At 58.7% G+C, this 57,407-nt stretch carries 49 protein-coding genes, 5 tRNA genes and 1 riboswitch (1 of these 55 running past the window's edge); of the genes, 50 read left to right on the top strand and 4 right to left on the bottom strand.

Features of this window, described 5'->3' with window-relative positions; translation table 11 throughout:
- From ACWKV7_RS03505 to ACWKV7_RS03295, 43 genes are all read left to right on the top strand, one after another.
- Positions 1–26 carry the final stretch of a hypothetical protein gene (locus ACWKV7_RS03505; RefSeq protein ID WP_483856235.1) on the top strand. The gene continues 295 nt to the left of window position 1, outside the view, so 26 of the gene's 321 nt are visible here — the last part of the coding sequence; its start codon lies beyond the left edge, outside the window; the stop codon is at positions 24–26.
- Positions 27–103: 77 nt separating this feature from the next.
- A riboswitch (cobalamin riboswitch) is annotated at positions 104–306 on the top strand.
- A gap of 115 nt (positions 307–421) precedes the next feature.
- Positions 422–2,296 carry a TonB-dependent vitamin B12 receptor gene (btuB, locus tag ACWKV7_RS03500; protein ID WP_483856234.1) on the top strand — a complete coding sequence of 625 codons (1,875 nt, stop codon included), beginning with the start codon at positions 422–424 and terminating at the stop codon, positions 2,294–2,296.
- A gap of 23 nt (positions 2,297–2,319) precedes the next feature.
- The gene (locus ACWKV7_RS03495; RefSeq protein ID WP_483856233.1) at positions 2,320–2,898 is read left to right on the top strand and encodes a hypothetical protein; all 579 of its coding nucleotides are present in this window, start codon (positions 2,320–2,322) and stop codon (positions 2,896–2,898) included.
- Complete coding sequence (gene cobO, locus ACWKV7_RS03490; RefSeq protein WP_483856232.1) at positions 2,895–3,506, top strand: cob(I)yrinic acid a,c-diamide adenosyltransferase; 612 nt, start codon at positions 2,895–2,897, stop codon at positions 3,504–3,506. Before ACWKV7_RS03495 ends, cobO begins: the two co-directional genes overlap by 4 nt.
- Positions 3,506–4,801, top strand: a complete 1,296-nt coding sequence (locus ACWKV7_RS03485; RefSeq protein ID WP_483856231.1) for a cobyrinic acid a,c-diamide synthase CobB — start codon at positions 3,506–3,508, stop codon at positions 4,799–4,801. Before cobO ends, ACWKV7_RS03485 begins: the two co-directional genes overlap by 1 nt.
- Positions 4,798–5,448 (top strand): 5,6-dimethylbenzimidazole synthase, encoded by a 651-nt coding sequence (bluB, locus tag ACWKV7_RS03480; RefSeq protein ID WP_483856230.1) that lies wholly within the window; start codon positions 4,798–4,800, stop codon positions 5,446–5,448. Before ACWKV7_RS03485 ends, bluB begins: the two co-directional genes overlap by 4 nt.
- Positions 5,449–5,470: 22 nt before the next feature.
- The gene (gene cbiB / locus ACWKV7_RS03475; protein ID WP_483856229.1) at positions 5,471–6,379 is read left to right on the top strand and encodes an adenosylcobinamide-phosphate synthase CbiB; all 909 of its coding nucleotides are present in this window, start codon (positions 5,471–5,473) and stop codon (positions 6,377–6,379) included.
- Positions 6,372–7,367 carry a threonine-phosphate decarboxylase CobD gene (gene cobD / locus ACWKV7_RS03470; RefSeq protein WP_483856228.1) on the top strand — a complete coding sequence of 332 codons (996 nt, stop codon included), beginning with the start codon at positions 6,372–6,374 and terminating at the stop codon, positions 7,365–7,367. Before cbiB ends, cobD begins: the two co-directional genes overlap by 8 nt.
- Positions 7,364–8,827: a cobyric acid synthase gene (locus tag ACWKV7_RS03465; protein WP_483856227.1), complete on the top strand. Its 1,464-nt coding sequence runs from the start codon at positions 7,364–7,366 to the stop codon at positions 8,825–8,827. The genes cobD and ACWKV7_RS03465 overlap by 4 nt, the downstream gene beginning before the upstream one ends.
- A gap of 58 nt (positions 8,828–8,885) precedes the next feature.
- The gene (gene cobU / locus ACWKV7_RS03460) at positions 8,886–9,407 is read left to right on the top strand and encodes a bifunctional adenosylcobinamide kinase/adenosylcobinamide-phosphate guanylyltransferase (RefSeq protein ID WP_483856226.1); all 522 of its coding nucleotides are present in this window, start codon (positions 8,886–8,888) and stop codon (positions 9,405–9,407) included.
- Positions 9,404–10,459, top strand: coding sequence for a nicotinate-nucleotide--dimethylbenzimidazole phosphoribosyltransferase (gene cobT, locus ACWKV7_RS03455; RefSeq protein ID WP_483856225.1), 1,056 nt, complete (start codon positions 9,404–9,406; stop codon positions 10,457–10,459). Before cobU ends, cobT begins: the two co-directional genes overlap by 4 nt.
- Complete coding sequence (gene cobC / locus ACWKV7_RS03450) at positions 10,456–11,040, top strand: alpha-ribazole phosphatase family protein (protein WP_483856224.1); 585 nt, start codon at positions 10,456–10,458, stop codon at positions 11,038–11,040. The genes cobT and cobC overlap by 4 nt, the downstream gene beginning before the upstream one ends.
- Before the next feature lie 159 nt (positions 11,041–11,199).
- Positions 11,200–11,943, top strand: coding sequence for an adenosylcobinamide-GDP ribazoletransferase (locus tag ACWKV7_RS03445; protein WP_483856223.1), 744 nt, complete (start codon positions 11,200–11,202; stop codon positions 11,941–11,943).
- Between the two features lie 152 nt (positions 11,944–12,095).
- The gene (gene wecB, locus ACWKV7_RS03440; RefSeq protein ID WP_483856222.1) at positions 12,096–13,241 is read left to right on the top strand and encodes a non-hydrolyzing UDP-N-acetylglucosamine 2-epimerase; all 1,146 of its coding nucleotides are present in this window, start codon (positions 12,096–12,098) and stop codon (positions 13,239–13,241) included.
- On the top strand, positions 13,228–14,490 hold the full coding sequence (gene wecC / locus ACWKV7_RS03435) for a UDP-N-acetyl-D-mannosamine dehydrogenase (protein ID WP_483856221.1): 1,263 nt from the start codon (positions 13,228–13,230) through the stop codon (positions 14,488–14,490). Before wecB (ACWKV7_RS03440) ends, wecC begins: the two co-directional genes overlap by 14 nt.
- A gap of 116 nt (positions 14,491–14,606) precedes the next feature.
- On the top strand, positions 14,607–16,646 hold the full coding sequence (locus ACWKV7_RS03430) for a bi-domain-containing oxidoreductase (protein ID WP_483856220.1): 2,040 nt from the start codon (positions 14,607–14,609) through the stop codon (positions 16,644–16,646).
- A complete protein-coding gene (locus ACWKV7_RS03425) occupies positions 16,621–17,721 on the top strand; it encodes an acyltransferase family protein (protein WP_483856219.1) in 1,101 nt (366 codons plus the stop codon). Before ACWKV7_RS03430 ends, ACWKV7_RS03425 begins: the two co-directional genes overlap by 26 nt.
- On the top strand, positions 17,708–18,841 hold the full coding sequence (locus ACWKV7_RS03420) for a DegT/DnrJ/EryC1/StrS family aminotransferase (RefSeq protein ID WP_483856218.1): 1,134 nt from the start codon (positions 17,708–17,710) through the stop codon (positions 18,839–18,841). The genes ACWKV7_RS03425 and ACWKV7_RS03420 overlap by 14 nt, the downstream gene beginning before the upstream one ends.
- An 8-nt stretch (positions 18,842–18,849) precedes the next feature.
- Positions 18,850–19,353 (top strand): acyltransferase, encoded by a 504-nt coding sequence (locus ACWKV7_RS03415; protein ID WP_483856217.1) that lies wholly within the window; start codon positions 18,850–18,852, stop codon positions 19,351–19,353.
- Position 19,354: 1 nt separating this feature from the next.
- Entirely contained in the window at positions 19,355–20,311 is a 957-nt protein-coding gene (locus tag ACWKV7_RS03410; RefSeq protein ID WP_483856216.1) for a Gfo/Idh/MocA family protein, read from the top strand.
- Entirely contained in the window at positions 20,308–21,285 is a 978-nt protein-coding gene (locus tag ACWKV7_RS03405; protein WP_483856215.1) for a dTDP-glucose 4,6-dehydratase, read from the top strand. The genes ACWKV7_RS03410 and ACWKV7_RS03405 overlap by 4 nt, the downstream gene beginning before the upstream one ends.
- A complete protein-coding gene (locus tag ACWKV7_RS03400) occupies positions 21,282–22,382 on the top strand; it encodes a DegT/DnrJ/EryC1/StrS family aminotransferase (RefSeq protein WP_483856214.1) in 1,101 nt (366 codons plus the stop codon). The genes ACWKV7_RS03405 and ACWKV7_RS03400 overlap by 4 nt, the downstream gene beginning before the upstream one ends.
- Positions 22,379–23,311 (top strand): methionyl-tRNA formyltransferase, encoded by a 933-nt coding sequence (locus tag ACWKV7_RS03395; RefSeq protein ID WP_483856213.1) that lies wholly within the window; start codon positions 22,379–22,381, stop codon positions 23,309–23,311. Before ACWKV7_RS03400 ends, ACWKV7_RS03395 begins: the two co-directional genes overlap by 4 nt.
- 31 nt (positions 23,312–23,342) lie before the next feature.
- Positions 23,343–23,954 carry an imidazole glycerol phosphate synthase subunit HisH gene (gene hisH / locus ACWKV7_RS03390; RefSeq protein ID WP_483856212.1) on the top strand — a complete coding sequence of 204 codons (612 nt, stop codon included), beginning with the start codon at positions 23,343–23,345 and terminating at the stop codon, positions 23,952–23,954.
- Between the two features lie 3 nt (positions 23,955–23,957).
- Positions 23,958–24,719, top strand: a complete 762-nt coding sequence (locus ACWKV7_RS03385) for an AglZ/HisF2 family acetamidino modification protein (protein WP_483856211.1) — start codon at positions 23,958–23,960, stop codon at positions 24,717–24,719.
- Positions 24,720–24,725: 6 nt separating this feature from the next.
- Positions 24,726–25,862 carry an N-acetyl sugar amidotransferase gene (locus tag ACWKV7_RS03380; RefSeq protein WP_483856210.1) on the top strand — a complete coding sequence of 379 codons (1,137 nt, stop codon included), beginning with the start codon at positions 24,726–24,728 and terminating at the stop codon, positions 25,860–25,862.
- Between the two features lies 1 nt (position 25,863).
- Entirely contained in the window at positions 25,864–26,922 is a 1,059-nt protein-coding gene (locus ACWKV7_RS03375) for a glycosyltransferase family protein (RefSeq protein ID WP_483856209.1), read from the top strand.
- Between the two features lie 10 nt (positions 26,923–26,932).
- Positions 26,933–28,297 (top strand): phenylacetate--CoA ligase family protein, encoded by a 1,365-nt coding sequence (locus tag ACWKV7_RS03370; protein WP_483856208.1) that lies wholly within the window; start codon positions 26,933–26,935, stop codon positions 28,295–28,297.
- 125 nt (positions 28,298–28,422) lie between these two features.
- The gene (locus tag ACWKV7_RS03365; RefSeq protein WP_483856207.1) at positions 28,423–29,658 is read left to right on the top strand and encodes an oligosaccharide flippase family protein; all 1,236 of its coding nucleotides are present in this window, start codon (positions 28,423–28,425) and stop codon (positions 29,656–29,658) included.
- 17 nt (positions 29,659–29,675) lie between these two features.
- Positions 29,676–31,823 (top strand): heparinase II/III family protein, encoded by a 2,148-nt coding sequence (locus ACWKV7_RS03360; protein ID WP_483856206.1) that lies wholly within the window; start codon positions 29,676–29,678, stop codon positions 31,821–31,823.
- The gene (locus ACWKV7_RS03355) at positions 31,820–33,109 is read left to right on the top strand and encodes a glycosyltransferase (RefSeq protein ID WP_483856205.1); all 1,290 of its coding nucleotides are present in this window, start codon (positions 31,820–31,822) and stop codon (positions 33,107–33,109) included. Before ACWKV7_RS03360 ends, ACWKV7_RS03355 begins: the two co-directional genes overlap by 4 nt.
- A complete protein-coding gene (locus ACWKV7_RS03350; RefSeq protein WP_483856204.1) occupies positions 33,102–34,052 on the top strand; it encodes an NAD-dependent epimerase/dehydratase family protein in 951 nt (316 codons plus the stop codon). Before ACWKV7_RS03355 ends, ACWKV7_RS03350 begins: the two co-directional genes overlap by 8 nt.
- The gene (locus ACWKV7_RS03345) at positions 34,049–35,194 is read left to right on the top strand and encodes a glycosyltransferase (RefSeq protein WP_483856203.1); all 1,146 of its coding nucleotides are present in this window, start codon (positions 34,049–34,051) and stop codon (positions 35,192–35,194) included. Before ACWKV7_RS03350 ends, ACWKV7_RS03345 begins: the two co-directional genes overlap by 4 nt.
- Positions 35,191–36,402, top strand: a complete 1,212-nt coding sequence (locus ACWKV7_RS03340) for a glycosyltransferase family 4 protein (protein WP_483856283.1) — start codon at positions 35,191–35,193, stop codon at positions 36,400–36,402. Before ACWKV7_RS03345 ends, ACWKV7_RS03340 begins: the two co-directional genes overlap by 4 nt.
- Before the next feature lie 45 nt (positions 36,403–36,447).
- Positions 36,448–38,826: a hypothetical protein gene (locus ACWKV7_RS03335; RefSeq protein ID WP_483856202.1), complete on the top strand. Its 2,379-nt coding sequence runs from the start codon at positions 36,448–36,450 to the stop codon at positions 38,824–38,826.
- Positions 38,827–38,833: 7 nt separating this feature from the next.
- Positions 38,834–40,246 (top strand): hypothetical protein, encoded by a 1,413-nt coding sequence (locus ACWKV7_RS03330; protein ID WP_483856201.1) that lies wholly within the window; start codon positions 38,834–38,836, stop codon positions 40,244–40,246.
- A gap of 17 nt (positions 40,247–40,263) precedes the next feature.
- Positions 40,264–41,127, top strand: a complete 864-nt coding sequence (locus tag ACWKV7_RS03325) for a dTDP-4-dehydrorhamnose reductase family protein (protein ID WP_483856200.1) — start codon at positions 40,264–40,266, stop codon at positions 41,125–41,127.
- 102 nt (positions 41,128–41,229) lie between these two features.
- Entirely contained in the window at positions 41,230–42,240 is a 1,011-nt protein-coding gene (locus tag ACWKV7_RS03320; RefSeq protein WP_483856199.1) for a polysaccharide biosynthesis protein, read from the top strand.
- Positions 42,233–43,360, top strand: a complete 1,128-nt coding sequence (gene wecB / locus ACWKV7_RS03315) for a non-hydrolyzing UDP-N-acetylglucosamine 2-epimerase (protein ID WP_483856198.1) — start codon at positions 42,233–42,235, stop codon at positions 43,358–43,360. Before ACWKV7_RS03320 ends, wecB (ACWKV7_RS03315) begins: the two co-directional genes overlap by 8 nt.
- 1 nt (position 43,361) lies before the next feature.
- Positions 43,362–44,321: a UDP-glucose 4-epimerase family protein gene (locus ACWKV7_RS03310; protein WP_483856197.1), complete on the top strand. Its 960-nt coding sequence runs from the start codon at positions 43,362–43,364 to the stop codon at positions 44,319–44,321.
- Positions 44,321–45,346, top strand: coding sequence for an MraY family glycosyltransferase (locus ACWKV7_RS03305; protein ID WP_483856196.1), 1,026 nt, complete (start codon positions 44,321–44,323; stop codon positions 45,344–45,346). The genes ACWKV7_RS03310 and ACWKV7_RS03305 overlap by 1 nt, the downstream gene beginning before the upstream one ends.
- A 17-nt stretch (positions 45,347–45,363) precedes the next feature.
- Complete coding sequence (locus ACWKV7_RS03300) at positions 45,364–47,343, top strand: polysaccharide biosynthesis protein (protein ID WP_483856282.1); 1,980 nt, start codon at positions 45,364–45,366, stop codon at positions 47,341–47,343.
- A 148-nt stretch (positions 47,344–47,491) separates the two neighbouring features.
- The gene (locus ACWKV7_RS03295; protein ID WP_483856195.1) at positions 47,492–47,821 is read left to right on the top strand and encodes a ComEA family DNA-binding protein; all 330 of its coding nucleotides are present in this window, start codon (positions 47,492–47,494) and stop codon (positions 47,819–47,821) included.
- Between the two features lie 141 nt (positions 47,822–47,962).
- On the opposite strand, the gene ACWKV7_RS03290 is transcribed toward ACWKV7_RS03295, so the two are convergent.
- Both ACWKV7_RS03290 and ACWKV7_RS03285 read right to left on the bottom strand, forming a co-directional pair.
- A tRNA-Asn gene (locus ACWKV7_RS03290) sits at positions 47,963–48,038 on the bottom strand.
- Positions 48,039–48,098: 60 nt separating this feature from the next.
- Positions 48,099–49,295 carry an amino acid aminotransferase gene (locus ACWKV7_RS03285; protein WP_483856194.1) on the bottom strand — a complete coding sequence of 399 codons (1,197 nt, stop codon included), beginning with the start codon at positions 49,293–49,295 and terminating at the stop codon, positions 48,099–48,101.
- 211 nt (positions 49,296–49,506) lie between these two features.
- Between ACWKV7_RS03285 and uvrB the strand changes: the two genes are divergently transcribed.
- Complete coding sequence (gene uvrB, locus ACWKV7_RS03280) at positions 49,507–51,522, top strand: excinuclease ABC subunit UvrB (RefSeq protein ID WP_483856193.1); 2,016 nt, start codon at positions 49,507–49,509, stop codon at positions 51,520–51,522.
- 6 nt (positions 51,523–51,528) lie between these two features.
- On the opposite strand, the gene ACWKV7_RS03275 is transcribed toward uvrB, so the two are convergent.
- Entirely contained in the window at positions 51,529–53,079 is a 1,551-nt protein-coding gene (locus ACWKV7_RS03275) for an MDR family MFS transporter (protein WP_483856192.1), read from the bottom strand.
- Positions 53,069–54,118 (bottom strand): HlyD family secretion protein, encoded by a 1,050-nt coding sequence (locus tag ACWKV7_RS03270; RefSeq protein ID WP_483856191.1) that lies wholly within the window; start codon positions 54,116–54,118, stop codon positions 53,069–53,071. Before ACWKV7_RS03270 ends, ACWKV7_RS03275 begins: the two co-directional genes overlap by 11 nt.
- Positions 54,119–54,228: 110 nt before the next feature.
- On the opposite strand from ACWKV7_RS03270, the gene ACWKV7_RS03265 reads away from it, so the two are divergent.
- The 6 genes from ACWKV7_RS03265 (at position 54,229) to ACWKV7_RS03240 (ending at position 57,251) form a co-directional block, all read left to right on the top strand.
- The gene (locus tag ACWKV7_RS03265) at positions 54,229–55,149 is read left to right on the top strand and encodes a LysR family transcriptional regulator (protein WP_483856190.1); all 921 of its coding nucleotides are present in this window, start codon (positions 54,229–54,231) and stop codon (positions 55,147–55,149) included.
- Positions 55,150–55,172: 23 nt separating this feature from the next.
- Positions 55,173–56,654, top strand: a complete 1,482-nt coding sequence (gene gltX / locus ACWKV7_RS03260; RefSeq protein WP_483856189.1) for a glutamate--tRNA ligase — start codon at positions 55,173–55,175, stop codon at positions 56,652–56,654.
- A gap of 145 nt (positions 56,655–56,799) precedes the next feature.
- A tRNA-Ala gene (locus ACWKV7_RS03255) sits at positions 56,800–56,875 on the top strand.
- 49 nt (positions 56,876–56,924) lie between these two features.
- A tRNA-Glu gene (locus ACWKV7_RS03250) sits at positions 56,925–57,000 on the top strand.
- Between the two features lie 50 nt (positions 57,001–57,050).
- Positions 57,051–57,126 (top strand) — tRNA-Ala (locus tag ACWKV7_RS03245).
- A 49-nt stretch (positions 57,127–57,175) separates the two neighbouring features.
- Positions 57,176–57,251: transfer RNA gene (locus ACWKV7_RS03240), tRNA-Glu, on the top strand.
- Positions 57,252–57,407 lie beyond the last annotated feature (156 nt).

Below are 57,407 nucleotides of genomic sequence, written 5' to 3'. Positions count from 1 at the left end.
CGGCTGGTTTCATGCCTCGTCATTGATCCGCTGCAGGCCTCGTAGCGTCCGGTGTCCGTCAGCAACGGGGCTTGCCGTTGACTGGCCGAGGTTCTGCCTCTAACCTGCGCGCCTTGCTACAGGTGCCCCTCAGCCATGGCTGGAGGGGTGAAACAGGGAAGCCGGTCCGATTCCGGCGCTGCCCCCGCAACGGTAGGCGAGTCAACAACCGCATCCACAGCCACTGTGCTCACGCATGGGAAGGCGCGGTTGGAACCTTCGGGTTCACTCGCGAGCCCGGAGACCGGCCTGTCGCAGTCCATGGCATCGCGGAGGGCTTTGCTTGGCGTACGGACTGTCTTGTCCCGTGGCTCGTACGCCCTTTTTCTCCGCTTGCCTGTCCCAGCCAATGTCGCGCGGGTGGCACGACGGAGAACCCATTTTGATTCGCAAGCCTTATGCGGGATCGGCAGCCTGTGTGCTGCTCGGCATTTCCCTGTTTCCCCTGGCCCATGCCGGCCAGTCCATCGACCTCGACGACCAGGTGGTGACCGCCACCCGCACCGCGCAGACGGCCGAACAGAGCCTCGCTGCGGTCAGCGTGATCGATCGCGAGGCCATCGAGCGCAGCCAGGCGCAGTCGCTGCCGGAGCTGCTCAAGCGGGTGCCCGGTGTCTCCCTCGCCAGCAACGGCGGGCCGGGCAAGGCCACCTCGCTGTTCATGCGCGGGACCAACTCCAACCATGTGCTGGTGCTGATCGATGGCATCAAGATCGGCTCAGTGACTTCCGGCGGCGCCGCCCTGCAGGACCTGCCGGTGGAGCTGATCGAGCGCATCGAAGTGGTGCGCGGCCCGCGTTCCAGCCTGTACGGCTCCGAGGCCATCGGCGGGGTGATCCAGATCTTCACCCGCAAGGGCGAAGGCCGTGGCCACCGGCCGTATTTCTCCGCCGGCTACGGTACCCACGATAGCTACAGCGGTAGTGCCGGGATCGCCGGTGGCGGCAGCGAGGGTTGGTATAACCTGGGCCTTAGCGGCCTGGATACCGACGGCATCAACGCCAAGGAGCCGGGCGCCAGCGGCTATGAGAGCGACGCCGATGGCTACCGCAACCTGGCCCTGGCGCTGAACGGCGGCTATCGCTTCGACAATGGCCTCGAGCTCAGCGGTAACCTGCTGCAAGCCAAGTCGCACAACGACTACGACCAGGTGAATCGCAAGCGCACCGCCGGCTTCGGTGCCAACGCCGACGGCGTGCAGAAGGTCATCGGCGGCAGTGCGCGCTTCGCTCCGCTGGAGCCCTTGCTGGTGACCCTGCAGGCCGGTCGCAGCGAGGACAAGTCCGACAGCAATCTGGACGGCCACTTCGACTCGCGCTTCGACAGCCGGCGCGACACCTTCAGCTGGCAGAACGACCTGCGCCTGGCCGAGGATCACAGCCTGGTCCTCGGCCTGGATTACCAGCGCGACGAGGTCAATGGCACCACCGCCTACGCCGAGGACTCGCGGGACAACAAGGGGGCCTTCGTCCAGTACCTGGGCGGACACGGTCGCCATGACTGGCAACTGTCCCTGCGCCGCGACGACAACGACCAGTTCGGCACCCACGACACCGGCAACCTGGCCTGGGGTTACGCGCTGAGCGATGAGTTGCGTGTGACGGCCAGCTACGGCACGGCATTCAAGGCGCCGACCTTCAACCAACTGTACTTCCCCGGCTTCGGCAACCCGGATTTGCAGGCCGAGGAGTCCGAGAGCATCGAACTCGGCCTGTCCGGGCGGCACGGCTGGGGCCATTGGGCGGTGAACGCCTATCGCACGGAGATCGATAACCTGATCGCCACGGTGCGCGGCGGCAACGGCCAGTTCCGCGCCGAGGGCGTGGACCAGGCGCGCATCCGTGGCCTGGAATTGCTGGTCGGCAGCGAGCTGCTCGGCTGGCAGTGGAGCGCCAACTACACCTTGATGGACGCGGAGAACCGCTCGCAACGTTCGAGCGGAGGGACCGCCTACTACGGCAAGGACCTCAACCGCCGTCCCAGCCAGCTGTTCAACCTGGATGTCGACCGCGCCATCGGCGACTTCAGCGTCGGCGCCAGCCTGCATGCGCAGAACTCGGCCTACGACGACCTGGAAAACCAGAACCAATTGTCCGGCTTCGCCACCCTCGACCTGCGCGGCGAATACCGGCTGAACCCGGAGTGGCGGCTGCAGACCCGCGTGGCCAACCTGCTGGATGCCGACTACCAGACCGTCGACGGCTTCAATCAGCCGGGCCAGGCGGTCTACTTCACCGTGCGCTACCAGGCGCTCTGACCTAACCCGAGAGGAGAACACCGATGCTCATCACGCTATCCCCCCGTGCCCAGCTGGCGATTGGCCTCGCCCTGGCGCTGTTGATGGCCATGACCCGCGGCCAGCACTTCGCCACGGTCAACCTGCCCAGTGCGTCCTGGGCGGTGTTCTTCCTCGCCGGCGCGTTCCTGCGTCCGCGCTGGGTGTTCCCGGCGTTGTTCATCGAGGCCTCGCTGCTCGACTTCGCCGCCATCCATTGGGCCGGAGTCAGCGACTGGTGCCTGTCGCCGGCCTACTGGGCGCTGCTGCCGGCCTACGGCACGCTGTGGTTCGGCGGACGGCTGTATGCCGGCTGGCACCGCGACCATGCGAGCAGCCTGGCCGTGCTGGCACTGACCGTGCTGGTCAGTGCCTTCGTCTGCTACCTGTTTTCCGGCGGCGGTTTCTACTTCTTCTCCGGGCGCTATCCGGAGCCGGTGTTCGCCGAATTCATCCAGCGCATCGGCCAGTATTACCCGCGCTATCTGGGCAGCCTGGCGCTCTATGTGGGCGTAGCCGCAGTGCTCTACGGCGGCGTCGCCGCGTGGTTCAAGCAGCATGCGGCGGTCGAGGTGAAACGATGAGCGAGTACTCCGAGCGCGACGAGCGCCACCGCGCACGCATGCAGCGCAAGAAGGCAGTGATCGACGCCAAGATCGCCGAGGCCAGCGACGAATATGGCCTGCTGCTGGTGCACACCGGCATCGGCAAGGGCAAGAGCAGCTCGGCGTTCGGCATGGTCGCGCGGGCCCTGGGTCATGGCATCAAGGTCGGCGTCGTGCAGTTCATCAAGGGGGCGGCGAGCACTGGCGAGGAGCGCTTCTTCCGGCGCTTCCCCGAGGAAGTGCGTTACCACGTGATGGGCGAGGGGTACACCTGGGAAACCCAGGACCGCCAGCGCGACATCGAGAAGGCCAGGCAGGCCTGGACGGTGGCGGTCGAGTTGCTCAGCGACCCGGAGATCGGCCTGGTGATACTGGACGAGCTGAACATCGCTCTCAAGTACGGCTACCTGGAGCTGGACAGCGTGCTCGACGACATCGCCGCGCGGCCGCTGCTGCAGCACGTGGTGGTGACCGGGCGCGGTGCACCGCCGGGGCTGATCGAAGCGGCCGACACGGTGACCGACATGAGCCTGGTCAAGCACGCCTTCAAGGCCGGAGTGAAGGCGCAGAAGGGCGTGGAGTTCTGATGGCTGGCGAGCGTCGCTGCCCGGCACTGCTGGTTGCCGCACCGGCCTCCGGCCAGGGCAAGACCACCGTCACCGCCGCCCTGGCGCGCCTGCACGCTCGTCAGGGCCGGCGCGTGCGGGTGTTCAAGTGCGGCCCGGACTTCCTCGACCCGATGATTCTTGCCCGTGCCAGCGGCGCACCGGTCTACCAGCTCGACCTGTGGATGGTCGGCGAGTCGGAGAGCCGCCGGCTGCTCTGGGAGGCGGCCGGCGAGGCGGATCTGATCCTCATCGAAGGGGTGATGGGGCTGTTCGATGGCACACCCTCGGCCGCCGACCTGGCGCGCCGTTTCGGCGTGCCGGTGCTGGCGGTGATCGATGGCGCGGCCATGGCCCAGACCTTCGGTGCCCTGGCCCACGGTCTGGCCAGCTTCCAGCCCGACCTGCCGTTCGCCGGCGTACTGGCCAACCGGGTCGGCAGCGCCCGCCACGGTGAGATCCTACGCGACAGCCTGCCCGATTCGATTCGTTGGTACGGCGCTGTGCCGCGCAGCGCCTCGGTGGAGCTGCCCAGCCGCCACCTCGGGCTGGTGCAGGCCGAGGAGATGGCCGATCTGGATGCGCGCCTGGATGCCGCCGCCGATGCCCTGGCCGCCAGCGCCGACACGGCCCTGCCGCCACCCGTGGCGTTTGCCGCCGGCGAGCCGTGGCAATTCCATCCATCGCTGGCGGGCGTGCGCATCGGCGTGGCCCGCGATAGCGCCTTCGCCTTCCTCTACCAGGCCAACCTCGATCTGCTGCGGGCGCTCGGTGCGCAGCTGCATTTCTTCTCGCCGTTGAACGACCGGCGCCTGCCGGAAGTCGACAGCCTGTACCTGCCCGGCGGCTACCCCGAGCTGCACGCAGAGCAACTGACTTGTAATCAGTCGGTCCGCGAGGCGATCCGTGCGCACCACGCGGCGGGCAAGCCGATCCTCGCTGAGTGCGGCGGCATGCTCTATCTGCTCGACGGCCTGACCGACCTCGCCGGCCAGCGTCATGCCATGCTCGGTCTGCTGGCGGGCGAGGCGACGATGCAGCCGCGCCTGACGGCCCTTGCCTTGCAGGAAGTGGCTCTGCCGGAAGGCCACCTGCGCGGCCACACCTTCCATCATTCGGCGCTGGATTCGCCCCTGCAGCCCCTGGCCCGCGGCGAATGCCCCAACTACAAACGCACTGCCGAGGCGGTCTACCGGGTCGGCCGGCTCACCGCCTCGTACATCCACTTCTATCTGCCGTCCGACCCGCTGGCGGCTGCGGCATTGCTGCATCCATGAGCGAGCAGGCGTTCAGCCCGGAAGAGCGCGCGGCGGTTTACCGCGCCATCGCCGAGCGTCGCGACATGCGCCACTTCAGCGGCGGCGAAGTGGCGCCCGAGCTGCTGGCCCGCCTGCTGGAAGCGGCACACCAGGCGCCTAGCGTCGGCCTGATGCAGCCCTGGCGGTTCCTGCGCATTGGTGACCCGGCGCTGCGCGAGCGCATCCATGCCCTGGTCGGGGCGGAACGCCTGCGCACTGCCGAGGCACTGGGCGAACGCAGCGAGGACTTCCTGCGACTGAAGGTGGAAGGCATTCGCGACTGTGCCGAGCTGCTGGTGGCGGCGCTGATGGATCGGCGTGAGCCGCACCTGTTCGGCCGGCGTACCCTGCCGGAAATGGACCTGGCCTCCGTCGCCTGCGCCATCCAGAATCTCTGGCTCGCCGCTCGGGCGGAAGGGCTGGGCATGGGCTGGGTTTCGCTGTTCGAACCGCAGGCGCTGGCCCAGCTGTTGCGCATGCCCGCCGGGAGCCAGCCGGTGGCGATCCTCTGCCTGGGGCCGGTCCGCGAATTCTATCCGGCACCGATGCTGGCGCTGGAAGGCTGGGCCGAGCCACGGCCGCTCGCCGATCTGGTTTACGACAACTATTGGGGAGGCCGTGAATGAACGGCCTGGAGTACCCGCAACCATGACCCTGGCACTGACTGCCCTGGCAGCGCTGATTCTCGATCGACTGCTCGGCGAGCCCAAGGGCTGGCACCCGCTGGTGGCGTTCGGCCGCTTCGCCGAACGCCTGGAACGGCGCTTCAATCCTGGCGGTAGCGGCTGGCGCAGCCATGGCGTCAGCGCTTGGTGCCTGGCGGTATTGCCGCTGACCGCGCTGGCCTGGCTGTTGGTACAGGTACCGTACCTCGGCTGGCTGGTGGGGCTGCTGGCGCTGTATCTCGCCGTCGGCCTGCGCAGCCTGGGCGAGCACGCCGAGCCGGTGATCGATGCGCTGCACCGGGGGGGCCTGGACGAGGCCCGCCGGCGGGTCGGCCTGATGGTCAGCCGGCAGACCGCCGAGCTGGATGCCGCCGGCGTCGCCCGTGCCGCCACCGAATCGGTACTGGAGAACGGCAGCGACGCGGTATTCGCCGCGCTGTTCTGGTTCGCGCTGGCCGGTGCGCCTGGCGTGGTCCTGTACCGCCTGGCCAATACCCTGGACGCTATGTGGGGCTATCGCAACGAACGCTTTGAACGTTTCGGCTGGGCCGCGGCGCGCATCGACGATCTGCTCAACTACCTGCCGGCGCGCCTGGTGGCGCTGACCTATGCCCTGCTTGGCCGCACCCGCTCGGCGCTGCGCTGCTGGCGACGCCAGGCGCCGGCCTGGGACAGCCCCAACGCCGGTCCGGTCATGGCCGCGGGTGCCGGTGCGCTGGGGGTTCGGCTCGGCGGAGTGGCCACCTATCACGGCGAAGTGCATGAGCGCCCGGTGCTGGGCGAGGGGGCCGCAGCGGACGCCGGCAGCGTTGCCCGGGCCCTGGAGTTGGTGCGCCTTGGGGTGATGGTCTGGGTGCTGCTATGGCTAGCGGGGGCGGCACTGCATGCTTGAGCACGGAGGGCGGCTGCGCGAGGCGGCGCGACGCTACGGCATCGACGAGTCCGAGTGGCTCGACCTGTCCACCGGCATCGCGCCTTGGTCGGTGCGTCTGCCGGAGATTCCCGCCTCTGCCTGGATGCGCTTGCCGGAGGAGGGTGACGGTCTTGAGGCTGCCGCCCGTGGCTACTACGGCGCCGAGCAGGTGCTACCGGTGGCGGGCAGCCAGGCGGCCATTCAAGCGCTGCCGCGTTTGCGCGGGCGCGGTAGCCGGGTTGCGGTGCTGGCACCCTGTTACGCCGAGCATGCCGAGGCCTGGCGGCGCGGCGGGCACGTTGTCGCCGAGTTGACGCTGCCCGAACTCGAAGAGCGACTCGACAGCCTCGATGTGCTGGTCCTGGCCAACCCGAACAATCCCGACGGCCGCCTGTTCGAGGCGGCGACGTTGCTCCGCTGGCACGCCCGGCTGGAGCAGCGCGGCGGTTGGCTGGTCGTCGACGAGGCGTTCATGGATGTCACGCCGGAGCTGAGCCTCGCCAGCCACGGCGGGTTGCCGGGCCTGGTCCTGCTGCGTTCGTTCGGTAAATTCTTCGGCCTGGCGGGCGCACGCCTGGGCTTTGTATTGGCCGAGGCGTCGCTGCTCGGCGCGCTGGCCGAGCAGCTCGGTCCCTGGGCGGTCGGCGGCCCCACGCGGGTGCTGGGTAAGGCCTGCCTGGGCGACCTGGCCGGACAGCAGGCGCAGCGCCGTTGCCTGACTCAGGCCAGTCGACGGCTGGAGGCCCTGTTGGCCTCTCATGGCTGGGCGCCCCACGGCGGTTGCGGGCTGTTCCAGTGGGTGGCCGACGCGCGGGCCGAGGCCCTGCATGACTGTCTGGCCCGCCAGGGCATTCTGGTACGGCTTTTCCAACAGCCCCTCGGCCTGCGTTTCGGCCTGCCTTCCGACGAGGCCGCCTGGAAGCGGCTGGAGCGAGCCCTGACAGCTTTCCGGGAGAACGACCCATGACCACGCTGATGGTGCAGGGCACCACCTCCGATGCCGGCAAGAGCACGCTGGTCGCCGCGCTATGCCGCTGGCTGAGGCGCCAGGGGGTTGCGGTGGTGCCCTTCAAGCCGCAGAACATGGCACTGAACAGCGCGGTGACCGCCGATGGCGGCGAAATCGGCCGCGCCCAGGCGGTGCAGGCCCAGGCCGCCGGGCTGGCACCCCATACCGACATGAACCCGGTGCTGCTCAAGCCGAACAGCGAAACCGGCGCCCAGGTGATCATCCACGGCCGCGCCATCAGCAGCATGGAAGCGGCGGCCTACCACGACTACAAGCGGGTGGCGATGAATGCCGTGCTGGAGTCCCACCGGCGCCTGTCCGCCGCCTACGAGGTGGTGATGGTGGAGGGCGCCGGCTCGCCAGCGGAGATCAACCTGCGTGCCGGCGACATCGCCAACATGGGCTTTGCCGAGGCGGTCGGCTGCCCGGTGATCTTGATCGCTGATATCGACCGCGGCGGTGTGTTTGCCCATCTGGTGGGTACCCTGGCGCTGCTCTCCGAAACCGAGCAGGCGCGGGTGCACGGCTTCGTGATCAACCGCTTTCGCGGCGACATCGCCTTGCTGCAACCGGGGCTCGACTGGTTGGAAGCGCGCACCGGCAAGCCGGTGCTGGGCGTGCTGCCCTACCTGCAAGACCTGCATCTGGAAGCCGAGGATGCCATCCAGCAGCGCCAAGTGGAGAAGAGCGCCGACGTGCTCAAGGTCTGCGTGCCGGTGTTGCCGCGGATCAGCAATCACACCGACTTCGACCCGCTGCGCCTGCACCCGCAGGTCGACCTGTGCTTCGTCGGGCCCGGCCAGCCGCTTCCGGCCGCCGATCTGATCATCCTGCCGGGATCGAAGAGCGTGCGTTCCGACCTGGCCTTCCTACGCGCCAATGGCTGGGAAAAGGGCATCCGCCGGCATCTGCGTTACGGCGGCAAACTACTTGGTATCTGCGGCGGCCTGCAGATGCTCGGCCAGCAGGTGCACGATCCGCTTGGCCTGGAGGGGCCGGCCGGCTCAAGCACGGGCCTGGGCCTGCTGGACTTCGACACGGTGCTTGAAGCGGAGAAGCAACTGCGCAATGTGCAGGGGCTGCTGTGCCTGGAAGACGTGCCGATCAGCGGTTACGAGATCCACGCCGGCGTCACTCGGGGCCCGGCGCTGGCGCATCCCGCCGTGCGCCTGGCGGACGGCCGTCTCGATGGTGCTCGGAGCGACGACGACCAGATTCTCGGTACCTACCTGCACGGCCTGTTCGAATCGCCCCAGGCCTGTACCGCGATGCTGCGCTGGGCCGGCTTGCACCAGCCGCAGGCCATCGACTACCACGCCCTGCGCGAGCGGGACATCGAGCGCCTGGCGGACATGGTCGAAGCGCATCTGGATACCGCCAGGCTGCGCGAGTTGTGCGGACTGGAGCGTCGCCCATGAATCGCCCTTGTAGGGACGAATTCATTCGCCCATCAGCGAAGCGCCAGGAGCAAGACCCATGCGTGAACTGATCCTCGGCGGCGCCCGCTCCGGCAAGAGCCGCCTGGCCGAGCGCCTGGCCAACGAGTCGGGGCTGGCGGTCACCTACATCGCCACCTCCCAGGCCCGCGACCAGGAGATGGCCGCGCGCATTGCGCACCACCGGGCCCGCCGCCCGGTAGCCTGGGGGCTGGTGGAGGAGCCCGTGGAACTGGCGCGTGTGCTGCGCGAGCAGGCGGACGCCGGGCGCTGCCTGCTGGTGGATTGCCTGACGCTGTGGCTGACCAATCTATTATTGCTGGACGATCCGCAACGCCTGGCCATCGAGCGCGATGCACTGCTGGCCTGCCTGGGCGAGCTGCCGGGGCAGATCATTCTGGTCAGCAACGAGACCGGCCTCGGCGTGGTGCCGCTGGGCGAGCTGACCCGTCGCTACGTGGACGAGGCCGGCTGGCTGCACCAAGCCCTGGCCGAACGTTGCCAGCGCGTGCTGTTCTGCATCGCCGGCCTGCCTATGGTCCTGAAAGGAGAACCGCTATGAGCTTCGAATGGTGGCAGGGCGCCTGCCGGCCGCTGGATGCCGATGCCGAACGATGCGCTCGGGCACGCCAGCAGCAACTGACCAAGCCCAGTGGCTCGCTCGGGCAGTTGGAAGAGCTGGCCGTCCTGCTCGCGGCCATGCAAGGCGTCGAGCGCCCGCAACTGGATGCGCTGTGGATTGCGATTTTTGCCGGCGACCACGGGGTGACGGCGGAGGGCGTGTCCGCCTTTCCGCAAGCGGTCACCGGACAGATGCTGCGCAACTTCGTCACTGGCGGCGCGGCCATCAGCGTGCTCGCCGAGCAGTTGGACGCGGCCCTGGAGATCATCGACCTGGGCACCGCCGAACCGCTGGAGCCCTTGCCGGGAGTGCGCCACCTGCATATCGGTCCCGGCACGCAGAATTTCGTGCACGGCCCGGCGATGACCTATGGTCAGTGCCTGATCGCCCTGCAAGCTGGCCATGACAGCGCGCGGCGCGCCAAGGAAGCCGGCGCCCAGCTGTACATCGGCGGCGAGATGGGCATTGGCAACACGACTTCCGCCAGTGCCCTGGCGTGTGCCCTGCTGGGTCTGCCGGCGGGCGCGCTGGTCGGCCCTGGCACTGGCCTGGATGCCGAGGGCGTGGCCCACAAGGCGGCGGTGATCGACTGCGCGCTCGCGCTACATGGCGAGCACCGGGACGATCCGCTGCAACTGCTGTTGCTCCTGGGTGGGTTCGAGATCGCTGCCCTGGTGGGTGCCTACCTCGGCTGCGCCCAGCAGGGGCTGAGCATACTGGTGGATGGTTTCATCTGCAGCGTTGCCGCGCTATTGGCGACACGTTTGAACCCGGCTTGTCGCAGTTGGCTGCTGTTCGCCCATCGCGGCGCCGAACCAGGCCACGCTCATGTGCTGGCGGCGCTGCGGGCCAAGCCGCTGCTCGAACTCGGCCTGCGCCTGGGCGAGGGCAGCGGCGCTGCCCTCGCCGTGCCACTATTGCGCCTGGCCTGCCGCCTGCACGAAGCGATGGCCACCTTCGACGAAGCGGCCGTGGCGGGGCGCGACGCGTGACACTGCGTATCGATCTGCTGCGCCATGGTGAAACCGAACGCGGCGGCGGCTTTCGAGGCAGCCTCGACGATGATCTGACCCCCACTGGCTGGAAGCAGATGTACGCGGCCGTCGACGGCGCGGCGGCGCCCTGGGACCGGGTGATCAGCTCGCCGCTGCAGCGCTGTGCGGCATTCGCCAGCGAGCTGGCCGCGCAGCTGCGCATTCCGCTGCACATGGAGCACGACCTGCGCGAACTGCACTTCGGGGAGTGGGAGGGCCGAAGTGCCGCCGAACTGATGGAAACCGCTGCTGACGGGCTGGCGCGATTCTGGGCCGACCCCTATGCGTTCACCCCGCCGGAAGGGGAGCCCGTGGCGGATTTCGAAAGGCGCGTGCTCGACGCGTTGGTGCGTCTTGCTCGCACCTTTGCGGGCGAACACCTGCTGCTGGTCGGCCATGGCGGCGTCATTCGCCTGCTGCTGGCCCGCGCCCGGGCGCTGCCACGGGAGCACCTGCTGCAGGTCGAGGTCGGACACGGGACATTGCATCGCCTGGAGCTGCTAGAGCCGCAGGTGTTTCGCGAGCCTTGTCTGGTTTGAACAAGACTTGCAACAACGCCTGGCCAGCCATGGTTTTGGCGAGCGCCGGAAACCGCCACTAGTCGGTGGCAATACACGGCCAGTCAAACCAGCCTATGCCTCGGATTCCCATGGTATGGCCCGACTTCATTCGAACCGAAACATAGCAACGGACCATCCATGCAGCCCTTCCTGATCGCCTTGCAGTTTCTCACCATCATCCCCGTCCACCTGAAATCCGCGCCTATCCCGCAAGACATCGGCCGCTCACTGCTCTGGTATCCGGCCGTGGGCCTGCTGATCGGCCTGCTCCTGATACTCCTGCATCTTCTGCTCGACGCTGTCGGCACCCACCACCTGGTCCACGCCGCCATCCTGCTAACCGCCTGGGTCGCGATCACCGGCGCCCTCCACCTGGACGGCCTGGCCGACACCGTCGACGCCTGGATCGGCGGCCGTGGCGACCGCGAACGCACCCTGGCCATCATGAAAGATCCGCGGAGCGGGCCGATGGCTGTCGTCGCGCTGGTTCTCGTGCTTTTGTTGAAGTTCACCGCCTTGGTCGCCGTGATCGAAGCCGAGCACTGGCCAGTCTTGCTGGTCGCGCCCCTGCTGGCGCGGAGCGCCGTCCTCGCCTTGTTCCTCACCACGCCTTATGTGCGGGCGGAGGGACTTGGTCGAAGCTTGAGCAACTGGCTGCCGCGTAGGGCAGGTTGGTTCGTGTTCATAGCCAGTGTCCTGGCGTGCGGCATTCCACTCTGGGGATACGGGCTGGCGATGCTGACCTATGCCGCACTTTTGTTTGGCTGCCTACGTCATCATCTATTGCAACGCTTGGGCGGCACCACGGGAGATAGCGCCGGCGCGATGCTGGAGTTGACCGAATGCGTAGTCTTAGTCGCTGGAGGAGGCCTGAGCCCTTAGTCGCAGTACGCTTTCACAAAACCAGCCTGGCCTTTATCATTGCGCGCCTCTTACCGCCCTCGCCAATGTTTTCATGTCGATTTTGGCGCCTAAAGGATGAAACTATAATTCAAATTCTTGCTTTTATTTTTTTCTAATTTTTGCGAGGTGTTATGTCTGAGTTTAAAAAGATACTCATTGTTTTTGGTACTCGCCCTGAGGCCATAAAGATGGCACCTCTTGTTCGCGCGCTAAAGAATGCTGCTTGCTTCCGTGTTTATGTTTGTGTGACGGCTCAGCACCGTCACCTGTTGGATCAGGTCTTGGATTTTTTTGATTTGGTTCCAGATTATGATCTTGATTTGATGCGTTTCAACCAGGGTTTGGCGAATGTCACTGCAGATGTGCTTTCAGCGGTCGCTGGAGTTATCGATGTGCTTGAGCCGGATTTGGTTGTGGTGCATGGAGATACAACTACGAGCTTTGCATCAGCTCTTGCGGCTTTTTACCGAAAGATTGCGGTCGCCCACGTAGAGGCGGGTCTGCGTACTGGGGATTTTCGCTCTCCTTGGCCAGAGGAAATGAATCGAGTTTTTACTGGACGTTTAGCGAGCTTTCATTTTGCACCAACACAGATGGCTAAGGAAAACTTACTGAGAGAGGGGGTTCATCCAGAGTGTGTATGGGTAACAGGGAATACTGTTGTTGATGCGCTGAGTCAGGCTGTCGAAAAATTGGGTGTCAGTGCGGATCATGACGCGGATTCGGGTCTTTCCTCAAATGTATGGAAGGACAAAAAAATGATCTTGGTCACTGGTCATCGGCGCGAAAATTTCGGGGAAGGTATTGAAGGTGTGTGCCGAGCCTTGCGCCGCATTGCTCTTGAGTTCGAAGTTTCAGTCGTTTATCCGGTTCATCCGAATCCTAATGTAATGAAGCCGGTTTATGGCTTGTTAAGTGGTGTTTCTAATATACATCTTATCGAGCCGTTGGATTATGTTTCTTTCGTTTCTTTAATGACTCATGCTTATTTTATATTAACGGATTCTGGTGGGGTCCAAGAAGAGGCGCCATCTCTAGGTAAGCCTGTGCTTGTAATGCGAGAAAATACTGAGCGCCCAGAAGCCGTTGCTGCAGGTACTGTGCTCATGGTTGGTGTGGATGAGCAGCGCATATACGAAGAAAGTGCGCGTCTGATAACTGATTCTAGGCATTATGAGCGTATGTCTGCAGCGCACAATCCATATGGTGATGGCAAGGCTGCTGAGCGCATAGTTGCGATTCTTGAAGGCAAAGAGGGAGTTCATGAGTTTAAATAAAAAAAACATCGTTGTGGTCGGGCTCGGTTATATTGGCCTTCCTACTGCTGCGGTGCTGGCTAGCGTGGGGCATAGGGTGGTTGGTGTCGAGGTCAATCCACATGTTAGAGATATCGTTAATCGAGGAGAGGTTCATATAGTCGAGCCTGATCTGGATGGCTTAGTTCGCGTTGCTGCTGCGTCGGGTAATTTGCGAGCAGTTCAAACTCCCGAGCAGGCGGATGCTTTTATCATAGCTGTTCCAACGCCTTTTAAAAATCAACGGGAGCCGGATCTTAGTTTTGTGGAGCAAGCGGCTAAGGCTATTGCGCCACATCTATGTAAAGGAAGTCTGGTTATTTTAGAGTCTACCTCTCCTGTCGGTACTACCGAAAAGTTGGCTGGTTGGCTTTCATCTTATCGTCCAGATCTGGTTTTTCCGGCTAAAGGGGGGGAGCCGGATGTCTATTTGGCCTATTGTCCTGAGCGGGTGCTTCCTGGAAAAATAGTATCCGAGTTGGTTCAGAATGATCGCGTTATAGGTGGTTTGTCTAAGCACTGTGCGTCTCGTGCTCGTGTTTTGTACGAAACATTCGTTCGTGGGCAGTGCATCGAAACCGATGCTCGAACTGCAGAAATGACGAAGTTAACAGAGAATGCGTTTCGTGATGTAAATATAGCTTTTGCTAATGAGCTTTCAATAGTTTGTGATGAGCTTGGTGTCGACGTGTGGCAGCTGATTGGGTTAGCTAATCGCCATCCGCGAGTTAATATCTTAAATCCCGGGCCGGGAGTTGGTGGTCATTGTATTGCTGTCGATCCTTGGTTTATCGTTGACTCGGCTCCCCAAAGTGCTCGTTTGATCCATATGGCTCGCCTGGTAAATGACGGGAAGCCAATATGGGTTATGAGGAAAATTGTAGAGGCTATCGAGGTTAGTGAGCGTAGTCTGGGGCGGAGGGCGGTTGTGGCCTGCTTTGGATTAGCGTTCAAAGCAGATATTGATGACTTGCGTGAAAGTCCTGCGCTCTCAATTTGTGAGCAAGTGATCGAGCAGCATCAAGGGAGCGTTCTTGTCGTGGAGCCTTATGTAGATAGACTGCCTGAAAAGTTTCAGGGGCAGTTACATGTTGAAAAGACGGATTTTGATAGCGCGGTGAAAAAAGCTGATATTCTTGTTTTGCTTGTCGATCATCAGCAATTTAAGTGTATTGATTCTACAGTATTGTCGGACAAGATCGTGATTGACACTAGGGGTGTATGGCAGTGAAGCAAGTCCTGGTCAGGGGTGGAACTGTTCGGCTTGAGGAGGTTCCCGCCCCCCTAGTGGAGCCCGGTACGGTTCTGATTCGGATAGACCATTCCTGCATCTCGATCGGTACTGAAATGTCCGGTATCCGCTCGTCCGGCCTGCCCCTTTGGAAGCGCGCGCTAAAGCAACCGCAGAATGTCAAAAAAGTAGTCAACATGGTGCTTGCCGATGGCCTTGCGCAGACTCGCCGACTAGTCCAAGACCGTTTGGGGGTCGAATTGCCAAGCGGCTATTCGGCGGCCGGCATCGTCATTGCCGTTGGCGACGATGTCGACGAGTTCGCCCCCGGCGACCGGGTCGCGTGTGCCGGCGCCCAATGCGCTTACCACGCCGAGGTGGTGCGTGTTCCAAAGAATCTGGTGGTCGCGGTACCCGATAAGGTTGATCTGGACGTGGCTTCTTCTGTCGCCCTGGGGGCGATCGCCATGCAGGGTATCCGTCGTGCCAATCCGACTCTGGGTGAAACCTTCGTCGTCGTCGGCCTGGGTATTCTTGGACAACTGACCGTTCAATTGCTGCGTGCCAACGGATGTCAGGTTATTGGCATTGATCTGGATCGTGAGCGTCTTGACCGCGCTAGGCAACATGGTATGCGCTGGGGCGTTCATCCCGATGATGTGAACGACGTGCTCCAAGTTGCACGACTGACCAATGGTGTAGGTGCTGATGGGGTGATCATCACCGCAGCGGGGCCTTCTAATGCGATTATTTCCAGTGCCTTCCAGATGTGTCGCAAGAAAGCGCGTGTGGTGCTGGTAGGCGATGTTGGGCTGAACCTGCAGCGTGCCGATTTCTATGTCAAGGAGCTCGACTTCCTGATTTCAACGTCCTACGGCCCGGGGCGTTACGATGAGCGCTACGAAGAGGGTGGGGTCGATTATCCCGTCGCCTATGTTCGTTGGACAGAGACTCGGAACATGGCGGAGTACCTTCGCCTGCTAGCTGACGGCGTGATCGACGTCAAGTCGCTCGTCTCGGCGGTATACCCTATCGACAACGTGGCGGCTGCCTATGAGTCGTTGAAAACCGGTAGCCACAAGCCTCTGATGGTTCTGCTGTCGTATCCAAGTAGCGAGCCCTCCGAGGTACGCAAAGTTCAGCTCTCGTCTCCAGCGACTGCAACCAGGGAAGGTATCATCCGGGTTGCACTCATTGGTGCGGGTGGGTTTGCCAAGGGAATGCACCTGCCGAATCTTGCGGAGCTGGGTTCTCTGTACCAGCTTAGAGCCGTGGTTAGCCGAACCGGTCATAACGCAGCCTCGACGGGCAAGCGCTTTGGCGCGGAATACTGCACCACCGATCATCGGGAGGTGCTTCGGGATGAAAACATCGATGCGGTCATCATTGCTACCCGACATGATTCGCACGCCAGCATCGCGCTTGAGGCACTGTTGGCCGGCAAGCACGTGCTGCTAGAGAAGCCGCTCGCGCTGACGGAGACAGAGTTAACTGCTATCGAGGCGTTTTACACTGACGGCGAGAACACGGCGAAGCCTATCTTGCTCACAGGCTTCAATCGTCGTTTTTCTCCCTATGCCAAGCGCATCGCCGAGCGCCTGGCGCTGCGCTCGAATCCGATGGTTATCAACTATCGAATGAACGCTGGCTATATTCCGCTGGATCACTGGGTTCACGGAGAGGAGGGTGGTGGCCGGAATCGTGGTGAGGCCTGTCATATCTACGATTTGTTCACCTTTTTCACCGGCGCCGAAGTGACCCGTGTGCATGCTAACTCGATCATGCCAGCGACGGGATACTATTCTGCTTCCGATAATTTCATCGCCACACTCACCTTTGCCGATGGCTCGATTGCAAGCCTGACCTATACCGCTTTGGGCAGTACCGAATTTTCCAAGGAAACGATGGAGATATTCGTGGATGGTACCGTTATATCGCTCGATGATTACCGGCTGCTAGATATATCCGGTGCGCGTCAGAAGCCCTTCTCGACCCGCGCTTCCGACAAGGGGCAGCTAGAGGAACTGGTCGCGTTCGCTCGCGCGATCAAAGGTGAGGCGGATTGGCCCATTCCCCTGTGGCAGCAGTCCCAAAGCACACGCATCGCATTCGAAGTGGATGACATGATTCATGGGCAATTCGATGCTGCGCGATAATAACTTTGATCTGATTCGACTGCTCGCGGCTGTGCAGGTCATGCTGATGCACGCTGTCTTTTGGCTGGAGATGCCGTTGTCGCCCACTGTTATGGAAGTCATGGACTGGTTTCCTGGGGTGCCGATCTTTTTTTTCGTCAGCGGCTATCTCATCGTATCGTCGTTTGCACGATCACCTTCTACCGTCGAATTTCTTCGAAATCGAGCCATTAGGATTTTTCCAGGGCTCTGGATTTGTCTGTTCGTAAGCTTCGGGCTCGTGGCCATTCAAGGTGGTTTGGCGGAAAGCAATTTAGTTTCCAAGACATTGTTATGGCTCTTTTTCAATGGAACTATCTTCCAGTTTGTTGGCGCCGTCGGCACTGGAGTGGCGAACGGAGCGCTTTGGTCAATCTCAACGGAACTACAGTTTTATCTTTTGGTACCGTTGGTAGGGTTTTTTCTTGCTCGACGAATACAGGGTTTGTTACAGCGCTCCTTTTTAATAATCGTCATGATCATCCTGTCAGGTGCCGTTCATGCATGGGTAGCGCATCAGGGCGGCTCATTGCATCCATGGCTCTATCCGACTTTATATTCGTCGATTCTTGCCAACGGCTATTTTTTTCTTTTCGGCGTGTTGGCCTATTGTTGGCGTGATCGTCTGTTGCAAGTAACGAGCGGGCGCGGCATCTTGTTCTTGAGTCTTTATGTTTTTTTTCGATATGGCCTGAGTGTAGCCGGCCATAGCGCCAACAGTGTACATTCTTCCATTCTGAGCATTTTCGTTTATCCTTTCTTGGCGCTCGCGGTTTTTTCAATGGCCCATTCATTCCCTGGTCTGGCCCGCGGGCTGTTGAAAGGCAATGATTTTTCGTATGGAATATACATCTATCACATGCCGATTATATATGCATTCATTCATTATGAATGGCTGGGTAGTGGCGGATTCGTGGGCGCCGCCATTTTAGTCCTGATGTGCGCAATCATGTCTTGGTTTTTTATTGAAAGACCGATGCTTAAATACAAAAACTATTCCGCTCGGCAGTGGAAAAGTCTGGCCTCTAACGGGAAGGCACGCTATGAAGCACTCTGATGTAAAGGTTCCCTTCATCGATTTGAAGCGTTTTGAAGACGGTTTTCTGGACGCCTGGAATGAAAAAATTGCGGCCATGACCGCGAATACTCAGTTCATCGGTGGGGCGGAGGTCAGCCGGCTTGAATCTCACCTACAGAGCAAGCTTGGTGTGAAACACGCTGTAACCTGCGCTAATGGCACCGATGCCATTCAGTTGGCGTTGCGAGCCCTCGGTGTGGGGCGCGGCGATGTGGTGCTCGTCCCTAACGTGACGTTCTGGGCAACGTTCGAGGCTGTCGTCAACGTGGGCGCCGACCCCGCGACACTGGATGCGGATTTGCGCGACGGTGGTGTTGCCTTCGGTGCGCTGGAGGAGGCGTTGGTCAAGGTCAAGCCAAAAGTCGTGGTGCTGGCGCATCTTTATGGTTGGGGCACTGCCCGGCTGAACGATATCCGAGCACTCTGCCAGGCGCATGGCGTCATGTTGCTGGAAGATGGCGCCCAGTGCTTTGGTGTCAGCTACAAAGACCAGTCCATTTATTCCGGGGCGCAGATATCTACGACATCCTTTTATCCGGCGAAGGTCTTGGGCGGGGCGGGTGACGGTGGGGCCGTGTTTACTAATGATGCGGAGCTTGCCGATAAAGTCCGCCGCTTGGCTAACCACGGCCGAACCGCGCACTATGGGTATGGTGATGTGGGCTGGAATTCTCGGCTCGACTCCCTGCAGGCTGCGTTTCTTAATCTTAGCCTCGAGCATCTCGATGCCCGCATTGCCTCGCGCCAGCAGTCCGCGGCTTTCTACCAGCGGGAATTGCCACGCCTTGGGATTGAGGTGATGCTACCGCCCGCGGGATATCGGGAGAATGGCTACTGCAACGTTTGCCTAATGCGCGACCCGAGCCAGAAAGCTGCGCTCGAGCGTGTACTCAAGGAGGCAGGAATAGGCTTCGGCAATATCTACCCTGGCGTCATGTCCCTGCAAGAGGGAGCGCGAGGCTTCCACAAGGGGCATTTCGGCGGCACCGAAGGGGAGACTCTGTGCTCCTCGGTGCTCAATTTACCTCTTTTCCCTTACATGACTGTCACCGAACTCGAGCGTGTGCTCGAGGTGGTACGTGTCGCCACTGGGCAGTGAGGTTTACAATGTCGACAGATGTGTTTGTACACCCCAGCGCTAATGTCTCGCCACACGCCAGCATCGGCAATGGAAGCAAAGTTTGGATTAATGTACAGGTCCGCGAAAATGCAAGTATCGGCGAAGGCTGCGTCATTTCGAAAGACGTCTATATTGATCACGCCGTAAAAATCGGTCATCGATGCAAGATTCAAAACAGCGTCTCTGTCTATAACGGCGTTGAAATTGGCGACGATGTATTCGTAGGCCCTAATGTTTCCTTCACCAACGACAAAGTCCCGCGTGCCTTCAACGCAGACTGGAAAATTACCCCGACTTATGTGGCGGAGGGCGCAAGTATTGGGGCCAACGCCACGATCGTCTGCGGCATAACCATTGGCAAGTACGCGATGGTCGCTGCCGGCAGCGTGGTCACAAAAGACGTGGAGCCATATACTTTGGTCATGGGTAACCCGGCACGTGCCGTAGCAAAAATCGACAAAGCGGGGAACCGCGTCACCGGTGAAGATTGAAATGAGTGAAGCTGCATTGAGGGTGGGCCTGATTGGTTTGGGCAGGATGGGACAGAACCATCTGCGTGTGCTATCCATGCTGAAAAGCGTCGAGCTTGTATTTATTTCCGACGCGAACGATACATTGTCCCAGCGTCTTGGCATTCAATACGACGTTCGCGCGGTGAGTAACCCTGTCGACGCGTTGGACTTGGCCGATGCGGTGGTCATCTGTACGCCTACTGTCACCCATGCTGATTACATACGCCTCGTTGCGACTAAGGTGCGCAATATCTTTGTCGAGAAACCGCTCGCCGATACGCTGGAGGAGGCGAAACAAATTGCCGACTTCGTTGTGGAGCATGGCCTCAATCTGCAAGTGGGATTCATCGAACGATTCAATTCTGCGGTGCAAGGTTTGAAGAGCGTGCTCGACAAAGCTCAGCAGGTGATCAGCATCGATTTCACTCGCACGAACAAGCTGAGCGCTCGTATTACCGATGTCGATGTGGTCACCGATTTGATGATCCACGACATCGACTTGGCGTTGTACCTCAACGGGCCGGCATCGTCGGTCGCGGCGCATGGTTTCGCTCAGGAACAAATGATCGATTTCGCCTCGGCTCTGATCACCCATGAAAATGGGCGTTTTTCGCGTATCCAGGCCAGCCGCATCACCGATAAGAAGAAACGCCTGATCGAAGCGACTTGCCGCGACATGTTTGTTGACTGCGAGTTGCTGCGTAAAGAGATCATCATCAACAGGCAGTCGGAAATTCGTCAGGTCGAGGGCCAGCCCTACACCATCTCCGCAATACAGGAGGCTGTGGAGGTCAGGCCGCAAGAGGCCCTGCTTACCGAACTTCAGGCGTTCATCGCCAGTTGCCACGGAGAGCGCCCGGCAGAGTTCCCGAATGAACGGGCAGGCCTCGCCGCCATGGAAATCTGTGATCAAATTCAGAAAGCGGTGATTGCATGACTTTCAAACGTACGCTTGCTGGCCAGACGGTTTTGGTTACGGGGGGGGCTGGATTCATTGGTAGTCACTTGGTGGATCGCCTTCTGCTAGAAGGCGCAGAGCAGGTTGTGGTAATCGATAACCTGTTCGTCGGTTCGGAGGATAATCTGTCCGAGGCCATGGCGAGCGGGAAGGTTGCGTTCTACCGGGATGATGCGGAACTGCCGACCAGTTTGGATTACATATTCAGCCGCCATGCGATTGATATTGTCTTCAATTGCGCTACCAAAGCGCTGAATTATTCGTTCCTGAACCCGGCCAACGCCTTCGATACCAATGTTACCGTTACCTTGAATTTGCTCGAGCAGCAGCGTCGCGGTGCATTCAAAACTCTGTGTCATTTCTCCACATCGGAGGTCTATGGTTCGGCTGTTTACGAACCCATGGACGAGCACCATCCACGTAATCCAACCACCACCTATGCGGCCGGCAAGGCTGCCGCCGACTTGGCAGTGGAAAGTTACGTCCGGATGTTCGAGCTGGATGCGATCATCGTGCGCCCCTTCAATAACTATGGCCCACGGCAGAACTACCGTGGCATGTTGGCCGGTGTCATTCCGATCACTGCCTGGCGGGTATTGACGGGCGGTATCCCCGAAATTCACGGTGACGGCACGCAGAGCCGGGACTTCATTTATGTTCACGACACGGTCGATGCGGTGGTCAAACTGTTCGAGGTGCTCCCCGCCGGTGAATCGGTGAACATTTCTACCGATAATCAGATCGCCATCGGCGAACTGGTGACGCGAATTTGTACCACCCTCGGCTATATGGGCGACATTACCCGCAAGGCCGCTCGTCAAGCCGATGTGCTTTGCCATAACGCCAGCAATGAAAAAGTACATACGCTGATCAATTATTCGCTGACTGATTTTGATACCGGTTTGAAGGAAACACTTGACTGGTATGTCAATCGGATTGGGAGGTCATCATGAATAGAATCCGTCTGATGAAGCCCTATATCGAGTTCGAAGAAGTCGAAGCGGATTTTCGTGAAATCTTTGCGAGCGGCATGTTCACTCGTGGCGCGCAGGTCGAGGCATTTCGACACGACCTCATGCAGCTCACTGGTGCAGGGCATGCATTTCTCGCTACATCGGCAACCACTGCGCTGTGGATGTGCCTGAAGCTGTTGAATGTCGGTCCTGGGGACGAGGTCGTCGTGTCTGACTTCTCCTTCCCAGCGACCGCGAACGTGGTGGAGGACTTGGGCGCTACGCCGGTTTTTGCGGATGTTTCCCTGGACTCCTTCAACATGCTTCCAGAGGCTCTGGAAGCGCTGATGACTCCGAGGACCAAGGCGGTTATCTATGTCGATGCGCTAGGTAACCCCACAGGGCTGCATCGGATACTTGAACTATGTCGTCACCATGGCGTGCCACTTATCGAGGATGCCGCCTGTGCGATAGGCAGTTCTGAGAAAGGTCAACGCTGCGGCGCTATCGCGGACCTGACCTGCTTTAGCTTTCATCCGCGAAAACTCATCAGCACGGGTGAGGGGGGCGCAATCACCACCAACCGCGGTGATTGGGCCGGATGGTTCGATATCAAGTTGGCCCACGGCGCCAAAGGGATGAAGGGCAACGCCCTTGACTTCGTGGACTACGGCTACAACTTTCGCCTGCCAGAGTTACAGGCGGCTATGGGGCGTAAACAGCTGGCGAAGATTGACACAATCATCGAGCAGCGAAATAGCGTCCGACAGACATACATGGAGTTGCTGGCGCCACTCGGTTTCATTGCTCAGTACGTCGGTGAGACGGTCGAATACAACGTCCAGTCGCTGGTTTTTAAGGTTCCCCCGGGGTGTTCTCGAGATGCCTTGATCGTCGCATTGAGGGAGAAGGGCGTCGAGTCGACGATTGGCACCTACGCGCTGAGCGCCACAACGTATTTTGCGAATAAATACGGGGTTAATAATGCAAATGCGCGCTGGCTGGAAGAGAATACAATTACGTTGCCTTGTTATGCTGATTTGGATTGCGAGCAAGTAGTTGACGCCATTCGAATGAAACTTGGTGTAAGTCAATGAGTGTTAAACCTCTCGTTTTTATGGGGAGTAAGCGAGCAGGACTTAACGCGCTCAAGCGCCTTTTGGAGCGGTTGCCTTCTGGTTGTGTTCGTGCGGTATTGTGTCCGAATGATGTTTCTGATTCTAGAAGTGTTCTTGCTGACTTTCAGGCTCTGTCCTCCTCCTATGGAATAACATTGTATGTGGTCGGTGGGCGCGAAGAGGTCGAGGCGGTTCTGCATCGGTTATCGCCGTCTGGAGTTGTTGTTCATGGTTGGTACCAGATAATTCGTGTTCGGGAGTTTGAGAGTACGGAGTTTTTTGGATTTCACTACTCTCCTTTGCCCAGATATCGTGGGAGTGCCCCGCTTGTGTGGCAAATAATTAATGGTGAAGAAGAGATTGGTGTAAGTTTTTTTGTTCTTTCTGATGGCATGGATGATGGTGATCTTCTCGATCAGCGTTTTTTCTCGCTGCAACAGAATGAAGACGTCGCTGATGCTCTGAGCAAAGCTGACGAGCTAGTGGCTGGCATGCTTGATGATTTTTGTCTGAAATGGTCAAGTGGTAATCTCACAAGGTCTTCTCAGTCTGCGATAGGTGCTAGTTACTGTGGTATGCGCATTCCAGAGGATGGGCGTATAGATTGGCATCAGCCAGCGACTGTCGTTAATAATTTTATTCGGGCACAAGCTCATCCATATCCTGGCGCTTATTCGCACACTCCTGATGGGAGGAAAATAATATTCTTAAAGGTTAGCCTTGAAGAGCGTATGTTCTACGGAAGCCCCGGCTCTGTAGTTGAGGTGGCTTCCGATGCTGTTGTTGTCGCATGCGGTAGTGGATCTTTACGCATCCTGCAAGTTATGTATGAGGATGGAGTTAAGGTGGGTGTGAAAAGTGCTTTAGGCTCTTTGAAGCTAAGATTAAGTAATTTCTTGGTCGGATAGTGTGTTGCGCTTAGGCTCCGGAGCGTTGAGCATGATAACAGTCGTGGATTATGGTGCTGGTAATATTGGCTCCGTTGTTAATATGATTCGTAAGTCCGGCGGCCAGGCTACTGCCACGGGAAGTTTGGATGGTCTCGCGAGCGCTGAAAAAATATTGCTACCTGGTGTAGGTAGCTTTGATAATGCGATGACCCGGTTGAAAAACTTGGGATTGGTTGATGTTCTGCAAGAGCGCGCAGCCGCAGGTGTCAATTTTCTTGGTATCTGTCTGGGCATGCAGTTGCTGGCAACGCACAGTGAAGAGGGTTCCATTCCGGGGCTTGGCCTTATTCCCGGCGCAGTGCAAAAATTCAAGTTTGATGGTGAATGCTCATCGTTAAAGATTCCCCACATGGGCTGGAATCGAGTGCGTGCCGTCCGTGAGCATTCGCTGGCCAACGGCCTGGATCAGGATGCCAGATTTTATTTCGTGCACTCCTATTTCTATGATTGTGACAACCCCGAGGACGTTCTTTTCAGCGCGCGCTATGGCATTGACTTTGCCGCTGGTGTCCAGCGTGGCAATGTCATGGGTGTGCAGTTTCATCCAGAGAAAAGTCATAGATACGGCATGCAGCTTCTGAAGAATTTTATCGAGCTCTGAGAAATGCTTGAAACACGACTCATGCCGTGCCTCCTCATGAGTGGCGGTGCGCTGGTTAAAACGGTTAAGTTCAAGTCGCTAACGTATGTTGGCGATCCGGTCAACGCTGTGCGGATTTTCAACCAGAAAGAGGTTGATGAACTTGTATTGCTAGATATCCATGCGACCAGCCAAAACCGGGGTATAGATTTCGAGACTCTCGAAAAATTGGTCACTGAGTGTTTTATGCCAATTTGCTACGGAGGCGGTGTTCGCAACATCGAGGACATGCGGCGGCTGTTTGCCCTCGGTATCGAGAAGATATCTCTCGGTGCGGCGGCATTCGAAGTTCCCGGTCTCGTGAAACAGGCCGCCGACGAATTTGGTTCGCAGGCGGTGGTGGTCACTCTGGATGTCAAGAAGAACCTGTTTGGGCGTCATTCCGTTCGTATTCGAAATGCGGGCCAGGACACTAAGTTAAGCCCTGTAGAGGCTGCGAGATCGCTGGAGCAGCAGGGCGCAGGTGAACTCATTCTATATTCTGTAGATCAGGATGGCACCTGGGCTGGTTTCGACCTCAAGTTAATTGAAGATGTGAGCCGTGCCGTCAGCATTCCAGTCGTTGCAACAGGCGGAGCCGGGTCGTTGGATGACGTGCGTTCCGCGGTCAAGAGTGCCGGTGCCTCGGCAGTCGCGATTGGTAGTATGGCCGTTTTTCAGGGTAAAGATCTGGGTGTATTGATCAAATTTCCAACGCGCAAAGATCAGGTGAGTTATCTAGGTTGAATTGATATGAATGAAGTTATCTGCACACGCTGTATTTACGATGAAAGTGTTCCGAACATCCATTTCGATGAGGCGGGTGTGTGTAACTACTGTCGTCAAATCGAAGGCCTCGAACAGGAGTACCCGACCGGAGCAGAAGGCAAGGTTCGCCTGGAAAAGATGGTCGAAGAGATGAAGGCCGCGGGGCGAGGCAAGAAGTATGACGCCATCATCGGCGTGAGCGGTGGCTGCGACTCGTCTTTCCTGGTTCACCAGATGAAGGAGGTCTATGGGTTACGTTTGCTCGCCGCGCACTTTGATAATACTTGGAATTCGACGATCGCTACAGAGAATATCCATAACGTACTTGAAAAATTGAATGTGGACTTGTTTACGATCGTCGTTGATAATAAAGAGTACGATGATATTTATCGCTCTTTCTTCAAGGCTGGGGTGAAAGATCTCGAAACGCCAACGGATATCGGGCTGGCCACCACACTGTATAAAGCTGCTGAGAAGTTTGGCATCAAGTACATGATCGAGGGGCATTCCTTTCGCACCGAAGGGGTTGCGCCGCTCGGCTGGATTTATATGGATGGCAAGTACATCGATTCCGTCCATCGTCAGTTCGGTAGTGTGCCAATGAAGACTTTCCCCAATCTGTGGTTCAAGGACTTCATTCGCTGGATGACATTTAGTGGTATCAAGAAGGTCAGGCCGTTGTATTACATGGACTATGACAAGGAAGCGGCGAAGAAGATGCTTGCAGAAAAGTACGGCTGGCAATGGTACGGCGGACACCACCTCGAAAATCGCTTCACGGCGTTTTATCACAGTTACTTCTTGCCTACACGTTGGAATATAGATTTTCGTATTGCAGGCTATTCTGCATATTGCAGAAATGGCTGGATGACTCGCGAAGAAGCGCTACAGTTGATGAATGAGCCTCCATACATTGAATCTGACCTTGTCGAGTTCACGAAGAAGCGTCTTGGCTTTTCGGATGCGGAATTTGATCATTTGATGAATCTTCCCAAGAAGACGTACCGTGATTATGAAACGTACAAGAAGACGTTTGAAAGGCTGCGCCCATTTTTCTGGTTGATGTATAAGATGGAGTTGGTACCGAAGAGCTTTTACATGAAATATACGGCCAAGTCTTGATATGGATTTTACTTCAAGACCTGTATTGCAGTACGGAAGCCTCGCGGCGTGGCCCTATACCTTGGCTGAGGCGCTAACAGCGATCGGATGTCGTTCGATCAACATCATTCCGGAGGAGGTCGACGTTCATGATCTGGATCGTAAGCTTCCTTATCATGAAGCCATTAGTCGACAGGGTGGCAATCGCTTGTTAAAGGCTGTGCAGCGTGCTTCCTTTCTGAGCACTGTCCCCAGAAATTACTCGCTTGTCCATTATCATGGCAGTCATTTGCTGCGCGGCAGCGCGCATCATCTGCTTGAGGGGCGGTATCTGGACGCATGTGGTGTACCGATGATCGTCAGTTTTGGTGGCGGTGACGCCCGGATTGTCGAGATGGCACGTGCGAAGAATCCTTACTTCTTCCGGCCGAGCGACCCGCAGCGTGACGAATCGATCAGGCGCTATCTAAAATCCATCTCCCGGTACATTCGCTACGCCGCGACGGACTGTGAGATGGAAGAGTACGTGGCGCCTTACTTTGACAAGGTGTTCACGTTTCGGCAGCCAGTGGATCTTGGGCGGTTTGATTTCGTTGCGCCAAACACTGACCGGCCACCTGTTTTTTTGCATGTGCCGACAGAGCCCTATGTGAAGGGAACCGAACATATCGTCTCGGCCATGGAGCAATTGCGAGCCGAGGGCTTGGTTTTCGAGTTTCGCTTGAAGCGGCGCTTGACGCAGAAAGAGTTTTATCAGGAGTTGTCGGCTTGCGATGTGTACATAGATGAACTTCGCTGTGGCTCTCATGGAGTGACCGCCGTCGAGGCGATGGCGGCCGGAAAACCTACGGTGACCTATATTCGCCCAGATCTTCTGGAGCGTTATCCCGCAGACATGCCGTTGGTGAGTGCTAATCCCGATACGATTGGTTCCGTTGTGAAAGCGCTCATCTGCGACCCAGCCAGGCGTGCCAGTTTGGCCCAGGACAGTCGTCGATATACCGAGAAATATCATGATGCCAAGGTGGTGGCTCGCGATATTCTGGCCTGCTACCGGGCCATCGGTCTTTCCGGATGCTGATGCAGTTCGAGTGATTGAAGAACCCAATTGTCTATGTGGTGAACCTTGTATGCGATTAAGGGACGCGGCCCTCGATGCGACGGAGCGGTTTTCAGTTCCGCTCTCCTATACCCCAAACTTCTTGCGTATGGGTTTTGGTTATTTGCGAGAGAAGAGGATGCTCTCGGCGATCGAGACGCTTGAGCCTGAGCTATGGGAGAAGCAACTGTATTGCAGGTTGCGGGCCTTGCTGGAAACGGCAGTTAAGCATGTCGAGTTCTACCGTTCCTTTTATCGGACCCAAGGCTTTGAGGTGGGAGATTTCAAATGCCTGAACGATTGGTCTCTTGTGCCGATCGTGAAGAAAAGTGATTTTCAGGCGTTTTCACTGGTATCACGCAGTGCGACGCGGGGAGTGGGTGTGGTTTGCAATACGGGGGGAACCTCGGGCGAGCCATTGACCTTCTTCTTGCCATCAGGAGCCACGGGGTTGGAGTGGGCTCATATGCATCGCGTATGGGAGTCCAGGGGATATCGTTCAACGCATCTAAAGTTGCGCTTCGGTGGCGTCTACTTTAAGACTGACGCACCTGTTACTTTTCATCCTCGCCACAACGAATTCATCGTGAATGCGAATGCCTCCATGTCGAAGGTGGTCCGGGCTGTTCTTGAATTATCTCGCAGACATGTCTTTCGCTGGGTTCATGGGTATCCAAGCCTGGTTGCCGACTTTGCTCATGCGCTGGAGCAGGCAGGTGAGGGCGCAACCGTTTTTCGTCAGCGTCTTTATGGAGCCTTGTTGGGGTCCGAGTTCCCCGCTCCTGTTTACCGTGAGCCGATTTCAAGAATACTTTCTTCAAACATCGTGAGTTGGTATGGGCACAGTGAGATGGCGCTGTTGGCGCGCGAGACGGCACTGGGTGTCTATCAGAGCTTTGCTTCTTACGGCTATGCGGAAGCCATAGGCGGCGAGAGCGACAGCGAAGGGCATCGATTAGTGAGTACCTCATTGCACAATCGAGTACATCCATTCATTCGCTACGACACCGGCGATCTGGTCGAGCCTGTTTCTAGCGGGGGCGGCTCGCTTGCGTTCCGCATTTCTGAAGGGCGTGTCGGGGATTTTGTTCTCGATCGCCAGCAGCGTCGACTGTCGCTCACCTCGATTATTTTTGGTCGCCATCATTCTGCTTTCGATCAACTCTTGCACCTGCAGGTCAGGCAGGATGTGCCTGGGCGTCTCACCTTGCTGGCAGTCATGCGTCCAGACTCCCTCAATCCTGTCGATTTGCGCGGCGGTTTTGATTTTACCGGGCTCGATCTGGAGTGGAGCATCGAGGTGCTCGATGCGCCGCTGCGCACGATGAGCGGGAAGATTAAGCTGAAGGTTCAGTAGTCGTAGCGCTTGTTGTCATTAATCTCAGAATTTCTTGGTTCTTCAATGCGCGACGCGACATTTTTTTTTGAAACCTGTAGTGACGGCTTTCTGTTGTGAACATGCGCATGCGCTTGAAGGGCACCTTGATCAGGCTGCAAGCCAATGGCATACCCCATGTTGTACTGAGCAATTTGGTTCAGCAGGGGGCGGCTTTCCTTGCGGTTATCCTGATTGCCAAGATTCTTGGGCCTGGCGACTTTGCGCTTATTCGGATTGCGCTCGCCTATGTCGCCGTGGCGACAGTAGTTGCGGGTGGAGGCTTTACAGCGCCTGTGTTGCGCTACTGCGCGGATGCACTATTTGCTAGCGATACAAAGCAGAAGGTGCTGGGTATTGCGCTTCGGCGTGTTTTGTTGTTTTCGTCGCTGACACTTGTCCTGTTGCTTGGAGCAATCGTTGTGCGTTACGAGGCGGGGGATGAATTTGTAATTTTCATGTCTTACGCATTGCAACTTCCTGGCTTGGCGGTTGCGGCGCTGCTGTTGGTCTATCTCCAGGCGATCCAGCAGTTTCGAGTGCTGGCGTTCTCACAGATTTTCATCCGTCTTGTCAGCCTTTTGGTTACCACCCTGGCTGCATACCTTGGCGGGCTTTCGGGCTTTTTGCTGGCTGCCTTGCTGATGGCCTATTTTGTTTGCGTACCTTTGTGGTTTTTCGTTCGGCCAGTACTGGTGAGCTTGCAACAGGTGTCCGTACCTGAAGATTTCAATCGGTTAGCTTTTTATAGCCTGGTTGGCACCCTGATTACGACGATCGGACAATATGCCGACCTTATAATTCTCGACCTGACCAGTACGCCCAAAGGGGATATTGCCGTTTATTCGTTGGCGGTTATTTTCTTCTTTGCCGCCAGTGCCCTGATAGGCGCGGTGCAGAGCGTCGCGACCCCCGGATTCACTGCCCTGATCAACAGTCCTGAACTGTTTCGCGAGAAATTGTATCGCTGGACGGCAATCATGTCGGCTGTAGGCGTTCCTGTCGCCGCTGCCAGCATTGCGGTCGCTTATGGTGTTGAACACTGGTTCCTGGGTGAGCAGTATTCCGGCCTTACCGGTTTGTTGGTTCTGCTGATGATCAAGTTCTGCTTGTGGTGTTCCTATGCCATCGGAGGGGCTGCGCTGGTGGGCATTGGTGCGATTAGACAAGGCATGTGGATTGCCGCCATCACTACCAGCGTCTCGATAGGCTTGGGTTATGTGTTGTGCTTGCACTTCGGTGTCTGGGGTGCTGCCTGGACGCAGGTAGCTGTTTCGATTGTATCGGTGATCGCCATCTGGCGAGTGATTTTGCAGCAAGTCGCAATGCTTCGTCCGCTGTAGCGTTAAGAGGAGTGGCAATGACGAACCTGCTGTTGCGTATACGCGGTCGCGTGCGCCGAGAGTGCCTGGGATGGAGCGAAAGGGCTTGCAACGTCGTTCGTCCCACATTTTTGTCAGTGAAAGAAGCTGAGCCGCTTGCCCATATTTTTGAATTCCTCGACGAGGCATTCATGGCTCAGTTGAGGTCGGCGTTTCCATCCTATGGTTCGTTGGTCAGTCAGCAAGCTGAGCATTCGCTCATGCACCAGTTCGATCTGCTGGGATCGGGTCTTTGCAAGGTCGCCTACGGTGCGCCATGTGAGGGATTGAGGAGCGTTCATTACGATATGTCTGTTCCCGTTCGGGTGGACGCTCGGGGCCATTGGCTGCGTGGGCGGATAAACGCTCGGAATCTGGTTGAGGCTCAGCGTATCTGGCGTCTAATCGATGCAGCCTATGTGCCTATCGATTGGCAACTGGATTTCAAGTCCGGGTTCCGTTGGGCGGAAAACGCTTGGCATCGTGATATACGCATCGGCCATAAACTGGGTGTTGATGTGAAGGTGCCTTGGGAGCTCGCTCGCTTGCAGCATCTTCCAACCCTGGCAATGGCGGCCCATTTTTCAGGAGTGCAAGAGGCGAATTTTCGTGCGCCTGAAGTGTACGCCCGTGAATTCAGAAATCAGGTTCTGGATTTTGCCGCGACCAACCCGCCAGGGTTTGGGGTGAACTGGGTATGTGCGATGGATGTGGCGATTCGTGTCGCCAACCTTCTGGTCGCTCGGGATATCTTTATTGCCGCCGGCGTGCGTTTTGACGCAGCGTTTGAAGCGGTGTTCGTTGCCACAGTAAAAGCCCATGCGCGGCATGTCATGGCCAATCTGGAGTGGTCTCCCCGTTTTCGAGGCAATCATTATCTCGCGGACATTCTGGGGCTGTTGTTCAGCGCAATTTATCTTCCGTGTGGCAAGGAAACGGATGCCTGGCTATGTTTCGCCATCCGAGAATTGCTTACGGAAACGGCGTATCAGTTCCACGAGGATGGCAGCAACTTCGAAGCGTCAGTTTGTTATCACCGGTTATCGGCCGAGATGGTGCTTTGGGGAGCTGCGCTGCTGAGTAACCTAGCCCCGAACAAGATGGCGGCCCTGGCACGCTCAACTTCCCTCCCTTTGCGAGAGCGCTTGATGTCTCCAGTGCCACCGGTTTCTCGCTTGCAGACTGACGACGGCCAACCGCTGCCAGATTGGTTTTGGGAGCGTATGGCGCGCATGGCCGACTTCACCGAAGCAATGACGCGCCCAGATGGCCAAGTTGTTCAGTTCGGTGATAACGACAGCGGGCGCTTTCTTCTCCTGGGCAGCGGCGAACAGCTTTTGGTTGGCAACGATCCTTCGGCCTTCGGGTGGTCGCTGGATCATCGCTCGTTGATCGCGTGCATACGCAGCATTACGGGTGAGGGGCAATGGACGGACCCTTGTTCGATGATGGTTTCCAGGCTGGCCGGAGCCCGGCGCGCTCGGTTGAAGTATCAATCAGCGCCTTTTTCGCAAGTCGGTGAAGATGAGGTTTGGGATGAGTGCATGCTGAAGTGGAGCAACACTGCCGCTCATTCTCGTTGGTCTTCTCGTTTCGATTCTCCTGGAGCGTGTCTTACAGACCAGCTCCAGTTGTCGGCCTTCCCTGGAATGGGATGCTATATCATGCGCAGCCCCGATCTCTATCTGGCCATACGCTGTGGTGAGATCGGCCTGGCCGGGTTGGGCGCTCACGCTCACTGTGACCAACTGGCCATCGAGTTGGTCGTCGCGGGCAAAGACTGCATACGCGATCCTGGCACTTTCATCTACACCGCGTTTCCGGAGGAGCGAAATCGTTATCGGTCCGCACTGGCTCATCACGTGCCACGTGTTGCTGGAAGAGAGCCGGCGAATTTGGAGTTGGGTGTGTTCGATCTACGAGGGGCTGCGGAAGGAGAATGTCTGTACTTTGGGCCTAGGGGGTTTATCGGGCGCCATGCCGGATACGGTTCATGGGTCTATCGAATCATCGCTTTGCAAGATGACGGAGTCGAGATCTTGGACTTTGCAGAGGGCGCGCTAGCGATCGCTGATCCTCAACCCCTACCTCTACCGTTTTCCGCCAGTTATGGGCGTATCGCTGAAAAACGCGGAGCCGTTCTGTGAAGCTTCTGGTCATCACCTATTCCTATGCGCCGGATTTGACCCCGCGTGCGTTTCGCTGGGCTGCATTGGTTGAAGAGCTGGCGCGTCGCGGTCACGAAATTCACGTGTTGTGCGCGTCAAGCGTCGGGATCTCTGAGTCGAGGATTCCGGGTGTGACGGTTTTCCGGGTGAAGGACTGGTTGTTGAATGCGTCTGCCCGAGTTTCTGACGGCGGATCTGCTACGGCTACCGCTCCACCGAAGGGGCTTGTGGTCAGGGCGAAGGCATTGTTTCGCAGAGCGGCGCGGAGTGTATGGCGCGCGCTGTACTGGCCCGATTATTCCTGTGGCTGGGTGGTTCCCGCGGTGTTTCGCGCGCGTGATTTGTGTATAGAACAGCGGTATGACTGGGTCGTTTCGGTTTCACATCCGTTCAGCGGGCATGTCGTCGGCTGGCTGGTAAAACGCTATGCGAAGCAGTCACGCTGGTTGGTTGATATCGGCGATCCGTTCTCCCTCATGAAGGAGCCTGAGCCCAACAATCATCGACTGTATGGGTGGCTTAACCGCCTGGCCGAAGGCCGTGTCGTGGGGCTGGCCGACAGTATCAGTGTCACGACGGTGTCGACGCAGCAGATGTACGAGCAGTATTTTTCATTACCCGTTAGCAAGGTACGCGTAATGCCTCCGTTGCTGTCGCTTCCTACGTTTCCGGAGACTGCTTCCAGCACAGCTTCCGCTCCGATTAGGCTCGTTTTCGTTGGCACCCTTTATCGAAACTTGCGCAGCCCTCGCTATTTGCTGAATTGCCTGGATTCCATGCTTCAGGCGATACCTAGTCTGCGCATCGAGGTGCATTTTTATGGCGCGGTCAATGATTGTGTCGAGGAACTGGAGGCGTGCCCGGATGATCTGAAATCCTCGTTGTTTGTGCATGGGCTGGTGGCCCGAAATGAGGTGATTCGGGCAATGGCGGAGGCCGACATCCTGGTCAATATTGGCAACGACTCGGAGACGCAACTGGCAAGCAAGGTCATCGAATACATGGCTATGGGTAAACCGATTCTCAATGTAATCAGTCTTGTGCGTGATACATCTGTTTCAGCCTTGGCGGAATATCCTGCGGTCTTGACGGTTGAGCGTGCGTTGGGTGAGCCGTCGTTAAGCGTACTGGAAGGATTGGCGGCGTTTCTTCAGCGGCCGCCGTCGGTTGCGCCTGAATGTGTAGTGGCGATAAGGCGACAATACTCGCTTACGCATGTGGCAGATCTTTATGTGTCGGCTTTAGAGGGAAAGGGTGATGCATAAGGCGTGTACTGTCGTGACCGGTGCCACCGGCTTTGTGGGACGTCATTTTCTGAAGGCGATGGCCTCGGTCACTTCCATACGTGCGCTGACGCGTCAGGTGGGAAAGCATGATCAAGCATTCATGAATGTCGAGTGGGTATCGGGAGATATCGGAGATCCGGCAGCGCTGGAACGTTTACTGGCGCCAGGCTGTACCGTAGTCAATTTGGCGTTTTCTCCTGCTAATACTCACGCAGAGGCAGTGGCTGCCTCTCAGGCCCTGATGGATGCCTGCGCCAGAAAAGGGGTTGCTCGACTCATTCACTGCAGCACCATATCGGTATACGGCCGTACGGGCGGGGGGATTATTGACGAATGCACGCCCTGCAACCCCATTGACGCCTATGGCCAGCAGAAACTGGCCATTGAGCAGGCACTTTTAGCGGCGTACGACGGTCGCTTCGACTTTGCCATTCTCCGCCCCGCTGCAGTCTTTGGCGCCGGGGGGCAGGCGCTAACAGCACTTTGCGCTTCACTGAAGAACGGCTGGCGCGCCGCGAACTATGGCCGCTCCGCTCTATTCGGTAGTCGCCGGATGCATCTTGTCCGGGTGGAGCTGGTCGTGGCTGCGCTGCGTTTTCTTTGTGAAGTTCAGCGTCCTTTGCGGGGCGATATCTTCATTGCTGCCGAAGATCATGTGCCCCGGAACAATTTCAGAGACGTAGAGTTGAGGCTCATGAAGGCCTTGGGCGTACCGGACTATCGTCTGCCTGTTTTGCCGCTCCCTGCTGTTCTGCTGAAGACCCTGCTACGCGTGCGTGGCCGGAGTGAGATCGACCCGCTGTGCGTCTACGATGCGACGAAGCTCGATCAGTGGGGGTTTAGCTGTCCGCCCGGCTTTGAAGACGCTGTGACGGCGTTTGCCCGTGATGCCAATGAGCGACTCAGCGGAGGTACGGTGTGAGGGTTCTGCTCGTCAATCATTTGCTGGATGCCGTAAGCGGTGGGGGGACCGCCGAGCGAACTTACCAACTGGCTCGTTTCTTGGCCCTTGAGGGGGTCGATAGTTCCATCTTGACATTGGATGTTGGTCTGTCCGGCGAACGTCTGGCTGGCTTAGGTAACGTGCGTGTCCATGCGCTCCCCTGCTTAAATAAGCGACTCTTTATCCCCAAGCCCTGCGTCAGGCGGGTGTGGGCGTTGGTTGCAGCCGCTGATGTGATCCATATATCTGGGCATTGGACATTGCTCAATGCGTTGGTTTTTTTAGCGTGCCGCACTCAAAAAAAGCCTTATTTCTTCAGTCCTGCAGGTGCGCTCAAGCCTTTTGGCCGATCTTTGCGGCTCAAGCATGCCTATAACTGCGTCGTGGGTCGGGCGTTGCTGAAATCTGCGGCGTTCAATATTGCGATCACGGATGACGAGCGGGCTGACTTTCTTTCGCATGGCGTCGAAGCTGACCGAGTGGTCGTCGTTCCCAATGGAATAGATCCTGCGCAATACCAAGTAGATGAATTATCGTCTGAATGCGATAAGTTTCGTCTGCATTACGGATTGGGATCGGCCCCTTTTGTTTTGTTTCTAGGCCGGCTGAACCATATCAAGGGGCCAGATTTATTGCTGGAGGCCTTCTCTCAGATCTCCAGTCACTACCCTGATCACCTTCTCGTGCTAGCTGGTCCTGACGATGGTTTGGGAGCGTCTTTAAGAGTGCAAGCGCGAGTGCTTGGGGTGGAAGAGCGCATACGCTTTCTTGGTTATGTGTCAGGAGCTACTAAAGTGCTGGCTCTGCGCACTGCGTCGCTTATGGTCATTCCTTCTCGTAGAGAAGCAATGTCCATCGTGATTCTGGAAGCTGGGGCTTGTTCTTGTCCTGTAGTGTTTACGAACGCGTGTGGCCTATCAGGTTTCGAGCAGGCGAGAGCCGGAATTATGGTCGAGCCTGATGCATTCAGGATCGCTGAAGGGATGCAGAAGGCCCTCGGAAACCCTGGGGGCCTGTCGCGTTGCGTCCAGCGTCTGGCCGAACTTGTGAAGAATGACTACCTCTGGGAATCTCAGGCAAAACGGATTCACGCGCTGTGCAAAGGAGTGGTCAAGCCGTGAAAGTTCTTGTCGTGAGTCAGTACTTCTGGCCGGAAAGCTTCATCATCAACGATATCGTGCGCACGCTTGCCGAGCATGGGCATGAGGTGGTGGTGGCCACTGGCAAGCCCAACTATCCGGACGGTAAGGTTTTCGATGGGTATTGTGCTATGGGCACTCAGCGCCACCGCTATTTGGGGTGCATCGAGTTGTTGCGAGTGCCGCTGTGGCCGCGGCGGCAGGGCGGTGCGAAGAATCTGATTTTGAATTACCTGTCCTTTGCATTCAGCGGTCTGTTGTGCCTGCCGTGGATGTTGCGCGGTCGCAAGTTCGACGCCATCCTGGTGTTTGCCCCATCACCGATCACCCAGGCGATACCGGCTATCCTGCTCAAGTGGCTGAAGAATGCGAAGCTGGCCCTGTGGGTGCAGGACCTGTGGCCGGAGAGCCTGTCGGCCACCGGCTTCGTACGTAACCCTCATCTGCTTCGTGCGGTGGGCTGGATGGTACGCGGCATCTACCGACAGTGCGACACCCTGCTGGTGCAGTCGCGGGCATTCGTTGAGCCGGTGGCGCAGTATGCCGACCGCGCGAAGATACAGTATTACCCAAACTCCATGGATGTCCGCGGCGACAAGGCCGTTATACCGGTGCCGGACGAACTTCTCGGGTTGCTCGAGCAGCACTTTTGCGTGGTGTTCGCTGGCAACCTGGGAACCGCGCAGGCCCTCGATACCTTGGTGCAGGCCGCGGTACACCTGCGCGACGAGCCGCGCATTCGCCTAGTGCTGGTCGGCAGCGGCAGTCGTCTGTCCTGGCTCAAGTCCCAGCAGCAGGCGCTGGGCCTGGACAACTTGGTCTTGCCTGGACGTTTCCCGATGGAAGCCATGCCGCAAATCTTCGAACGCGCCTCGGCGCTGCTGGTGTCGCTGAACGACGAACCGGCTTTTGCCCAAACCATCCCCAGCAAGATCCAGGCGTACCTGGCCGCCGGCCGGCCGATCATCGCCTGCATGAATGGTGAGGGTGCCCGGGTGGTCTGCGAGGCGCGTGCCGGCTTGGCCTCGCCGGCCGAGCAGGTGCTGCCTCTGGTGGCTAACATCCGCTGTATGCAGGCGCTGGACGCCAGTGAGCGGGCGGCCATGGGCGCCTCAGGGCGCGCCTATTTCGATGCAAACTTTGAGATGACCAGCCAGGTGCGACGATTGGTTGAGTTGCTAAGCGATTGAATTGAAGGAGGCGCTCGAAGGCGAGCGCGAATGTAAGGACAGACAATGAGTCTTCTGCTTTACCCTGCTGCCTTCATGGCCAACACCTTCGCCATGATGTTGGTGATGATCGGCCTGAGCCTGTTCGGCAAGCCGGTGCTGGCAGCCGACTTCGGCCTGATCCATGGCGCCACGGTGGCGCTTTTTTACGCCTTCTCTGGCAATGCGCGCAGCCTGATCCTGGCCGAGTCCGGCGAGGTCGGTGCGGGCAGCATCCTCCGTTTGCGCCTGCTGATGTTACTGCCGCTGGGCATTCTGGCCTTCATGCTGTGCATCGGCGTGGCCGATGGCGGCTGGTTGTTCGTGCTGCTGCTGGTGGTGCGGCGGGCCGCCGAGTGGCTGGCAGAGATCTTCCTCAGCGAGCAGGAACTGCATCATCAGAGGCGCGCGGCGCTGCGTTTTTTGCTGATCCAGGGCTGCCTGAGCCTGACGCTACTGCTAGCATTACTCGATGGCGGCATCTTAGCGCTGCCCATGACCCTGCTCTGGGGCCTGTCGCCGTTGATCGGCTGCCTCAGCCTGGACCTTCTCGGTCGGGCCTTGCGAAACCCCATGCCGCTGTTGCCGAGCATCCGCCAGTTGCTGCCCCACTTCGGCTCGACGGCGGTCATCGGTGTCTCGGTGTACGTGTTCCGCCTGTTCATCCTGCTGATGACGGGAAAGCAGGTGGCGGGCGACCTATTTTCCGCCTTTGCTCTGGGCGGCATCTTGGGCGCGGTCTTCTCCCAGGCGCTGGGGCCGACCATGGTGCGCCACGAGCAGCGCTCCGGCGAGTGGGGGCGGCTGTTCAACCTTATGCTGATGGCGCTGCTGCTGGTGGGGTTGGGCCTGGTGGTGCTGGTCTGGAGCCAGCCTCAGGTACTCGACTGGACGAACAAGGGCCAGCTGTTCTGGCTGGCGGTGGGTTGCTCGCTGGTTGGGGGCGTGGTCATGGTGCTGGCGCAGCGTATTCGTTTGCGCATCATCCAGGACGATGTCGGTGGGGATGTGTTCGGTTCGGACATCCTGGCGAACATACTGTTGGTGGCGAGCATTCCGCTATTGTTCTTCTGGGTTGGCTCTGAGTCGTTGGCTCTATTGTACCTGCTGGCTGCCTTGCTCTCTTACATCTTCTACGCGAGCGAAAGAGGTGGCTTGCCCACGTTGCTAGGTATTCGCTTGCACGGGCGTGCGATTCCTCTATTGCTTGCAGTCTTAGTTATGGTGCCGGTTTTCTTTCAGTTGAAAGGCGGGGTGTTCAATTCCAAGGATATTGTCTTCTCAAGTGATGGAGTCTTGTCGCAGTTGCCGCTCCCTTTTTCGATTTTTGCTTGCTACATGGGGCTGGCTTTTTTTGGTGACTATTCTCGGGTACGGCGTTCCTTGCTGGCCTTCTTTTTCCTATATATGGGTATGCTTCTTAGTACTTTGCTTGCTGGTGCGGTTTCCAGTGAGCGACTAATTTTGTTGATTCAGTATTTGCTGCCTGTGGCGGCATTGATAATGGGTGAGCAGTTTGGCCAGCAGCCACGCGCTGCTCCAATGCTTTCCAATACGGCACAGTGGGTTCTATGGCTTGTGGTTCCTGTGCAGCTTGTCAGTAGTTGGCAGCTTGGCTATGGGTATCTGTCGCCAAGCGTGTATCTGTTCAGTATTTATCAGCATCTGCAGTATGTGCCGGTTCTATTCGTCGGGCTCTACTGGTTGTTGGTTTTTGGTCAGGGCACAAAGCACACGTCTCTGAGTATTTGGGCGCTCGGCTTCTTGATGGCGATCTATGTGGTCAAGTCACAATCCCTGACGGCAATGCTGTTTATGATGGTGGCGGCGTGTGGGTATGCTCTAAGGAATCATGGTGTTGGCTTTTCAAAGGCTCTTGGTTTTATTTTCATTTTTGCTTTGGGGGGGGGGCTGGGTTTAAAGGGTATGGTTGATCGTCCGTCGTTTGTGCAGAAGTTTTTCTCTGAGTCGCAGACGTTTTTGCCTGTGAGTATTTTTGAGCGTGGAGAGTATTGGTCACTTTATGCTAGTAAAATTCTTGATAATGGTGCAGGGTTCTTGTTAGGGCATGCGGAATCTATGGACCGGGAGCGCTACCCAAGTGCTCACAACTACTATCTTGATCTTTTGTATAATTTTGGCCTTGTCGGTCTGATGCCGTTGTTGGGGTTGATTGCTTATACCATGCTTAAAGTGGCTTCTCGTTTCTCTATGGTTTGGCGTCAACCGGCTTTACTTGGGCTTGTTGGAGTGGTGGCCTTCTGGGTGTTGGTTGATAACTTTATCAAGGTTGGACTGCGTCAGCCCTATCCTGGAATTTTGGTTTTCTTTTCCTGGGGGGTTCTACTAGCATTTTTGGAACGGTCGGAAGCGCCTGCTGTGGCTCTCGACAATAAGATCGTCTGAGGGAATTATGCGCTGGGAAAGCTTGATCAAGGCCGCGTGGATGGCCGTATTTGCATTGGTTGCACTAGTTGCCGGTTGTGCTCTGGTTGAGTATCGGGGGAGTGCTTGGGTTTATACGTTGTTCACTGTGCTTTCCGTCGCAGTATTATTTGTGGGGTTTGGGCAGCAGGCAATTTTTTTCGATGCCTTCATTGGCGTGCTGCTGTGGATTGGCTTCTGGTTGAAGTTTAGTTTGCAAACGGCCTTTTTTGAGGGGCGTTTTAATATCCCCATCGGTGATTTTGATGGTGCCCCCGATTCCTTCGACAAGGCTCTGCTCATTGTGTGCTGCGCGTTGGCGGCCATTTTGTTTGCGCGTTGGGTTCGGCAACGATGGTTTTTCAACTATCCAAAGGGTTTGCCAGAGATTGGATATATTGGTTTGTTTAGCTTCTATCGCCGTCATCGTACTCATTTTCTCTATGGCTTCGTGCTGGGTGTGCTGTTGGTGTGTGTGGCGAATGCATGGTTCGGTATCTATCAGCGCGGACAAGTGGCGCGCGTGACATTGCCGTTTGGGTTGAATGGTGTCTTTGCTTGGCTGCTGATGTTCGGTATGGCCTCGGTATCGGCAGTGATATTGCGTTTCGAGTTTGAGTTGAATCGGGAGCGCTATTGGGTTGCGATCGGTATTGCTTTGCTGGAAACGACGCTTTCAAATATCTCGCTGTGGAGCCGCGGCATGATTCTGAATGGGTCATCTCTGCTATATGGCGCTGTGGCTCAGTTTAAGTGCAGTGAGTCTCGTTTGCGTATTCGCCTGACTGTCGGAGCTGTATTTATTTTTTGTGCTTTATTTGCGGTTTCTGTATATGCCGTGAATTACATGCGTGCTCTCGATTTTCACAAGGGGGGTGATTCGTCGCAGATTGCTCACCAGCTTGCAGTCGACCAAACATCGACTTTGTTTCTGGATCGCTGGGTGGGTATTGAGGGGGTCATGTCTGTTGTAGGTGCGGAGCGTCGGTTGGGTTTTGGTCTTTTCAAAGATGCGCTGTCTGAGCGTTTTGATACTGGTGAAAACTCTTTTTATGATAAAAACTTCATAGATACGCCGTATGATAACTCGCGGGGCAATGGGCTCCATTTCATATCGTTGCCCGGCTATATAGCCTTCCTTTTTTATCCAGGTTCATATGTCTTTCTATTTTTTGCGGTATTTTTTTTCTCTGTATTGGCGGCTTGTGTCGAGTTTTTAGTTTATCATGTGGGTGGCAAGAATTTGGTATTATGCGCGCTTATTGCTCAGGTTGTCGCATTCCGATATACCAGCTTTGGTTATGTTCCAATGCAGAGCTACTTGTTGTTTGGTTCTATTCTGTTAAATCTCCTGATTTTGTTCTTTTTTGATAGGCTTATGCGCAGTTTTTTCAAGCCATGAATTGAAAGGTTTAATCTATGTCCCGGATTTTGGTTCTAGGCGTTACTGGCATGTTGGGTAATGCCGTATTTCACGTTTTTTCTAGCGATACCTCGCATGAGGTATGGGGAACTTTGCGCAATGGGTCGGCTCTGCGGTACTTCCCGCATAGCAAACATGCACACCTGCTCTGCGGGGTCGATGCACTCGATCAAGATGCGCTTGCAGCAGTGATGGCGCGTGTTAAACCGGACGTGGTAATCAACTGCGTCGGACTGATCAAGCAGCTTGCTGATGCCAAGGATCCCCTCACAGCATTACCCATCAATGCCATGCTGCCGCACCGCTTAGCGCGGCTTTGCGAGTTGGTTGGCGCGCGGCTGATCCATATCAGCACCGACTGCGTCTTCTCTGGGCGCAAGGGTATGTATCTTGAAAGTGACTTGTCGGATGCCGAGGATCTTTACGGAAAGTCAAAATACATCGGTGAGCTGCATGATCTGGCACATGCGATCACCTTGCGCACCTCCATCATTGGCCACGAACTGGGCTCGAACCACGCACTGGTTGACTGGTTCCTGTCGCAGCAGAGCAGCGTCAGGGGGTTCACCCGGGCAATTTTCTCCGGGCTACCGACGGTGGAGCTGGCACGGGTGATGAAAGACGTCGTGATTTCGCATCCGCAGCTCAATGGCCTGTATCATGTCGCCGCCGAGCCAATAGACAAGTTCCGGTTGCTCAATCTAGTGGCCGCGCAGTACGGCAAGTCGATTGAGATTTGCGCGGATGACGCGCTGGTGATCGACCGCTCGCTGGATGGTTCACGCTTCCGCGTGGCCACTGGTTATGTGGCGCCGGACTGGGCTGAACTAGTGCGGCGGATGCACCAGCAACGCGGGTAGGGTAATTCTGTGGCGGGGCAATTGTGGGTGTGCCGCGACCCTCTCTCACTCAAGAATGGCGGCTGTGGTTCCTCAAGCTGCGTTTATGTTTTGGAAGATTCTATGTTCGATGACAAGGTATTGATGATCACCGGAGGCACCGGCTCCTTCGGTCATACGGTGCTCAGGCGTTTCCTCGATACCGATGTGCGCGAGATTCGCATCTTCTCCCGTGACGAGAAGAAGCAGGAGGACATGCGTACTGCCCTGGCCAATGACAAGGTCAAGTTCTATATCGGCGATGTGCGCGATTACGACAGCCTCCGGCAGGCCATGGTCGGCGTCGACTACATCTTCCATGCCGCGGCGCTCAAGCAGGTGCCGTCCTGCGAGTTTTACCCCATGGAGGCGGTGCGCACCAACGTCAATGGTACCGAGAACGTGCTCAACGCGGCCATCGCCAGCGGCGTGAGGCGGCTGGTGGTGCTGTCCACCGACAAGGCGGTGTATCCGATCAACGCCATGGGTATTTCCAAGGCGATGGCCGAAAAACTGATGGTGGCCAAGTCGCGCATGATTCCCGACGGCAACACTGTGGTGTGTGCTACTCGCTACGGTAACGTGATGGCCTCGCGCGGCTCGGTGATTCCATTGTTCATCGAGCAGATGCGCAGCGGCGAGCCGCTGACTGTGACCGACCCGCAGATGACGCGTTTCTTGATGTCGCTGGAAGATTCCGTGGATCTGGTGCTGCATGCTTTCGAGCACGGCCAGCAGGGCGATCTGTTTGTGCAGAAGGCACCGGCCTCCACGGTGGGCGATCTAGCCCAGGCTCTTAAGGAGCTGTTCGGCCGAGATAACCCGATACGGGTGATCGGCACCCGCCACGGCGAGAAGCTTTATGAGTCGCTGGTCTCCCGCGAGGAGATGGCCAAGGCCGAGGACATGGGCCGCTACTACCGCATCCCGGCGGACAACCGAGATCTCAACTACAAGAAGTATTTTGTCGAGGGCGAGGAGAGGATTTCCGAACTGGACGACTACACCTCGCACAACACCGAGCGCCTGGATGTTCCCGGCATCAAGCAGCTGCTGCTCAAGCTCGACTACATCAAGGAGCAGCTCGATGCTTAAGGTCATGACCCTGGTCGGCACCCGTCCGGAGTTGATCAAGATGAGTCGGGTGATTGCCGAGTTGGACCGCCAGGTCAATCACATGCTGGTGCACTCCGGGCAGAACTACGACTACGAGCTCAATCAGGTGTTCTTCGACGACCTGGAGATCCGCAAGCCTGACCATTTCCTCGGCGCCGCGGGCGAGACCGCCGCGCAGACCATCGCCGAGGTGATCGCTAAAGCCGATGCGGTGTTCGAACTGGAAAAGCCCGATGCGCTGCTGCTCTACGGCGACACCAACACCTGCCTGGCGGTGATCGCGGCCAAGCGGCGCAAGATTCCGGTGTTCCATATGGAGGCGGGCAACCGCTGCTTCGACCAGCGGGTGCCTGAGGAACTCAACCGCAAGGTGCTCGACCACCTCTCCGACATCAACCTAGTGCTCACCGAGCATGCCCGCCGCTACCTGATCGCCGAGGGCATTCGCCCCGAGACCATCATCAAGACCGGCTCGCACATGCAGGAAGTGCTCGACTACTACATGCCGAAGATCGAACAGTCGGACGTGTTGGCGCGTGAGCAACTGGAGGCAGGAAAGTATTTCGTTGTCAGTGTGCATCGCGAGGAAAACGTCGACAGCCGGGAAAACCTCCTCGAGCTGCTGGATGCGTTGCGTGCCTTGGCCGATGAATATGGTTTCCCGCTGGTCGTTTCCACCCATCCGCGAACCCGCAAACGGTTGGAGGCCCTGGGGCAGTCGCTCGACCACCCGCTGATCCGTTTCGTGAAGCCCTTCGGCCTGCTGGATTACATCAAGCTGCAGATGTCGGCGTTCTGCGTGCTCTCGGACAGCGGCACCATCACCGAGGAGGCCTCCTTGCTGAACCTCCCGGCGGTCACCTTGCGTAATGCCCATGAGCGTCCGGAGGGGATGGACGAAGGTACCCTGATCATGAGCGGCCCAAAGGCAGCCTCGGTGCTTGCCGCCGTGCGTGTCGTCGCCAGCCAGCACGATCCGCAGCGGCGGATGATCCCGCTGGTGGCCGATTACCAGGGCGGTCCGGTCTCGATGCAAGTGGTGCGCATCGTCCTCAGCTACACGGATTACGTGAATCGCACGGTCTGGCGAAAGGGTTGATATGCGCGTTCTCTTGACCGGTGCCAGCGGATTTGTCGGCCGGGCTGTGCAGCGTCGTTTATTGAGTGATGGCGGTTGGCAGGTGCGTGGTGCTTTTCGACGGATACCGAGCGAATTGCCGGCATCCATGGCGGCTTGCGCAGTCGCGGACCTCGGTCCAGATACTGATTGGACGGCGGCCCTCGAGGGGGTCGACGTCATCATCCACTGTGCCGCGCGGGTGCATGTGATGAACGAGCAGGAGGCCGATCCGCTGGTCGAATTCCGTCGTGCCAATACCGAAGGCACCCTCAATCTGGCGCGTCAGGCCGTGGCGGCGGGCGTCAAGCGCCTGGTCTTTGTCAGTTCGATTAAGGTGAATGGCGAGCAGACCGTGGCGGGGCTGGCGTTCCGTGCAGACGGCGAGGCGCAACCCAGCGATCCTTATAGTCTTTCGAAATGGGAGGCAGAGCAGGGGTTGCTGGCTCTGGCGGCAGAGACCGGGCTGGAGGTGGCAGTGGTGAGACCGCCCTTGGTTTACGGGCCGGGGGTCAAGGCGAACTTCCTGAGCATGATGCTCTGGTTGAAACGCGGCATTCCGCTGCCTTTCGGGGCCATCGACAATCGTCGCAGCCTGGTGGCGGTGGATAACCTGGTGGATCTGCTGGTGGTATGCCTGCAACATCCGGCAGCGGCCAATCAGCGCTTTCTGGTTAGCGATGGCGAGGATTTGTCTACCAGCGAGCTGCTGCGTCGCCTGGGCATTGCGCTGGGGCGGCCGGCACGCTTGCTTCCGGTTCCGCAGCACTGGATCGAGGGTGGTGCCCGCCTGCTGGGGCGGAGCGATCTGGGTCAGCGCTTGTGCGGTTCGTTGCAGGTCGATATCGACAAGACGCGGCAGTTGTTGGGCTGGACCCCCCCGGTGAGTGTCGAGCAGGGGTTGGCGCGGACGGCCGCCCATTTCATCCAGGAGCAGTGTTGATGGTGGTTGCTATTGTCGTGTGTGCGGCTCTGCTGGCCTGGATCATGACCGGTCTGCTGCGTCGCTATGCGTTGGCCCGCAGTCTGCTGGACATTCCCAATGCGCGCAGCTCACATAGTCTGCCCACCCCGCGTGGTGGGGGGGTGGCCATAGTCGCGGCCTTCGGCCTTGGGTTGGCTGCCCTTGCTGTTTCCGGTCTGGCCTTGCCCGTCTGTGTGCTATGGGCGTTGGGTGGGGCGGGTATTGCCATCGCCTTGCTGGGCTTTCTCGACGACCATGGCCATATCGCCGCTCGCTGGCGCTTGCTCGGACACTTCGTGGCCGCTGCCTGGGGGCTTTACTGGCTTGGTGGAATGCCAGCCCTGAGCCTGTTGGGAGTCGAGGTGTCGTTGGGGACTGTCGGCCATGTATTGGCGGCCTTCTATCTGGTCTGGTTGCTGAATCTATACAACTTCATGGATGGCATCGATGGCATCGCCAGTGTCGAGGCGGTTTGCGTCTGTCTGGGTGGGGCGCTGCTCTATGGTTTGGTCGATGCTGAAGGAGTGTTGGTCGGTAGGCAAACCCTGCTGCTGCTGCTCGCCGCCGCAGTGGCTGGCTTCCTGATTTGGAATTTCCCGCCAGCCCGCATCTTCATGGGCGATGCGGGCAGTGGCTTTCTTGGGATCATGCTTGGCCTGCTATCGATCCAGGCGGCTTGGGATGAACCCAGATTATTCTGGGGGTGGCTGATATTGCTTGGCGTATTCTCCGTTGATGCCACTATCACTTTGGCGCGTCGTCTGTTAAGGGGCGAGAAGGTTTACCAGGCCCATCGCAGCCATGCCTATCAACACGCCTCGCGGCGGCTCGGTCGTCACCTACCGGTAACGTTGGCGGTGCTAGCCATCAATCTTGGCTGGTTGCTACCAATTGCTGCGGGGGTGGCATTGGGGCTTCTGGACGGGCTGGTTGGCGTGCTACTCGCTTACGCGCCTTTATTGGCACTGGCGCTGCAATTTAATGCTGGGCAGGAGGGAGTATGACGCGGGAAGCGAGATCGATGCCAACGAGCTTGCGTGAGCGTCTCCTTGGGCTATCGCGCAGGAGCAAGCGCAGTCTGCAGGTATTGACAGACGTGTTCTTTCTCTGGGTGGCATTGTGGCTGGCCTTCTTCGTCCGGCTAGGTTACGAGCGGATGATCGATCCGTTCGATCGGTATGTCTGGCTGTTCTTGGCTGCGCCGTCCACTGCTATTCCGCTGTTCGTGCGCTTCGGTCTGTATCGAGCGGTCCTGCGTTACTTCGGTAGCTACGCCTTGGTAACCATCTTCAATGCCATCAGCCTATCGGCGCTATTACTGGCTCTGGTGATCTATCTGGTCCAGCCGGATGAGCTAATGCCTCGCTCGGTCATTTTCATTTACTGGGCGCTGTCCTTGCTGTTCATCGGCGGATTGCGCCTACTTATGCGCTTCTACTTCAGTGGTGACCTACTGCCATTGCGGGGGCGCGGCAAAGCACCAACGCAGCGTCGGGTAGCTATCTACGGTGCGGGTTCTGCTGGTAACCAGTTGTTGGTGGCGCTGCGCATGGGCCGGCAGATGCTGCCGGTTGCCTTCATTGATGATGATGAGGGTATCGCCAATCGTGTCATTGCCGGGCTGAAGGTCTATAAGCCGAAGCATATCGATCAACTGATCGATGACACCGATGCCGAGGAAATCCTCCTGGCGATTCCGTCTGCCTCCCGTGCGCGGCGTCGGGAAATCCTGGCGGCGCTCGAGCGCTATCCCGTGCATGTGCGCACCATCCCAGGCTTCATGGACCTTGCCAGTGGGCGGGTGAGTGTTAGCGATCTGCAGGAGGTCGATGTCATTGACTTGCTTGGCCGGGATGCCGTTCCGCCACGGCAGGAGTTATTCGAGCGCTGCATACGCGATCAGGTGGTGATGGTGACCGGTGCGGGGGGCTCCATCGGTTCCGAGCTGTGTCGTCAGGTGCTACCGTTGCAGCCAACGACCCTGGTGTTGTTCGAAAGCTGTGAATTCAACCTCTATCGTGTGCAGCAGGAGCTCGAACAGTGGATCCTGCACAACCGTCTGCCCGTCAAACTGATCGGCATCTTGGGCAATGTGCGGGACTCGGAGCGTCTGTATGACGTCATGCGGACCTGGTCGGTGCAGACGGTGTATCACGCGGCGGCATACAAGCATGTACCCATCGTTGAGCACAACGTGGCCGAGGGTGTGCTGAACAATGTGATGGGTACCTTGCACACCGCGCAGTCGGCGATTCGCGCCGGCGTAAAGCACTTCGTCTTGATCTCGACCGATAAGGCTGTGCGTCCGACGAACGTCATGGGCAGCACCAAGCGCTTGGCGGAGATGATTCTGCAAGCTTTAAGTGGCGAGTCCGCCCCCGTCCTGATTGGGCATGATGAGGCGGGGCCGCAGATTAGTCGAACTCGTTTCACAATGGTGCGGTTCGGTAATGTTCTGGGCTCTTCGGGCTCGGTGATTCCCCTGTTCCGCGAGCAGATCAAGCGTGGTGGACCTGTAACGGTGACCCACCCGAACATTACCCGCTTTTTCATGACCATCCCTGAGGCGGCCCAGTTGGTAATTCAGGCCGGGGCCATGGGGCAAGGCGGAGATGTCTTCGTCCTGGACATGGGCGAGCCGGTGAAGATCGCCGACCTGGCCGCCAAGATGATCCATCTGTCTGGCTTGAGCTTGCGCGACGAATCCAATCCCCATGGCGACATAGCTATCGAGTTCACAGGTCTGCGGCCGGGAGAAAAACTCTACGAGGAGCTATTGATTGGTGACAATGCCAGCCTCACTGATCATCCGATGATCATGCGGGCCAATGAGGAGAGCTTGTCTTGGCAGGCCTTGAGAGTAGTGCTGGATGAGTTGCTGCGTACCATCCGGGCGGGGGACTATGTGCAGGTCCGGCAGCTGTTGCGCGGAACGGTCAATGGCTACGCTCCAGAGGGGGAGATCGTCGACTGGTTTCACCAGCAGCGCTCTACCCTTTGAGAATCACCCTCCAAGGGTGAATCCGATATCTCGGCGGCTCCGCTAGCAAATCTGCTCAGGTCGATTTGACATCATAAAAATATTCGTTATTTTTCTCCACGCGGGTTATGGAAACCCGCGCTAACTCACTTTGATAAGGACTTCGTTTATGAGAAATGCTCTCTCTTCCCTCCTGTTCGCCTTCCTGACCAGCGCTGCCGTAGTTGTATCCGCGGCAGAGGCGCCCAAGACCGAATCGACCAAGCCCGCTGTCACCCAGGCAGCTGCAGTGGCTGAGGCTGGCAAGGTCAATATCAATACCGCCGACGCAGCTACCCTGGCACGTGAGCTCAATGGTATCGGGCCGGCCAAGGCGAATGCGATTGTCGAGCACCGTGAGGCCAACGGCCCGTTCGCTTCGGTGGACGAGTTGGTGGAGGTCAAGGGAATCGGGGCGGCAACGCTGGAGAAGAACCGCGACAAGTTGAGCATCAACTGATCGCGTAGAGCGTAGCAGTCAGGCCGATCATCGATCGGCCTGTTTTGTTTCTGAGGGGCGGTCTTCCGGGTGGGCGTGTGGCCTAAGCATCTGGAATGCAAAAAGAAAAACCCCAGCCTTCGGGGCTGGGGTTTCTTTATTTGGCTCCGCGACCTGGACTCGAACCAGGGACCCAATGATTAACAGTCATTTGCTCTACCGACTGAGCTATCGCGGAACAACGGCGCGTATCCTACTGATTAAAAAGGGGAAGTCAAGCATGACTTCCCCGGTTTTTTCAGAGTACCTGAGCGATGGCGCGGGTCACGCCGTTCAGGTTGCTGCGATTCAGCGCGGCGACGCAGATGCGCCCGGTGCTGATGGCGTAGATGCCGAAATCGTTCTTCAGCCGTTCGACCTGTTCGGCGCTCAGGCCGGAATAGGAGAACATCCCGCGTTGCTTGGCGACGAAGCTGAAGTCGCGCTTGGCACCTTGGGCGGCAAGCTGCTCCACCATGGCCAGGCGCATGCCGCGGATGCGTTCGCGCATCTCGCCGAGTTCCTCTTCCCAGAGCGCACGCAGCGCGGGATCGTTTAGCACGGCAGCGACTACGGTAGCGCCATGGGTTGGCGGGTTGGAGTAGTTGGTGCGGATCACTCGCTTGAGTTGGGATAGCACCCGCGCGGACTCGTCCTTGGACTCGGTGACGATGGTCAGCGCACCGACGCGCTCGCCATACAGCGAGAAGGACTTGGAGAAGGAACTCGAGACGAAGAACGGCAGGCCCGATTCGGCGAACAGGCGCACCGCCGCGGCGTCTTCCTCGATGCCATCGCCGAAGCCCTGGTAGGCGATGTCGAGGAAGGGCACATGCTCTCGTTCACGCAATACATCGAGCACGGCTTTCCAGTCGTCCAGGCTGAGGTCGACCCCGGTTGGGTTGTGGCAGCAGGCGTGGAGCACGACGATGGAGCGGGCCGGCAGCGTACGCAGGTCGGCCAGCATGCCGGCGCGATCCACGCCATGGGTGGCAGCATCGTAGTAGCGGTAGTTCTGCACCGGGAAACCGGCGGCTTCGAACAGGGCGCGGTGGTTTTCCCAGCTGGGATCGCTGATGGCGACCGGTGTATCCGGCAGCAGGCGCTTGAGGAAGTCGGCGCCGATCTTCAGGGCGCCGGTGCCACCTACGGCTTGGGCGGTGATTGCGCGGCCGCTGGCGATCACCGAAGCGTCGGTGCCGAAGAGCAGCTTCTGTACCGCCTGGTCATAGCTGGCGATGCCATCGATGGGCAGGTAGCCGCGCGGTGCGTGGGCTTCGATACGCGCCTGCTCGGCGGCGGCAACGGCCCGCATCAGCGGAATACGGCCTTCTTCGTTGTAGTAAACCCCCACGCCCAGGTTGACCTTGGTTGGCCGCGGGTCGGCATTGAACGCTTCGTTAAGGCCCAGAATCGGGTCGCGCGGAGCCATTTCGATGGCGGAGAACAAACTCATGATTGAGGGGCTCGAAAGAAGAGGGTGGGTGGCATGCAGCACCCACAACCATTGGCGCTGGGGTGTGCGCAAACGGGGCGGTATTATAGCCGCCATGCCCTGGCGCTGCGATACGCAGAATGCAGTTTTCGTGGCCTTTTCTCGTGCCGGCCCGCGTATGCTGGCTACCCTCTTTCCCCGTGGACATGCGTAGATTCTCGCCGAGGTTCCTATGTCAGCGTTTCAACTGGTAACCCGCTTCCAGCCGGCCGGCGATCAGCCGGAGGCCATCCGACAGATGGTCGAAGGGATCGAGGCCGGGCTGTCTCACCAGACCCTGCTCGGGGTGACCGGCTCGGGCAAGACGTTCAGCATCGCCAACGTGATCTCCCAGGTGCAGCGGCCGACCTTGGTGCTGGCGCCGAACAAGACGCTCGCCGCGCAGCTGTATGGCGAGTTCAAGAGCTTCTTCCCGAACAACGCGGTGGAGTATTTCGTTTCCTACTACGACTACTACCAGCCGGAAGCTTATGTGCCGTCCTCGGATACGTTCATCGAGAAGGACGCCTCGATCAACGACCACATCGAGCAGATGCGTCTTTCCGCCACCAAGGCGCTGCTGGAGCGGCCGGATGCGATCATCGTCACCACGGTGTCCTGCATCTACGGCCTCGGTGATCCGCAGTCCTATCTGCGCATGGTGCTGCATATCGACCGCGGCGACCGCATGGATCAGCGTGCCTTGCTACGTCGCCTGGCTGACCTGCAATACAGCCGCAACGACATGGACTTCGCTCGCGCCAGTTTCCGGGTACGGGGTGATGTGATCGACATCTTTCCCGCCGAATCCGATCTGGAGGCGATCCGCGTCGAGCTGTTCGACGATGAAGTGGAGAGCATCTCCGCTTTCGACCCGCTGACTGGCGAGGTGATTCGCAAATTGCCGCGCTACACCCTTTATCCCAAGAGCCACTATGTGACTCCCAGGGAAACCCTGCTTGAGGCGGTGGAGAACATCAAGGTCGAGCTGAAGGAGCGCCTGGAGTTCCTGCGCGCCAACAACAAGCTGGTGGAGGCGCAGCGCCTGGAGCAACGCACGCGCTTCGACCTGGAGATGATCCTCGAACTGGGCTACTGCAACGGCATCGAGAACTACTCGCGCTATCTCTCCGGCCGTGGGCCAGGTGAGCCGCCGCCGACGCTGTACGACTACCTGCCGGCCAATGCCTTGCTGGTGATCGACGAGTCGCATGTCAGCGTGCCGCAGGTCGGCGCCATGTTCAAAGGCGACCGCTCGCGCAAGGAAACCCTGGTCGAGTACGGTTTTCGCCTGCCCTCCGCGCTGGACAACCGTCCGCTGCGTTTCGACGAGTGGGAGGCGATCAGCCCGCAAACCATCTTCGTTTCGGCCACGCCCGGTCCCTACGAGGCCGAGCATGCTGGTCGGGTCATCGAGCAGGTGGTGCGGCCGACCGGGCTGGTCGATCCCGAGGTCGAGGTGCGCCCGGCGATCACCCAGGTGGACGACCTGCTTTCCGAAATCACCAAGCGCGTGGCCGTGGAGGAGCGGATCCTGGTCACCACCCTGACCAAGCGCATGGCCGAGGACCTCACCGACTACCTGGCCGACCACGGCGTACGGGTGCGCTACCTGCATTCGGATATCGATACCGTCGAGCGGGTCGAGATCATTCGCGACTTGCGCATCGGCACCTTCGATGTGCTGGTCGGCATCAACCTGCTGCGCGAAGGCCTCGACATGCCCGAGGTGTCGCTGGTGGCGATTCTCGATGCAGATAAGGAAGGCTTCCTGCGCTCCGAACGCTCGTTGATCCAAACCATCGGCCGCGCGGCGCGCAACCTGAACGGCAAGGCGATTCTTTACGCCGACAACATGACCGGCTCGATGCAGCGGGCCATTGGCGAGACCGAGCGGCGGCGGGCCAAGCAGATCGCATTCAACGACGCCCATGGCATCGTGCCCAAGGGCGTGAAGAAGGACATCCGGGATATCCTCGAAGGCGCCACGGTGCCCGGTTCGCGCAGCGGCAAGCGCCGTGCGCAGGCCAAGGCGGCGGAGGAGAGCGCTCGTTACGAGAACGAGCTGCGCTCGCCGAGCGAAATCAGCAAGCGCATTCGCCAGTTGGAGGAGAAGATGTTCCAGCTGGCCCGCGACCTGGAGTTCGAAGCCGCGGCGCAACTGCGCGACGAAATCCAGAAGCTGCGCGAGCGGCTACTGCAGGTCTAGCGGCGATCAGTGGGCGGCGCCGCCGGTGGCGCCGGCCGGAAGCTGCCGGGTCAGCAGCACGGCGACCATGCTGATGCCCAGGGCCAGGCCCACGAAATGGAAGGCATCGTTATAGGCCATGATACTGGCCTGCTCATGCACGATCTGGCTGAGCCTTCCCAGCGCCGCCTGCTCGCTGCCCAGTTGGGCGGTGAGTTGCGCCAGGCGTTCCGCCACCTGTGCATTGCCCGGCACCACGGCTTCGCGAAGGTAGTCGAAATATTGCTTGGTACGGCTGTCCAGCAGGGTGGCGAGCAGGGCGATGCCGATGGCGCCGCCGAGGTTGCGCAGGATATTGAACAGGCTGGAAGCGGAGCCGGCGTCCTGCGCTTGCACGTAGGCGGTGGCGATCAGCGAGATGGTCACCATGATCATCGGCTGGCCGAGCGCGCGAATGATCTGGATATGGTTGAACTGCGGGCCGGCGAAGTCCGGGTTGAGCGTGCCGGAGAAGAAGCTGGCGACACCGAACAGGGCGAAACCCAACGCGCAGAGGAGCTTCGGCGGAATCACTTTCATCAGCTTGGGAACGAAGGGGATCAGGAACAGCTGCGGCAACCCCATCCACATGATCACTTCGCCGATCTGCAGGGCATTGTAGCCCTGGATCTGTGCCAGGTAGAGCGGCAGCAGGTAGATCGAGCCGTAGAGCCCCAGGCCCATGCCGAGGCTGGAGATGCTGGTCAGCCCGAAGTTGCGCTCGCGCAGGATGCGCAGATTGATTAGCGGGTGCTCCCGCGAGAACTGCAGGATGACGAACAGGCACAGGCTGATCAGCGAAACGCTGCCCAGGCCGACGATCAGGCTGGATTCGAGCCAGTCCTTGCGATGACCCTCTTCGAGGAAGACCTGCAGGCAGCCCAGGCCCAGCGCCAGCGTCACGATACCGGCGTAGTCGGTACTTTTCAGCAGTTCCCAATGCGGCGCCTTTTTCTCCAGGCCATACAGCAGGCCGGCAATCATCAACAGGCCTGGCGGGATGTTGATGTAGAAGATGTATTCCCAGCCCCAGTTCTCCGTCAGCCAGCCCCCCAGGGTGGGGCCGATGGATGGTGCGAAGGTCGCGGTGATGGCGAACAGGGCCATACCCTTGGCGCGATGGTGCTCGGGCAGCTTGATCAGCGTCAGGGTGAAGGCCAGCGGGATCAGCGCGCCGCCGGTGAACCCCTGCAGGGCGCGGAACAGGATCATGCTTTCCAGGTTCCAGGCCAGCGAGCACAGCAGCGAGGAGAGCAGGAAGCCGATCGAGACCCATACCGCCAGGCGGCGCGCGGAGAGCAGCTGCACCAACCAGGCGGTGAGCGGGATCATGATGATCTCCGCCACCAGGTAGGAGGTGGAGATCCACGAGCCTTCCTCCAGCGTGGCGGAGAGCGCGCCCTGGATGTCCTTCAGCGAGGAGTTGGTGATCTGGATATCCAGGACCGCCATGAAGGCGCCGAGCATGGCGCTCATCACGGCAATCCAGTCGCGCCGGCTGGGCTCCCCGGTGGGGCGCGTCAGATCATCACCCGCCATGGCTTTGGTCGTCGCTGATGTCGATTTCGACTTCTACCGACATGCCAGGCCGAATCCTGCCCTTGAGCGGGTTGTCGGGGGCGAATACCAGCTTCACCGGAATGCGCTGTACGACCTTCGTGAAGTTGCCGGTGGCATTGTCCGGCGGCAGCAGGCTGAACTGCGCACCGGAGGCGGCGAACAGGCTGTCGATATGGCCCTGGATCGGCGTGTCGGGGAAGGCATCGAGGATCAGTTCGGCCTGTTGGCCCGGCCGCATGCGGCCCACCTGGGTTTCCTTGAAGTTGGCCTGCACCCATATTTCGTCGTCCGGCACGATCGACAGCAAATAGGTGCCGGGTTGCACCACCTGGCCGACACGTGCAGCGCGCTGGCCGACCCGCCCACTGATCGGGGCGTGGATTTCGGTGCGCTGCAGGTTCAGTTCCGCCTGGGCGATGTCGGTGCGGGCATTGGCGATCTGGGCCTGCAGGCGCTTGATCTCCGCATTCAACGCGTCCACCTGTTGACGCTGGGCGGCCATGTCGGCCTGGGCCTTGGCCAGTTGTGAGTGCGCCACACGGCTATCGGCGGAAAGGGTGGTGACGCGTTCTTCGGAAACGTAGCCGGGTTTGCGCAAGGCTTCGGCGCGCGACAGGTCGATCTGCGTGCGGCCAAGAGTGGCCTTGCTGGCCGCCACGTCGGCTTCGCTCGCAGCAATCACGCTGGCCTGCTGGTCCAGCCGGCTCTTGGCCTGGGCCAGCTCCGCTTCGCGGGTGGCGAGACTGGCGCGCGCGCGCTCGAGTGCGAGCTCGAAGTCGGCCGCCTCCAGCGTCGCGAGCAACTGGCCTTTCTTTACCTGCTGGTTGTCCTGCACCAGCACGTGTTCGATACGGGCGCCCAACTGGCTGGAGACACGGGTGATCTCGCCCTGGACGTAGGCATTGTCGGTGGACTCGTGGAAGCGTCCGACCAGTAGCCAGTGGCCGAGCAGCGCCAGTACGACGACAGCGACCAGTGCAATAAAGAGGGAAAGGCGACGTTGCAATTGTGCGGGCATGGTTGGCTCGTACGACGGGTAGCTTTTATCGGGGAGGGGAATTTATCACTGTTGCTGTTTGTGAGTCAGGCGGTAAGATTGACAAACTTTGTTGCTTGATGGGAACAATCATGGGGCTGGACGATGCGCTGATATTCACCCGTGTGGTGGAGTGCCATAGCTTCACGCTCGCCGCGCAGAGCCTGGGCATGCAGAAATCCACGGTCAGCAGGCGCATCGCGCTGCTCGAAGAGCGCCTCGGTGTGCGCCTGCTCAATCGCACCACGCGCAAGCTGCGCCTTACCGAGGTCGGGCAGGCCTATTACGAGCGCTGTCGGCAGATCATGCTGGACTTCGCCGAAGCCGAGCAGGCGGTGATGCAACTGCAGCAGGCGCCCTCGGGATTGCTGAAGATCACCGCGCCGATCGAGTTCGGCCAGTTGTTTCTCGGGCGCGTACTTGGCGAGTTCATGCGCCAATATCCGCAGATCACCGCCGAAGTCGAGTTGAGTTCGCGCAATGTCGATCCGGTGGAGGAGGGGGTGGACATCGCCATCCAGGTCGGCCAGCCGCAGGACTCCACGCTGATCGCCCGCAAGTTGTTCGAGAGTGGTCGTCGCCTGTGCGCCAGTCCTGGCTATCTGGAGGCCCACGGCACACCGCGTACGGTGGAGGAGCTGGCCGGCCATCGCGCGATTCTGCTGCATCACGACTCGCCGCGGCATTGGCCGCTGGTTGGCGAGAGCATTGCCTGCCAGCGCGTGCTGTCCTGCAACAACATCACCTTTGCCCGAGAGGCAGCGTTGGCCGGGGCGGGTATTGGCGGGCTGCCGATCATGATCAGCGAGGCGGCGGTGCAAGAGGGGCGGCTTTTGGAGGTGCTGCCCGAGGCTCGGCTGCCCACCAGCGAGCTGTATGCCGTCTACCCCTCGCGGCGCTTCCAGGCCATGAAGGTGAAGACCTTTCTCGACTTCCTGATGGCCAGCCTGCCGGTGGAGGAGGGGCGTCTGCTGGAGCCGACGACGGCGCCCCTGCTAACATCGCGCCTTTGATCTCCTCTGCCTAGAGAGCGCCCATGACCACCGTTCGTACCCGCATCGCGCCGTCGCCCACTGGCGACCCGCACGTCGGCACCGCCTATATCGCCCTGTTCAACCTGTGCTTCGCCCGCCAGCACGGCGGCCAGTTCATCCTGCGCATCGAAGATACCGATCAGCTCCGCTCCACCCGGGAGTCCGAGCAGCAGATCTTCGACTCCCTGCGCTGGCTGGGCATCGAATGGGATGAGGGGCCGGACGTCGGCGGCCCCCATGGCCCGTATCGGCAGAGCGAGCGGGGCGCGATCTACCAGAAATATTCCCGGGAGCTGGTCGACAAGGGGCACGCCTTCCACTGCTTCTGCACGCCCGAGCGCCTCGACCAGGTGCGCGCCGAGCAAATGGCCAACAAGGAAACCCCGCGCTACGACGGCCATTGCATGCAGCTTCCCGCTGACGAAGTGGCGCGGCGGCTGGCGGCCGGCGAGTCCAGCGTGGTGCGCATGAAGGTGCCGAGCGAGGGTGTCTGCGTCGTTCCGGACATGCTGCGTGGCGATGTGGAAATCCCATGGGACCGCATGGACATGCAGGTCCTGATGAAGGCGGACGGGCTGCCTACCTATTTCCTCGCCAACGTGGTGGATGATCACCTGATGGGCATCACCCATGTGCTGCGCGGCGAAGAGTGGCTGCCCTCGGCGCCCAAGCTGATCAAGCTCTACGAATACTTCGGCTGGGAGCAGCCGGCGCTCTGCTACATGCCGCTGCTGCGCAATCCGGACAAGAGCAAGCTGTCCAAGCGCAAGAACCCGACCTCGGTGACCTTCTACGAGCGCATGGGCTTCCTGCCCGAGGCCATGCTCAACTATCTGGGGCGCATGGGCTGGTCGATGCCGGATGAGCGGGAAAAGTTCTCCCTGGCGGAAATGATCGAACATTTCGACATCCAGCGCGTCTCCCTTGGCGGACCGATATTCGACCTGGAGAAGCTCTCCTGGTTGAACGGTCAGTGGTTGCGGGAGCTGTCCGTCGAGGCGTTTGCCGCCGAGGTGCGAAAGTGGGCGTTCAACCCTGAGTACCTGATGAAGATTGCCCCGCATGTGCAGGGGCGGGTGGAAACCTTCAGCCAGATCGCGCCGTTGGCCGGTTTCTTCTTTGCCGGTAGCGTACCGCTGGACGCCAAGCTGTTCGAGCACAAGAAACTCGGCGCGGACCAGGTGCGGCAGGTGATGCAATTGATCTTGTGGAAGCTGGAAGCGCTGCGCCAATGGGACAAGGAGCGGATCACCGGCTGCATACAGGCAGTGGTCGAGTACCTCGAACTCAAGCTGCGCGATGCCATGCCGCTGATGTTCGCGGCGATCACCGGGCAGGCCAGCTCGGTATCGGTGCTCGATGCCATGGAAATTCTCGGCCCGGACCTGACGCGCTACCGCCTGCGCCAGGCCATCGAGTTGCTCGGTGGCGTTTCGAAGAAGGAAACCAAGGAATGGGAGAAGCAGCTGGCGGCGATTGCCTGACCGCCGCGAGGGACACGCAAAGACCGCGTGTTCCTCGCGCCTGTCGCTTAAGTAATTGTTCTAGTGGCGAAAAAGTTTCAAGGGCGGGAAAAATTCTGTTGACAGCCCCCAGGGCCGCCCTTAACATGCGCCCCGTCCTTGAGATGGGGCTATAGCTCAGCTGGGAGAGCGCTTGCATGGCATGCAAGAGGTCGACGGTTCGATCCCGTCTAGCTCCACCAAATTGCCACGGTCAGCTTTTTAGCTGGCCGAGTTGTTAGAAGGGTTTGCGTCCCCTTCGTCTAGTGGCCTAGGACACCGCCCTTTCACGGCGGTAACAGGGGTTCGAGTCCCCTAGGGGACGCCATTATTCCAGCAGCAGCGCTTCGGCGTTGCGAGTCGAGAGACGCTAAATCCGGGGCTATAGCTCAGCTGGGAGAGCGCTTGCATGGCATGCAAGAGGTCGACGGTTCGATCCCGTCTAGCTCCACCAAATTGCCACGGTCAGCTTTTTAGCTGGCCGAGTTGTTAGAAGGGTTTGCGTCCCCTTCGTCTAGTGGCCTAGGACACCGCCCTTTCACGGCGGTAACAGGGGTTCGAGTCCCCTAGGGGACGCCAATTTCCCGCTCTGCGGGTTTTTTGAAGGGTCATTCCTGACTGGAATGGCCCTTTTGTTTTTCTGAATCTCTTTCCTGCCAGTCCGCTCTGGCGACCAGTGGTTGCCAAGACGACTTGCCATGGAATATTACGATGATAATATTTCAACTATAATAT

Source organism: Zestomonas ipomoeae (genome assembly GCF_057128665.1).
The sequence above is the reverse complement of the archived record's forward strand: the minus strand, read 5'-3'. Positions and strand labels throughout refer to the sequence as shown.

Excerpts from the sequence above, each read along its gene's own strand:
- ACWKV7_RS03495 (WP_483856233.1), top strand. The coding sequence starts at position 2,320 with ATGCTCATCACGCTATCCCCCCGTGCCCAGCTGGCGATTGGCCTCGCC.
- cobO (WP_483856232.1), top strand. The coding sequence starts at position 2,895 with ATGAGCGAGTACTCCGAGCGCGACGAGCGCCACCGCGCACGCATGCAG.
- ACWKV7_RS03485 (WP_483856231.1), top strand. The coding sequence starts at position 3,506 with ATGGCTGGCGAGCGTCGCTGCCCGGCACTGCTGGTTGCCGCACCGGCC.
- bluB (WP_483856230.1), top strand. The coding sequence starts at position 4,798 with ATGAGCGAGCAGGCGTTCAGCCCGGAAGAGCGCGCGGCGGTTTACCGC.
- cbiB (WP_483856229.1), top strand. The coding sequence starts at position 5,471 with ATGACCCTGGCACTGACTGCCCTGGCAGCGCTGATTCTCGATCGACTG.
- cobD (WP_483856228.1), top strand. The coding sequence starts at position 6,372 with ATGCTTGAGCACGGAGGGCGGCTGCGCGAGGCGGCGCGACGCTACGGC.
- ACWKV7_RS03465 (WP_483856227.1), top strand. The coding sequence starts at position 7,364 with ATGACCACGCTGATGGTGCAGGGCACCACCTCCGATGCCGGCAAGAGC.
- cobU (WP_483856226.1), top strand. The coding sequence starts at position 8,886 with ATGCGTGAACTGATCCTCGGCGGCGCCCGCTCCGGCAAGAGCCGCCTG.
- cobT (WP_483856225.1), top strand. The coding sequence starts at position 9,404 with ATGAGCTTCGAATGGTGGCAGGGCGCCTGCCGGCCGCTGGATGCCGAT.
- ACWKV7_RS03445 (WP_483856223.1), top strand. The coding sequence starts at position 11,200 with ATGCAGCCCTTCCTGATCGCCTTGCAGTTTCTCACCATCATCCCCGTC.
- wecB (WP_483856222.1), top strand. The coding sequence starts at position 12,096 with ATGTCTGAGTTTAAAAAGATACTCATTGTTTTTGGTACTCGCCCTGAG.
- wecC (WP_483856221.1), top strand. The coding sequence starts at position 13,228 with ATGAGTTTAAATAAAAAAAACATCGTTGTGGTCGGGCTCGGTTATATT.
- ACWKV7_RS03430 (WP_483856220.1), top strand. The coding sequence starts at position 14,607 with ATGTCCGGTATCCGCTCGTCCGGCCTGCCCCTTTGGAAGCGCGCGCTA.
- ACWKV7_RS03425 (WP_483856219.1), top strand. The coding sequence starts at position 16,621 with ATGGGCAATTCGATGCTGCGCGATAATAACTTTGATCTGATTCGACTG.
- ACWKV7_RS03420 (WP_483856218.1), top strand. The coding sequence starts at position 17,708 with ATGAAGCACTCTGATGTAAAGGTTCCCTTCATCGATTTGAAGCGTTTT.
- ACWKV7_RS03415 (WP_483856217.1), top strand. The coding sequence starts at position 18,850 with ATGTCGACAGATGTGTTTGTACACCCCAGCGCTAATGTCTCGCCACAC.
- ACWKV7_RS03410 (WP_483856216.1), top strand. The coding sequence starts at position 19,355 with ATGAGTGAAGCTGCATTGAGGGTGGGCCTGATTGGTTTGGGCAGGATG.
- ACWKV7_RS03405 (WP_483856215.1), top strand. The coding sequence starts at position 20,308 with ATGACTTTCAAACGTACGCTTGCTGGCCAGACGGTTTTGGTTACGGGG.
- ACWKV7_RS03400 (WP_483856214.1), top strand. The coding sequence starts at position 21,282 with ATGAATAGAATCCGTCTGATGAAGCCCTATATCGAGTTCGAAGAAGTC.
- ACWKV7_RS03395 (WP_483856213.1), top strand. The coding sequence starts at position 22,379 with ATGAGTGTTAAACCTCTCGTTTTTATGGGGAGTAAGCGAGCAGGACTT.
- hisH (WP_483856212.1), top strand. The coding sequence starts at position 23,343 with ATGATAACAGTCGTGGATTATGGTGCTGGTAATATTGGCTCCGTTGTT.
- ACWKV7_RS03385 (WP_483856211.1), top strand. The coding sequence starts at position 23,958 with ATGCTTGAAACACGACTCATGCCGTGCCTCCTCATGAGTGGCGGTGCG.
- ACWKV7_RS03380 (WP_483856210.1), top strand. The coding sequence starts at position 24,726 with ATGAATGAAGTTATCTGCACACGCTGTATTTACGATGAAAGTGTTCCG.
- ACWKV7_RS03375 (WP_483856209.1), top strand. The coding sequence starts at position 25,864 with ATGGATTTTACTTCAAGACCTGTATTGCAGTACGGAAGCCTCGCGGCG.
- ACWKV7_RS03360 (WP_483856206.1), top strand. The coding sequence starts at position 29,676 with ATGACGAACCTGCTGTTGCGTATACGCGGTCGCGTGCGCCGAGAGTGC.
- ACWKV7_RS03350 (WP_483856204.1), top strand. The coding sequence starts at position 33,102 with ATGCATAAGGCGTGTACTGTCGTGACCGGTGCCACCGGCTTTGTGGGA.
- ACWKV7_RS03335 (WP_483856202.1), top strand. The coding sequence starts at position 36,448 with ATGAGTCTTCTGCTTTACCCTGCTGCCTTCATGGCCAACACCTTCGCC.
- ACWKV7_RS03330 (WP_483856201.1), top strand. The coding sequence starts at position 38,834 with ATGCGCTGGGAAAGCTTGATCAAGGCCGCGTGGATGGCCGTATTTGCA.
- ACWKV7_RS03325 (WP_483856200.1), top strand. The coding sequence starts at position 40,264 with ATGTCCCGGATTTTGGTTCTAGGCGTTACTGGCATGTTGGGTAATGCC.
- ACWKV7_RS03320 (WP_483856199.1), top strand. The coding sequence starts at position 41,230 with ATGTTCGATGACAAGGTATTGATGATCACCGGAGGCACCGGCTCCTTC.
- wecB (WP_483856198.1), top strand. The coding sequence starts at position 42,233 with ATGCTTAAGGTCATGACCCTGGTCGGCACCCGTCCGGAGTTGATCAAG.
- ACWKV7_RS03310 (WP_483856197.1), top strand. The coding sequence starts at position 43,362 with ATGCGCGTTCTCTTGACCGGTGCCAGCGGATTTGTCGGCCGGGCTGTG.
- ACWKV7_RS03305 (WP_483856196.1), top strand. The coding sequence starts at position 44,321 with ATGGTGGTTGCTATTGTCGTGTGTGCGGCTCTGCTGGCCTGGATCATG.
- ACWKV7_RS03300 (WP_483856282.1), top strand. The coding sequence starts at position 45,364 with ATGCCAACGAGCTTGCGTGAGCGTCTCCTTGGGCTATCGCGCAGGAGC.
- ACWKV7_RS03295 (WP_483856195.1), top strand. The coding sequence starts at position 47,492 with ATGAGAAATGCTCTCTCTTCCCTCCTGTTCGCCTTCCTGACCAGCGCT.
- ACWKV7_RS03285 (WP_483856194.1), bottom strand. The coding sequence starts at position 49,295 with ATGAGTTTGTTCTCCGCCATCGAAATGGCTCCGCGCGACCCGATTCTG.
- uvrB (WP_483856193.1), top strand. The coding sequence starts at position 49,507 with ATGTCAGCGTTTCAACTGGTAACCCGCTTCCAGCCGGCCGGCGATCAG.
- ACWKV7_RS03275 (WP_483856192.1), bottom strand. The coding sequence starts at position 53,079 with ATGGCGGGTGATGATCTGACGCGCCCCACCGGGGAGCCCAGCCGGCGC.
- ACWKV7_RS03270 (WP_483856191.1), bottom strand. The coding sequence starts at position 54,118 with ATGCCCGCACAATTGCAACGTCGCCTTTCCCTCTTTATTGCACTGGTC.
- ACWKV7_RS03265 (WP_483856190.1), top strand. The coding sequence starts at position 54,229 with ATGGGGCTGGACGATGCGCTGATATTCACCCGTGTGGTGGAGTGCCAT.
- gltX (WP_483856189.1), top strand. The coding sequence starts at position 55,173 with ATGACCACCGTTCGTACCCGCATCGCGCCGTCGCCCACTGGCGACCCG.